54 protein-coding genes and 1 pseudogene (2 of these 55 running past the window's edge) are annotated in these 57,087 nt (G+C 64.6%); 26 read left to right on the top strand and 29 right to left on the bottom strand.

Annotation, left to right across the window (positions count from 1 at the left end; genetic code table 11):
• A protein-coding gene (locus JO236_RS11275; protein ID WP_293329579.1) for an MCE family protein crosses the window boundary here: on the top strand, positions 1-684 show its 3' portion. The gene continues 957 nt to the left of window position 1, outside the view; only the last 684 of its 1,641 coding nucleotides appear in the window; its start codon lies off the left edge, out of view; it ends in the stop codon at positions 682-684.
• On the top strand, positions 681-1,229 hold the full coding sequence (locus JO236_RS11280) for a hypothetical protein (protein WP_293329580.1): 549 nt from the start codon (positions 681-683) through the stop codon (positions 1,227-1,229). The genes JO236_RS11275 and JO236_RS11280 overlap by 4 nt, the downstream gene beginning before the upstream one ends.
• A 237-nt stretch (positions 1,230-1,466) precedes the next feature.
• On the opposite strand, the gene JO236_RS11285 is transcribed toward JO236_RS11280, so the two are convergent.
• A complete protein-coding gene (locus JO236_RS11285; RefSeq protein ID WP_293329581.1) occupies positions 1,467-1,880 on the bottom strand; it encodes a PPOX class F420-dependent oxidoreductase in 414 nt (137 codons plus the stop codon).
• Positions 1,881-2,146: 266 nt separating this feature from the next.
• The gene (locus JO236_RS11290) at positions 2,147-2,935 is read right to left on the bottom strand and encodes an SHOCT domain-containing protein (protein ID WP_293329582.1); all 789 of its coding nucleotides are present in this window, start codon (positions 2,933-2,935) and stop codon (positions 2,147-2,149) included.
• Positions 2,936-3,106: 171 nt separating this feature from the next.
• Between JO236_RS11290 and JO236_RS11295 the strand changes: the two genes are divergently transcribed.
• From JO236_RS11295 to JO236_RS11310, 4 genes are all read left to right on the top strand, one after another.
• On the top strand, positions 3,107-4,009 hold the full coding sequence (locus tag JO236_RS11295) for a 2-hydroxyacid dehydrogenase (protein WP_416362222.1): 903 nt from the start codon (positions 3,107-3,109) through the stop codon (positions 4,007-4,009).
• Positions 4,010-4,080: 71 nt separating this feature from the next.
• Complete coding sequence (locus tag JO236_RS11300; RefSeq protein ID WP_293329584.1) at positions 4,081-4,911, top strand: LLM class F420-dependent oxidoreductase; 831 nt, start codon at positions 4,081-4,083, stop codon at positions 4,909-4,911.
• Between the two features lie 251 nt (positions 4,912-5,162).
• Positions 5,163-6,335: an alpha/beta hydrolase fold domain-containing protein gene (locus JO236_RS11305; RefSeq protein ID WP_416362223.1), complete on the top strand. Its 1,173-nt coding sequence runs from the start codon at positions 5,163-5,165 to the stop codon at positions 6,333-6,335.
• A 34-nt stretch (positions 6,336-6,369) separates the two neighbouring features.
• Positions 6,370-7,806 (top strand): WS/DGAT/MGAT family O-acyltransferase, encoded by a 1,437-nt coding sequence (locus JO236_RS11310; RefSeq protein WP_293329586.1) that lies wholly within the window; start codon positions 6,370-6,372, stop codon positions 7,804-7,806.
• Positions 7,807-7,892: 86 nt separating this feature from the next.
• On the opposite strand, the gene JO236_RS11315 is transcribed toward JO236_RS11310, so the two are convergent.
• From JO236_RS11315 to JO236_RS11355, 9 genes are all read right to left on the bottom strand, one after another.
• A complete protein-coding gene (locus JO236_RS11315; RefSeq protein WP_293329587.1) occupies positions 7,893-8,984 on the bottom strand; it encodes an NAD-dependent epimerase/dehydratase family protein in 1,092 nt (363 codons plus the stop codon).
• Between the two features lie 48 nt (positions 8,985-9,032).
• Entirely contained in the window at positions 9,033-10,136 is a 1,104-nt protein-coding gene (locus tag JO236_RS11320) for a dihydrodipicolinate reductase (RefSeq protein ID WP_293329588.1), read from the bottom strand.
• A complete protein-coding gene (locus tag JO236_RS11325; RefSeq protein WP_293329589.1) occupies positions 10,082-10,543 on the bottom strand; it encodes a hypothetical protein in 462 nt (153 codons plus the stop codon). Before JO236_RS11325 ends, JO236_RS11320 begins: the two co-directional genes overlap by 55 nt.
• On the bottom strand, positions 10,540-11,766 hold the full coding sequence (locus tag JO236_RS11330) for a cytochrome P450 (RefSeq protein WP_293329590.1): 1,227 nt from the start codon (positions 11,764-11,766) through the stop codon (positions 10,540-10,542). Before JO236_RS11330 ends, JO236_RS11325 begins: the two co-directional genes overlap by 4 nt.
• Positions 11,766-12,035 carry a hypothetical protein gene (locus tag JO236_RS11335; protein WP_293329592.1) on the bottom strand — a complete coding sequence of 90 codons (270 nt, stop codon included), beginning with the start codon at positions 12,033-12,035 and terminating at the stop codon, positions 11,766-11,768. Before JO236_RS11335 ends, JO236_RS11330 begins: the two co-directional genes overlap by 1 nt.
• A 146-nt stretch (positions 12,036-12,181) precedes the next feature.
• Positions 12,182-13,135 carry an LLM class flavin-dependent oxidoreductase gene (locus tag JO236_RS11340; protein ID WP_293329594.1) on the bottom strand — a complete coding sequence of 318 codons (954 nt, stop codon included), beginning with the start codon at positions 13,133-13,135 and terminating at the stop codon, positions 12,182-12,184.
• 3 nt (positions 13,136-13,138) lie between these two features.
• Positions 13,139-13,966 (bottom strand): SDR family NAD(P)-dependent oxidoreductase, encoded by an 828-nt coding sequence (locus JO236_RS11345; RefSeq protein WP_293329596.1) that lies wholly within the window; start codon positions 13,964-13,966, stop codon positions 13,139-13,141.
• Complete coding sequence (locus JO236_RS11350; RefSeq protein WP_293329598.1) at positions 13,963-14,364, bottom strand: nuclear transport factor 2 family protein; 402 nt, start codon at positions 14,362-14,364, stop codon at positions 13,963-13,965. The genes JO236_RS11345 and JO236_RS11350 overlap by 4 nt, the downstream gene beginning before the upstream one ends.
• The gene (locus tag JO236_RS11355) at positions 14,361-15,413 is read right to left on the bottom strand and encodes a zinc-binding dehydrogenase (protein WP_323802154.1); all 1,053 of its coding nucleotides are present in this window, start codon (positions 15,411-15,413) and stop codon (positions 14,361-14,363) included. The genes JO236_RS11350 and JO236_RS11355 overlap by 4 nt, the downstream gene beginning before the upstream one ends.
• Before the next feature lie 129 nt (positions 15,414-15,542).
• Between JO236_RS11355 and JO236_RS11360 the strand changes: the two genes are divergently transcribed.
• The 4 genes from JO236_RS11360 to JO236_RS11375 all read left to right on the top strand — a co-directional run bounded on the left by JO236_RS11360 (position 15,543) and on the right by JO236_RS11375 (position 19,671).
• On the top strand, positions 15,543-16,397 hold the full coding sequence (locus tag JO236_RS11360) for an IclR family transcriptional regulator (RefSeq protein WP_293329602.1): 855 nt from the start codon (positions 15,543-15,545) through the stop codon (positions 16,395-16,397).
• Between the two features lie 510 nt (positions 16,398-16,907).
• Positions 16,908-17,735, top strand: coding sequence for an SDR family oxidoreductase (locus JO236_RS11365; protein WP_293329604.1), 828 nt, complete (start codon positions 16,908-16,910; stop codon positions 17,733-17,735).
• A 20-nt stretch (positions 17,736-17,755) separates the two neighbouring features.
• On the top strand, positions 17,756-18,973 hold the full coding sequence (locus JO236_RS11370) for an acyl-CoA dehydrogenase family protein (RefSeq protein ID WP_293329606.1): 1,218 nt from the start codon (positions 17,756-17,758) through the stop codon (positions 18,971-18,973).
• A gap of 44 nt (positions 18,974-19,017) precedes the next feature.
• The gene (locus JO236_RS11375) at positions 19,018-19,671 is read left to right on the top strand and encodes a TetR/AcrR family transcriptional regulator (RefSeq protein ID WP_293329690.1); all 654 of its coding nucleotides are present in this window, start codon (positions 19,018-19,020) and stop codon (positions 19,669-19,671) included.
• Here JO236_RS11375 and JO236_RS11380 read toward each other — a convergent pair.
• Together JO236_RS11380 and JO236_RS11385 are read right to left on the bottom strand one after the other, a co-directional pair.
• Positions 19,661-20,863: a cytochrome P450 gene (locus JO236_RS11380; RefSeq protein WP_293329608.1), complete on the bottom strand. Its 1,203-nt coding sequence runs from the start codon at positions 20,861-20,863 to the stop codon at positions 19,661-19,663. The genes JO236_RS11375 and JO236_RS11380 overlap by 11 nt on opposite strands.
• Before the next feature lie 76 nt (positions 20,864-20,939).
• Positions 20,940-21,725 carry a spirocyclase AveC family protein gene (locus JO236_RS11385; protein ID WP_293329610.1) on the bottom strand — a complete coding sequence of 262 codons (786 nt, stop codon included), beginning with the start codon at positions 21,723-21,725 and terminating at the stop codon, positions 20,940-20,942.
• A 218-nt stretch (positions 21,726-21,943) separates the two neighbouring features.
• Between JO236_RS11385 and JO236_RS11390 the strand changes: the two genes are divergently transcribed.
• The 5 genes and pseudogenes from JO236_RS11390 (at position 21,944) to JO236_RS11410 (ending at position 28,717) form a co-directional block, all read left to right on the top strand.
• Positions 21,944-22,609, top strand: a complete 666-nt coding sequence (locus tag JO236_RS11390; protein WP_293329612.1) for a TetR/AcrR family transcriptional regulator — start codon at positions 21,944-21,946, stop codon at positions 22,607-22,609.
• A gap of 60 nt (positions 22,610-22,669) precedes the next feature.
• Positions 22,670-23,785, top strand: coding sequence for a hypothetical protein (locus JO236_RS11395; protein WP_293329614.1), 1,116 nt, complete (start codon positions 22,670-22,672; stop codon positions 23,783-23,785).
• A gap of 97 nt (positions 23,786-23,882) precedes the next feature.
• Positions 23,883-24,350 (top strand): hypothetical protein, encoded by a 468-nt coding sequence (locus JO236_RS11400; protein ID WP_293329616.1) that lies wholly within the window; start codon positions 23,883-23,885, stop codon positions 24,348-24,350.
• Positions 24,351-24,410: 60 nt separating this feature from the next.
• Positions 24,411-25,649: pseudogene (locus JO236_RS11405) on the top strand (DNA polymerase); the annotation flags it as partial.
• 173 nt (positions 25,650-25,822) lie between these two features.
• Positions 25,823-28,717, top strand: coding sequence for an aminotransferase class I/II-fold pyridoxal phosphate-dependent enzyme (locus tag JO236_RS11410; RefSeq protein ID WP_293329618.1), 2,895 nt, complete (start codon positions 25,823-25,825; stop codon positions 28,715-28,717).
• Positions 28,718-28,723: 6 nt separating this feature from the next.
• On the opposite strand, the gene JO236_RS11415 is transcribed toward JO236_RS11410, so the two are convergent.
• Positions 28,724-29,329 carry a hemerythrin domain-containing protein gene (locus JO236_RS11415; protein ID WP_293329620.1) on the bottom strand — a complete coding sequence of 202 codons (606 nt, stop codon included), beginning with the start codon at positions 29,327-29,329 and terminating at the stop codon, positions 28,724-28,726.
• 418 nt (positions 29,330-29,747) lie between these two features.
• On the opposite strand from JO236_RS11415, the gene JO236_RS11420 reads away from it, so the two are divergent.
• The gene (locus JO236_RS11420; RefSeq protein WP_293329622.1) at positions 29,748-30,467 is read left to right on the top strand and encodes an NUDIX hydrolase; all 720 of its coding nucleotides are present in this window, start codon (positions 29,748-29,750) and stop codon (positions 30,465-30,467) included.
• 60 nt (positions 30,468-30,527) lie between these two features.
• Entirely contained in the window at positions 30,528-30,956 is a 429-nt protein-coding gene (locus tag JO236_RS11425) for a pyridoxamine 5'-phosphate oxidase family protein (RefSeq protein WP_293329624.1), read from the top strand.
• Between the two features lie 109 nt (positions 30,957-31,065).
• On the opposite strand, the gene JO236_RS11430 is transcribed toward JO236_RS11425, so the two are convergent.
• Together JO236_RS11430 and JO236_RS11435 are read right to left on the bottom strand one after the other, a co-directional pair.
• Complete coding sequence (locus JO236_RS11430; protein WP_293329626.1) at positions 31,066-31,827, bottom strand: SDR family NAD(P)-dependent oxidoreductase; 762 nt, start codon at positions 31,825-31,827, stop codon at positions 31,066-31,068.
• Positions 31,828-31,836: 9 nt separating this feature from the next.
• Positions 31,837-32,577: a haloacid dehalogenase type II gene (locus JO236_RS11435; protein WP_293329628.1), complete on the bottom strand. Its 741-nt coding sequence runs from the start codon at positions 32,575-32,577 to the stop codon at positions 31,837-31,839.
• A 157-nt stretch (positions 32,578-32,734) separates the two neighbouring features.
• Between JO236_RS11435 and JO236_RS11440 the strand changes: the two genes are divergently transcribed.
• Complete coding sequence (locus tag JO236_RS11440) at positions 32,735-33,787, top strand: ketopantoate reductase family protein (protein ID WP_293329630.1); 1,053 nt, start codon at positions 32,735-32,737, stop codon at positions 33,785-33,787.
• Positions 33,788-33,799: 12 nt separating this feature from the next.
• Here the strand turns inward: JO236_RS11440 and JO236_RS11445 are convergent, their stop codons facing one another.
• Together JO236_RS11445 and JO236_RS11450 are read right to left on the bottom strand one after the other, a co-directional pair.
• Complete coding sequence (locus JO236_RS11445; RefSeq protein WP_293329632.1) at positions 33,800-34,549, bottom strand: cutinase family protein; 750 nt, start codon at positions 34,547-34,549, stop codon at positions 33,800-33,802.
• 179 nt (positions 34,550-34,728) lie between these two features.
• A complete protein-coding gene (locus JO236_RS11450) occupies positions 34,729-35,505 on the bottom strand; it encodes an SDR family NAD(P)-dependent oxidoreductase (RefSeq protein ID WP_293329634.1) in 777 nt (258 codons plus the stop codon).
• A 257-nt stretch (positions 35,506-35,762) separates the two neighbouring features.
• Here JO236_RS11450 and JO236_RS11455 point away from each other — a divergent pair, with 257 nt between their 5' ends.
• The 5 genes from JO236_RS11455 (at position 35,763) to JO236_RS11475 (ending at position 41,637) form a co-directional block, all read left to right on the top strand.
• Complete coding sequence (locus tag JO236_RS11455; RefSeq protein WP_293329636.1) at positions 35,763-36,416, top strand: hypothetical protein; 654 nt, start codon at positions 35,763-35,765, stop codon at positions 36,414-36,416.
• Positions 36,417-36,598: 182 nt separating this feature from the next.
• On the top strand, positions 36,599-37,696 hold the full coding sequence (locus JO236_RS11460; RefSeq protein WP_293329638.1) for an LLM class flavin-dependent oxidoreductase: 1,098 nt from the start codon (positions 36,599-36,601) through the stop codon (positions 37,694-37,696).
• Positions 37,697-37,931: 235 nt separating this feature from the next.
• The gene (locus JO236_RS11465) at positions 37,932-39,092 is read left to right on the top strand and encodes an LLM class flavin-dependent oxidoreductase (protein ID WP_293329640.1); all 1,161 of its coding nucleotides are present in this window, start codon (positions 37,932-37,934) and stop codon (positions 39,090-39,092) included.
• Between the two features lie 23 nt (positions 39,093-39,115).
• Positions 39,116-40,510 (top strand): NtaA/DmoA family FMN-dependent monooxygenase, encoded by a 1,395-nt coding sequence (locus JO236_RS11470; protein ID WP_293329642.1) that lies wholly within the window; start codon positions 39,116-39,118, stop codon positions 40,508-40,510.
• Between the two features lie 5 nt (positions 40,511-40,515).
• On the top strand, positions 40,516-41,637 hold the full coding sequence (locus JO236_RS11475) for an LLM class flavin-dependent oxidoreductase (RefSeq protein WP_293329644.1): 1,122 nt from the start codon (positions 40,516-40,518) through the stop codon (positions 41,635-41,637).
• Positions 41,638-41,700: 63 nt separating this feature from the next.
• Here JO236_RS11475 and JO236_RS11480 read toward each other — a convergent pair whose 3' ends face one another.
• From JO236_RS11480 to JO236_RS11500, 5 genes are all read right to left on the bottom strand, one after another.
• Entirely contained in the window at positions 41,701-43,938 is a 2,238-nt protein-coding gene (locus tag JO236_RS11480; protein WP_293329646.1) for an NADP-dependent isocitrate dehydrogenase, read from the bottom strand.
• Between the two features lie 672 nt (positions 43,939-44,610).
• Entirely contained in the window at positions 44,611-45,915 is a 1,305-nt protein-coding gene (locus tag JO236_RS11485) for a sulfotransferase family protein (protein WP_293329648.1), read from the bottom strand.
• Positions 45,912-46,979: a DUF1214 domain-containing protein gene (locus tag JO236_RS11490; RefSeq protein ID WP_293329650.1), complete on the bottom strand. Its 1,068-nt coding sequence runs from the start codon at positions 46,977-46,979 to the stop codon at positions 45,912-45,914. Before JO236_RS11490 ends, JO236_RS11485 begins: the two co-directional genes overlap by 4 nt.
• The gene (locus JO236_RS11495; RefSeq protein WP_293329652.1) at positions 46,976-47,575 is read right to left on the bottom strand and encodes a TetR/AcrR family transcriptional regulator; all 600 of its coding nucleotides are present in this window, start codon (positions 47,573-47,575) and stop codon (positions 46,976-46,978) included. The genes JO236_RS11490 and JO236_RS11495 overlap by 4 nt, the downstream gene beginning before the upstream one ends.
• Positions 47,576-47,737: 162 nt before the next feature.
• Positions 47,738-48,715, bottom strand: coding sequence for a LacI family DNA-binding transcriptional regulator (locus tag JO236_RS11500; RefSeq protein ID WP_293329692.1), 978 nt, complete (start codon positions 48,713-48,715; stop codon positions 47,738-47,740).
• Between the two features lie 134 nt (positions 48,716-48,849).
• Between JO236_RS11500 and JO236_RS11505 the strand changes: the two genes are divergently transcribed.
• A complete protein-coding gene (locus JO236_RS11505; RefSeq protein ID WP_293329654.1) occupies positions 48,850-50,304 on the top strand; it encodes an aldehyde dehydrogenase family protein in 1,455 nt (484 codons plus the stop codon).
• A gap of 36 nt (positions 50,305-50,340) precedes the next feature.
• Here JO236_RS11505 and JO236_RS11510 read toward each other — a convergent pair whose 3' ends face one another.
• Positions 50,341-51,777 carry a flavin-containing monooxygenase gene (locus JO236_RS11510; RefSeq protein ID WP_293329656.1) on the bottom strand — a complete coding sequence of 479 codons (1,437 nt, stop codon included), beginning with the start codon at positions 51,775-51,777 and terminating at the stop codon, positions 50,341-50,343.
• A 35-nt stretch (positions 51,778-51,812) separates the two neighbouring features.
• Positions 51,813-51,962 (bottom strand): hypothetical protein, encoded by a 150-nt coding sequence (locus JO236_RS22520; RefSeq protein WP_416362224.1) that lies wholly within the window; start codon positions 51,960-51,962, stop codon positions 51,813-51,815.
• Between the two features lie 94 nt (positions 51,963-52,056).
• Between JO236_RS22520 and JO236_RS11515 the strand changes: the two genes are divergently transcribed.
• The gene (locus JO236_RS11515; RefSeq protein WP_293329658.1) at positions 52,057-52,866 is read left to right on the top strand and encodes a crotonase/enoyl-CoA hydratase family protein; all 810 of its coding nucleotides are present in this window, start codon (positions 52,057-52,059) and stop codon (positions 52,864-52,866) included.
• A 24-nt stretch (positions 52,867-52,890) separates the two neighbouring features.
• Here JO236_RS11515 and JO236_RS11520 read toward each other — a convergent pair whose 3' ends face one another.
• The 3 genes from JO236_RS11520 to JO236_RS11530 form a co-directional block, all read right to left on the bottom strand.
• The gene (locus tag JO236_RS11520; protein ID WP_293329660.1) at positions 52,891-53,367 is read right to left on the bottom strand and encodes a VOC family protein; all 477 of its coding nucleotides are present in this window, start codon (positions 53,365-53,367) and stop codon (positions 52,891-52,893) included.
• Positions 53,368-53,376: 9 nt separating this feature from the next.
• On the bottom strand, positions 53,377-53,766 hold the full coding sequence (locus JO236_RS11525; protein WP_293329662.1) for a limonene-1,2-epoxide hydrolase family protein: 390 nt from the start codon (positions 53,764-53,766) through the stop codon (positions 53,377-53,379).
• An 84-nt stretch (positions 53,767-53,850) separates the two neighbouring features.
• The gene (locus JO236_RS11530) at positions 53,851-54,420 is read right to left on the bottom strand and encodes a TetR/AcrR family transcriptional regulator (protein WP_293329664.1); all 570 of its coding nucleotides are present in this window, start codon (positions 54,418-54,420) and stop codon (positions 53,851-53,853) included.
• A 194-nt stretch (positions 54,421-54,614) separates the two neighbouring features.
• On the opposite strand from JO236_RS11530, the gene JO236_RS11535 reads away from it, so the two are divergent.
• Positions 54,615-55,853, top strand: coding sequence for a cytochrome P450 (locus JO236_RS11535; RefSeq protein WP_293329666.1), 1,239 nt, complete (start codon positions 54,615-54,617; stop codon positions 55,851-55,853).
• A gap of 24 nt (positions 55,854-55,877) precedes the next feature.
• Here the strand turns inward: JO236_RS11535 and JO236_RS11540 are convergent, their stop codons facing one another.
• A protein-coding gene (locus JO236_RS11540; protein WP_293329668.1) for an adenylate/guanylate cyclase domain-containing protein crosses the window boundary here: on the bottom strand, positions 55,878-57,087 show its 3' portion. It continues 224 nt past the right edge of the window; 1,210 of the gene's 1,434 nt are visible here — the last part of the coding sequence; its start codon lies beyond the right edge, outside the window; the stop codon is at positions 55,878-55,880.

Raw genomic sequence — 57,087 nt, forward strand, 5'->3', positions numbered from 1 at the left:
GCCGACCCCCCATCCTGCACAGTCGGATTCCTCCCACCCAACCAATGGCGTTCTCCGGCTGACGCCACCGTGATCGACACCCCCAAAAACTTGTATTGCAAGCTGCCCCAGGACTCCCCGCTGGCCGTGCGCGGCGCCCGCAACTACCCGTGTATGGGCAAACCCGGCAAGCGGGCACCGACCGTAGAAATCTGCAACAGCGACAAACCCTACGAACCCCTGTCCATGCGTGAACACCTCCTAGGGCCCTACCCCCTAGATCCCAACCTCCTCGCCCAAGGAATACCGCCCGATGACCGCATCACCGAGCGCGACCACCTCTTCGGTCCGGTGGAAGGCACACCGCCGGGAGCGCCGCCTGGGCCGATAGCACCGCAGCAGCCTCCCGCGGGGGCACCGCTACCTGCGGGACCGCCCGACGGCGCCAACAGCCCCGCGCCGCCCACGAGTGCCCCGTCACCGGCACCTATCCCGCCGATCGACACCGGTGGTGTCGCGCCCGCAGCTCCAAGCGCGTCGCACAGCACCGGGTCGAGCCATCGGCCCTCGCTGGCCTTCGCCCAGTACGACCCCGGCAGCGGAAGCTATGTGACACCCGACGGCCAGAGCTACAGGCAATCCGACTTGGCCACTGGGAGGCCGGCCAAAACGTGGCAAGACCTGATTCTGGGGCAATACGCATGAAAACCAAACTCTCGCGGATATCTCGCATCGCCACCAGCTGGGCACTACCAGCCACAGTTGTGGTGGCCGCCGCAGGCGCGACGTTAGTTATGGCACCGCACGCCGGAGCAGCCTTCTGCGACCCGCCACTCAACGGAACCTTCGCCGCGCACTCCGATGGGGCATGGGCCAAGACCAACGACGTCTTCCACGACGAAACACCGGCCGTCAGCACGTGGACCGCCACCACATCATGCACCGCCGACTTCCCCAACTGCGCAGGACAGGTCGCAAGCAACCAAGGATGGAGCGCACCCGCGACCTGCCAAGCCGGCGGAATGTGGTACGTCAAACGCCATCTCGACCACTGGGAACACTGCGGCGACGGCACCGAGGCGCCCGGCGACCAACTCTTCTACTTTTCACCACAGTTGACAGGCGCACCAAGCTTTTCCGCCGTGACAACCTTCACCGGCGTCGACAGAACAGTCGGACCCAGCGGGGGATGCGGCATCAACAAACCCCTAGTCATCGAAATACCGTTCCAGCTGACCAAGATCGGGTGACCCTGTTGTACCTCTTCGACGGCAAACCGACCGTGACCCACGTATTCACCGTGAACCACCGACTCGACACAGCGAGCACGTTGCTGATGTAGTGGTCGGATGGTGGGTTTGGCGGAGATATTGTCAAGACCTGTGGATCGGTAAGTTTCGGGCAACCTTCGATCCGACGGTTTGTGGCTCCGCGGCGCGTCGGTGAAAAGTCGATTAGTGGTTGGGTATCGCGTGAGTTCGCGGCACCTAAACGCCAAAGCCACCGACCTTCTCAATGCGGATCCTGGTCAGCAGGCCCGGCGGGGAGTCGCGCGGCGGAAAGTATTCGCTGGACCCGAGCATGACCTCGGCGAGCTCGCTCAGCAGTTCGGGGGCTCCGCCCTCGACGATTCGGGCAGAGCCGGTAACGGATAGATACGGCGTCTGTTGCCCCGGGTGATCCTTGGACAGGATCGTCACAGCCACGCGGGGGTCACGGCGGATGTTGCGGGTCTTGTGATACTCGGTCAGGTGCGCGCTGACCAGCTCGTCGCCCTCAGGCGTGGACTGCAGAGCGACCCACACGACCGACACCTGGGGGCTGCCATCCGCATTGATGGTCACCAGCGTGGCGTCGGCGCCGCGGCCAATGAATGCGCGTGCTGACTCGTTGAGTTCCATGCCTTTCCTTCCATTGGGTGTCACGGCGCGGTGCGCGGCGTGTTCGCAGTGCTCTGCGATGGGCAACGGTCTTGGAGGTCGATCCATTTCAGCGCCCACCGGTTGATGTCGAGCAGGACCTGGCCGAGCGCAGCCCTTGTCGGTCCCGGAGACCAACGCGCACAACACCGTTGGGGCCCCACGCGACCCGGTATGTCGCTGGCCGCCGCATAGTTGGGGCGGTCCGGCCACGCGATGAAGTGAGTCTGCGCCTGTGCGACGCCGCCTTACAGCCGTGCGAGCAGCTCGGCCTTCTTCGCGGCGAACTCGTCGTCGGACAAGATGCCGCGTTGATGCAGTCCGGCCAGCGACTCGATGGCCGCGACGATCGCCGCCGAATCGCCGGACGCACCGGTTGCGGACTCGGATGCCGATGGTTGGGGTGCGGCCGGGGGTGTCGTATCTGCCCGGTGCCGCGGGGCGGGTGCCGCGGCAGGAGTTTCGGCGACCTGCCGCGAACCGAGCTCGTTTAGGTCCGATACGTCGAAGGTGCCGAATTGGCTGGTGAAGCTCACCACGCCGTATCCGCCGCCCTGCTGCTGTTGCACACCGCCGATCTGATGTTCGCCGGTATCGAAAACCCTTGTCACACCGTTGATCTGGATCGCCAGCCGTCGGGTGCTCGGAAAGATCGCATAGCGCGCACTGTTCTGCCCCCCGGACGAACTGGGCACACCGAGGTCGGCCGGCCACCAGTTGGCCGAGGTGAACCCGGCCTGGTCCGCCGCGGTCGAGGCGGGAAAGACCGTGGTGGTGGCCAGCAGTTGGACCAAGTCGTTGCACAGCGCGTCGACGCGTGCCTTGAGCGCGTTGTCGAACATGTTGCCGACCATCGTCATCCCGCCCCGCATCCACTGCCCGGTTCCGCCGAGTTCGGGGATGGAGAACTGAGCCATGGTGCCGCCGCCGGCGTGCAGGGCAAACAGCATGGCCAGCGCCGCCTCGCGGGAGATTCCGTGGCGTTGGGCGATGTCGGCGATGGCGCTTTCGGCGGTGGGGGTGACCGTTGCCTTCATGATGGTGAAATCTTTCGTCGTCGGTACTGTGTCGACACTACGCAAAGCCGCCCTGGGATGCGCACCCGAGGACTGCCGAAAGCACCGGCGCCGGGAGATGATGCGAGCGTGACAGCAACTAAGGCAAACGACGTGCTCCGCGTTGGCGAGTTCGAGCGGACGTTCGACGAGATGCTCGCGCGCTACGACATACTCAGGCTCCCCGATGGTCCCGGTCGAGCCGACTTCCTGGTCGGGCACGCCAGCCAGATCCGCGTGGTGGTGACGTGGGGCCGGCCCGGAGTCGACGCCGACATGATCGCGGCGCTGCCCAACTTGGAGGCCATTGTGAACAATGGGGCCGGGGTGGATTCGATCGATCTGGAGGCGGCGAGGCGCCGAGGAATCGGCGTGAGCAACACCCCTGACGTGCTGTCGGACACCGTCGCCGACACGGCACTGGGATTGATCCTGATGACACTGCGCCGTTTCGGCGCCGCTGACCGTTACGTTCGGGCAGGCCGATGGGCATCGAACGGCCCGTTCCCTTACGCCCGGGACCTTAGCGGCCTGCAGGTCGGGATCCTGGGGTTGGGGCGCATCGGTTCGGCCATCGCGACTCGGCTGCTCGGATTCGACTGTGCCATCGCCTATCACAACCGCCACCGGATCGATGGATCGCCCTACCGCTACGCGGAGTCAGCGGTGGAGTTGGCCGAGTCGGTCGACGTTCTAGTGGTCGCGACGACGGGCGACCACAACACGCGGAACCTGGTCGACCGCGCCGTCCTCGAGGCGCTGGGTCGCGACGGTTATCTGATCAACATTGCGCGCGGCAGCGTCGTAGACCAGGACGTCCTGGTGGAGTTGGTAGCCGGCGGCAGGCTAGCGGGCGCCGGGCTGGACGTATTCATCAACGAACCTCACGTACCCGTCGAATTGTTCAACCTGGACAACGTGGTGCTGTTTCCCCACATCGGGAGCGCGACAGTGCGGACCCGAAAGGCCATGGCGCTGCTCGCGATCCGCAACCTCAACAGTTACCTGAGCACCGGCGAGCTGATCACACCCGTACTGCGACCGCGACGACAGTGATTTGGATAGGCGGGGAATAGTCACGCAGGGGACCGACGTTGACACGGCCCAAGGACGACAGTTAGGCGCTCATGAAGATCGGCATCTCCACCTTCGTCAACGACGACAGCATCGATACGGTATCGCTGGCGCGAGCGATCGAGGAGCGAGACTTTCACTCCCTGGTCGTCGCCGAGCACACCAACATCCCGGCAAGCAGAGAGTCCGCCTACCCGCTCGGCGGTGAGCTGCCGCCGATCTATTACCGGACGCTGGACCCGTTCGTCACGCTCGCCGCCGCGGCCGCCGTCACCACCACTATCGAGTTGTTCACCGGAATCGCGCTGCTCATCCAGCGCGACCCGATCATCACTGCGAAGGAAGCCGCGAGCATCGATCTAATCTCCAACGGCCGGTTCGTGTTTGGCGTGGGCGCAGGATGGAACATCGAGGAGTTGCGCAATCACGGCACAGATCCCAAGACGCGCGGCGCACTGTTGGACGAGCGCATCGAGGCCATCAAGGCGCTGTGGGCAACAGACCCCGCCGAGTACCACGGCAAGTACGTCGACTTCGACCCGACCTTCAGCCGCCCCAAACCCGTGCAGAGGCCGCACCCGCCCATCTTCATCGGTGGTGACTCCGACGCCACCGTCAAGCGGGTGATCCGACACGACGCCGGTTGGATCTCGAACCCGTTCCCCATCGAGAAACTGAACAAACGTGTCGATCAACTGCGGTCGGGCGCGGGCCACGATGTCCCGCTCGCGATGTTCGGCACGCCGCTGGACCCCGACTACTGGCATGCCGCGCAGGAACTGGGTTTCGGACGGCTTGCGCTGTTGTTGCCCACCAAACCCCTCGATGAGTCGCTCCGCCTGCTGGACAAGTACGCAGAACAGGTGGCTCGATACCAGGGTTAGGTCAGCACACCCTGGATCGCTGGTGCGACGAGCGCGACCAGTCTCGGCAACTCCCGGTCAAGACCGTCTGAGGCGAGTCTCGATGTGCCAACTGATTGAGATGACACCGCACGTCAGACGGGTGCGCGGACGCCGCGGAAGTCTCAGCCGGTCCATATGAGCGAGGTTTCCACCCATCCGGGTGGGGGTGGCGGTAGTCTCGCCTAATGACGGAGGCAACGGCGCATCGTCGTCAGGCGAACTGGGGTTCGATGACTGGGCGTTTTGCGCGAAAACAACTGACCCATACCGCCATCGCGTTCGGCGAATACTGCGCGACCATACCGGGCATCGGACGTCACCTGGAACCAGTCGGTACCATCGCGGCGGTCGGAGTTTGGGGCTCACGGCACATCCCGGCGGCCATCAGATCCATTTCGCGGCCCCGCACCGCTCCGCCGGCGCCTACCCCACCGCCGGTGGCGGTCCCCGAGACCGTCGACGTGTGTGTTTCTGCGCTTCGGGGCATCATCAGCGACCCCGAATCCGTCTCCTGGCCGCGTCCGCAACGGTGGGCACCCGTCTTACAGCGAGGGGAGCATCGAAGCCGCTACCTCTATCAGCCCAAGGTCCGCTACGGCGAGACCCAGGGAATGCTGCTCGACGTGTGGCGCCGACCCGATCTGCCGGCTACCCCGGCGCCTGTGCTGATCTTCGTGCCAGGGGGGGCGTGGGTGCACGGCAGCCGCTCCTATCAAGGCAACGCGCTGCTGTCGCGCCTGGCCGAAGCCGGTTGGGTGTGCCTGGCAATCGATTACCGGGTGTCCCCACGACACCGCTGGCCGCGCCACGTGATGGACGTCAAAGCCGCGGTCGCCTGGGCCCGCGTTAACGCCCACAAGTTCGGCGGCGACCCCGAATTCGTCGCGATCGCAGGCTGCTCGGCCGGTGGGCACCTTGCCTCGCTCGCCGGGCTGACCGCGGGTGACCCGCACTTCGAGAGCGAACTCGCCGCCGGTACGGATGCCTCGGTCAACGCGGTCGTCTCGATCTATGGACGATACGACTGGTACGACCGTTCGACGCCCGAGCGCGAAGGTTTTGTCGATTTCCTGCAAGACATTGTGGTCCAGCGCGGCTACTACCGGCACAGCGAGGTCTATCGCGCCGCATCGCCGATCGAGCGGGTCAGCGGGGATGCTCCGCCGTTTTTGGTCGTGCACGGCGGCGCCGACGTCGTAATTCCGGTCGCGCAGGCCAGGGACTTCGTCGGTGCCCTGCGGGGCACCTCCCGGCAGCCCGTCGGCTATCTGGAACTGCCGGGCGCTCAGCACGGTTTCGACCTCATCGATGGCGCGCGCACCGGCGCGGCCTGTCAGGCGATCGCCCTGTTCCTTGGGGAAATGCACCGACGGCACCGGCTCGCCACAGTGTCGGTGAGCTAGTCGGACCGCCCGTGACCGAGCAAGGGCGTAGCCGGTGAAACGCCTCGGCGGCTACGACGCCTTGCTGCTCTACAGTCAGACCCCATCCGTCTACACCCACACGATGAAGATCGGTGTAATCGACGCTGGCCGAAAGGGTCTCACGTTCGAACAGTTCCGACTGCTGATCGCCGAACGCCTCGGCCTCATGGAGCCGCTGCGCTACCAACTCGTCGACATCCCGTGGAAACTGCACCACCCGATGTGGCGCGAAAACTGTGACGTGGATCTGGACTATCACTTGAAACGGGTGACGGCCCCCGGTCGTGGCGACCGGCGCAGCCTCGACGAGGTCACCGCCGAAATCGCCAGCACCCCGCTGGCGCGCGATCGACCGCTCTGGGAATGTCATTTCGTGGAGGGCTTGGAGGCCAATCGGGTCGCCGTTATCGGCAAGGTGCATCATGCCCTCGCCGACGGCGTGGCTTCGGCGAACCTGATGGCCCGCGCCATGGATCCCGCCAGGGCCCGAGTCGCCGCGGTGAGGAGCCTACCCCCGCCCGACCCCATCCCGACACGCCGCGAACTGATCGCGGCGGCCGCACGCGACCACCTCGACAACATCCGCACGGTGCCGGACCTGGTCGGCTACACGGTCTCCGGGATCACGTCGGTATATCGCCGTTCCCGGAACCGACGACGGCACCCCTCCATGGCCCGGATCCTGCGGGCCCCGGACACATTCATGAACCACGTGGTCTCACCGCGGCGCACCTTCGCCAGCGCAACGCTTGCCCTGGCCGACGTCAAAGAGGTCAGCAAGCGCTTGAACGTCACCATCAACACGATCGTCCTGGGCGTAGCCGCTGGTGCCTTGCGCGAGCTGCTGCTGCACTACGACGGGCATGCCGACGAGCCGCTATTCGCCTCGGTACCATCCAGTTTGGACCTGTCACCCGACCGCATCTCCGGCAACGAACTCGGCGGTATGCTGGTCTCGCTGCCGGTGCAGATCGACGACCCGCTGGAGCGCATCCGACTGACCGACCTGGCGGCCGACGTCGCCAAGGAGAACTACCGGCTGCTGGGGCCCGAATTCACCGCCCGCTGGACCACTTTCGTGCCCCCGGCGCTCGCGCCGGCCGCGTTCGCGTGGTTGTCGCGCCGCGATGCGAAGGTCCGAATCTTCAACCTCCCGATCTCCAACGTTCCCGGCCCCCGCCAGCGGGGCCGCTTCGGCGACTTGACACTCAGCGAGATCTATTCAGTCGGACCGCTGACCGCGGGCTGCGCCTTGAACATCACGGTCTGGAGTTATGCCGACCAGTTCAACATCTCCGTGCTGGCCGACGACTGCACCGTCGGCGATCCCCACGAGGTGACCGACGCCCTTGTCCGCGAATTCGGGCAAATCCGTTGCGCTGCAGGATATTCCGATCTCATCACCCCGGTTCCGACCGCGATGGCGCTGGTCGGGCCCCGGCTGGGCTAAGGCGACGTCGCCGCTTCGAGCTCGTCGAGGGCCGCGCCGGCTTCGACGGAGTCTGGTTTGAGAGGCGGCCTACTACGCTCAAAGCCTCAGGCCGATCCGACGTCCGCGCATGCATCGGTGAACGCTCGGAGTGCACCAGCCAAGATGCCCCACGGGTCGGCGAATATCCCGGGACGGCCGCGGTACGGCGACCGCCGGTGGAGCACTGTCCTGATCACCGGTACTAGCACCGGTGCGAGCACGTGTAGCGGAAAGCGCCACACACCCGCCTTAGCGCGTACTTGCGCCAGCATGTCGGGCCACGAATGGTTTTGAAACTCAAGACTCGCCTGCGCCCGCGCCGTGTCCATCCAGTCACAGACGAACCATGCGTCAGGACGCTCCGGATCACCGGGCCTGCCAACCGGATAGGCGCCGGCCAGCCCGGTCGCACCGACGAGACCCGATCCGACGTCACGCTGAAGGAGCCGATGCGATTCGTCACCACCGATCATCAAAACCTCCCCCACCACGTCGGCAGTGACGGCCGCCCGAAAACCCGTGGCGACGTCACGTACGTCGACGGTGTTGATCCGTCCATCCGCGGGTAACGCCCACTCCATCAACAGCGCATCGGCATCGGTGGTCAAGGCGAACAGGTTCGTGTCGAGGACGGCGCCCAACCGGAGAATCACCCAATCCAGCGCGAACGACCGCACCAACGACTCCGCCTCAACCTTGTGTTGGCCATAGGTATCAATGGGACTGAATGGCGTCTCCGGACCCAGCAGGTCGCTGGTGAGGTACGGATTGCGTGGTCCGTACACAGCCACACTGGAGGCCTGTACGAACCGCGACCGCGACGACAATCGTTGGGCGGCGGCGATCAACGCCGCCGTCCCCTCGACGTTGACCTTGCGTGCGAGGGTTGGATTGCAATAACAGCTGGGCGGGATCACCGCGGCTAGGTGGACAATTGCCGACGGCTCGATGTCAGCGACCATCCGTTCGACGGCATCGGCGTCGGTCAGATCAGCCCAATAAGTCGATGCGCGCTTGGGCAACTTGCCAACCACTTTCCGGTTGGCATCGGTCAAGACGTCGGTGGCCACAACTTTGGTGCCGTCGGCTACTAGCTCCCGGACCGTCGTCGATCCGACGTGGCCAAGTGCACCTGTCACCAGTACCGCACCGGTCACCGATTACCTCCTGCGCGCTCTCCCACGATCCCAGCACCTCGAAGATCGCTAATGGCGTTGGGAACGTGATTGCCTGCTGACGATCGATGGTCCTGCCAACGGCGCAAGCACCCCCGGTGCGGCGTCGACGACTTCAGGTATTGAGTTGACCGCAGCCAGCGCTGTCACAGCCACGCCGGGATTGACTCGATCGGAGGCGGACTGCTCGAAGTACAGTTCCAAGCACATGCTGGGCCGGCCTTTGACGCGGATCACCATTCCGCCTTGGTCGTCCCTCGAAGGCCGGGGCCAACGCTGCGGCCAGGGTGTGGAACTCACCGTCGCGAAGTACTGGACCGCGACGGCCGGCCGCCCGTCGACAAAACCCGCGAGCTGCCAGCGGTGCGCACAAATCGTGCCCTCCGGTATCACTCCGATTGCGGTCTCCAGATCCGTTGGTGCGAGGAGCGTTTCCCAATCCAGTTCAACGCTGTCGAGTTCGAGACCGAGGATGTCGGCGATGTACCAGACCACCGTCTCCCAGTCGTGGTTGACCTTGCCCGAGGCGATTCGAGCAGGTACGTGACCATCGGGTTTACCGAAGCCCATGGATTCATGCAGGACGTCCCAGATCGGATAGGACTTGTCCAAGTCAACTGCATACTCGTCCATCCGATACGACTCGACGGTGCCTGCACCGTTAAGGAGCGCGGTGGGAATGTTCAAACTGATGAAACCCGGCTCAGCGCCGGTCGCGTAGAACGTCGAATTGCCTTTAGCCGCTGCGGCTTCTACGGCATCACGCCATTCCTTCGGTGCGGCCGGCGGATAGACCATCGGGATCGTCGATATCGTGACGACGTTGATCCCCGCCTCGAGATAGGTGACGATGTCAGCGATCGCCTCGGGTTCGCGGCGAACCGCAGTGGCACAATAAGTAACGCAGTCGGGCGCGAGCGCCAACACCGCGTCGAGATCGTCGGTTGCCGTTACGCCGACATCCGAAACACCACAAAGCTGACCCGCATCTGATCCGCTCTTCTCGGGCGTCGACACCTTTACCCCGACTAGTTCCAGCGCAGGATCGTCGATGACCGCGCGCAGCGCCTCCTTACCTGTCAACCCCGTGCCCACGTGAACGATTCGATACTTTCGAGACTTTTCAGACACCATTGTTCAAATCCTCTTTGTGCGTGTTCCTCAGAGCACCGAACTTCGGTTGCCCCAACCCGATTCTGATCATGTGATGCATCGCCATCGTCGGCATGAGGCGCGCGAGCACGGTAGAGCTTGGCGTCCACACCGGCACCACGGTGCGCAATCGGTTGACGATCCCGCTCCAACGCTCTCGCCAGCGAACGTGTGAACCGCTCAGGGGAATTCGCCAGTCGCACCGCCGCACGCCCGCGCTTCTCCATCCGCGGACGCTGCACGCCGTACGGACCTAAATCGTCCCGGTACACGGCTGCACCATTATGGGTGAGCTCGGTGTTGTAGGTGCCTGCAAGCAGGATCGTCACACCGAGACCGTAGGGAGCCGATGCGCCGGTGATGACGACGCTGCGACGTTCCGACGTCATGTCGATCCCGAGCGGACGGGCACGCGTCCCCAGCCGAAGACATTCGGCATCTTCACGCGCTTCAGGCCCGCGACGTCGACCTCGTACTCGGGAATGAGATCCAGCAGCACATCGATGGCGATGCGGCCCTCCATGCGCGCGAGTGCGGCACCAAGACAGCTGTGAATTCCGTAGCCGAAGCCGAGATTGTGACCGGAGTGGCCACGATGGACGTCGAAGCGATCCGGATCGGCGAACGCTCGCTCGTCACGCGTAGCCGACCCATTGAGAAGCATGACCGGCCTGTGCCTGGGTATCACCTTACCGTGTAGTTCGACATCGACATTGCTCCAACGGATGTCGTACTGCGAGGGCCCCTCGTAGCGCAGTAACTCTTCGAATGCAGCGGGGATCAGGCTTCTGTCCTGCCTGAGCGCCTGCCATTGGCCTTTGTGGCGCGCGAAGACGACCGCAGCGCTGGCGACCAATTTGGTCACGGTCTCGGCACCTGCGCCGCCGAGCATCGACGCGAAGGCCGAGATCTCTATGTCATCGAGGCGGGTGGTGGTCCCGTCGTCGCGTTCGACTTCGACCTGGGTGAGTCTCGATATCATGTCGTCTTGCGGGTTGGCGCGCTTGTCGACGACAAGGTCGTAGTAGTACTTCCACATGGACACCGCCGCGTCGCGACCTGCCGGCGTGATGCTGATGTTTCCGGGCTCGCGTAGAAGAAGCGCGTCAAGCCAATGCCGGATCTGCTGACGTCCGTCTGGAGGCACACCCAGCATGGTGGTGATGATCTCCACCGGAAAGATGGCGGAGAAGTCCTCGACCACGTCGAACGACGCTGAATCGACGGCCTGCGCGGTCTTTTCGATCACGTCCCGAATCGTCGACTCGAGCTTCGCGATGGAACGTGGAGTGAAGACCTTGTTCACAAGCGACCTCATGCGCGTGTGCTGCGGGGGGTCCATCATGATGATCACCCCCACGGGGGTCACCGGATCAGGGTCGATGAAGTCGTCGAGCGTGACACCCTTTGCTGAGGAGTAGGTTTCATGATCACGCATCGCGCTTGCGACATCTCCGTAGCGTGAAAGTGCCCAGAAGTCGTACTGCGCGTTGTGGTATACCGGCGCATGGTCACGAAGCTGGCGATATAGATCGAAAGGATCGTTGAAGAACTCATCCGAGAACGGATCAAAATGTACAGACTCCGGGCAACTGCCGGATTGATCGTTCATCAGGCGCCCGCGCCGCCCTCCCGCAATTGCAACCTCGTCCCGTCGGCGAGCGTCTCCGCGTAGGTGTCGCAGGACGAAAAACCCCAGTCGCCAGCGACACATTCGAAGGGGCTGACGAGGCTGTAGTCCGGCATGTGCTTCCACCACATCCGCCACTCCGGAGTGAGGATGTCGCCGTCCGGCGCCTGCTTGGCCATGGCCGCCGCCACCTCGTCCGACATGATGTCGGTGACCGATTGAGGGACGCCGTCGTTGAACAACGGGCTCATCATCACGTAGTTCGGCGCCCAGACGAACTCTTCACCGAATGTGACGTGGCGATTCCGTTTAATGGCCTTCGCATAACCCTCCCACTTGGTGAAGGCTTCTTTCGTGCAGGGCCACCCGGTCCTGAGTCATGCCTCTTTCCTTTTCACTAGCTCAGCTCAACGAATCTCTTCAGATACCGCCACGCGATGTCGGGTGGTATTCCGCCGCAAAGCGGCGAGATGTTGAACACCTCGCCTGCGGCGAGGCGCTGCCTTGCTTCGTCGATCGACAGGATCACGTGCGAGGACGTATTGCGAAGCTCATCGACGGTCTTGGCGGTGGTGATGTTGGCCGACACCGTGTTGTCGGGATTCCAGTCCGCGTAGGCCATGGCATCGTGCAGGAGGTAGCTGCCGATCTCGTCCCATGCCGCATCGACATCATCGGCGACGAAACAATTCGTGGCGGCATCCCGTTCGGGTATGACTACGAATCCGGGTTCGTGACCGTGTTCACGGCAAGCCGCCTCATATGCTTCCTCCATTCCGGGCACGCCACCGTTGGCCAATAGACCGAGCCCGTTTCGCCCAGCACGACGTGCCGCAGCCAGGCTTGCACCACCCCAGCTCATCATCGGTCCTTGGGGTGATCGCGGCGGCGGCCTCACCTTCATCCGGCGACCATCATGCTCGACCTCTTCACCGGCCAACAGACGGCGCAACAAGCCGAGCTTCTCGTCTGCGATCCGTCCGCGATCGGACAACGACAGGCCGAAGTGGTCGAACTCCGCAGCGCGGTAACCGATTCCAAACACATAGGTCGCTCGACCCGCGCTGATGTGGTCGAGTACCGCCATGTCCTCCGCCAGGCGCGCCACATCATAGAACGGGAGAAGAATAACCAGATTCAGCATCAGTTGCTTGGTCCGCGCGGCGATAGCCGAACCCAGCAGCAAGGGCGAGGGGAGATAGCCGTCGTCGGCGCAGTGATGTTCGCACAGCACCGCGGCAACACAGCCGTGAGTCTCCGCCCATTCCGCCATATCGCAAGCCGCGGCGTATAACTCTGTCGTCGGCGCGCCGATGGACGGTGTGCGCATATCGAACCGAAGCGTAAACATCGTCTATGAGCGCTCCGGTCCCATGGCCTGCGCGCTCGCCTCCATGACTAATCTCGAGGCGTCATTACGGCTCATCGACTTGAACACGTCCGCGGCCATCCGCATCTCGTCACCCACCATCAGCGTCGGTCCGTTCGTGAGATTGGCGAACGCTTCGTCGATCACCAGCTGGGCGGGCACTGCTCCTGACGGCACTTCATCCATCGACTCGATGGTGCCCCTGCTGTGCTCCAGCAACCGCAGTGCAGGTGTGTCCGTCTTACCGAGCACCAGCCCGAGCACATCGACACCCTTGCCATGGATTTCAGTCCACAACCCTTCCGTGAAAACCGTGTCAAAAGCCTTCGTGCCGCCGTAAACGACCATGTTCGGACCGCCGGCCAGCGCCGCACCTGAACTGAAATTCACGATGCCGCCGCGACCCCGCTCCACCATTTGCATCGCGTAGTGGTGGCACAGCTGCATCATCACCAGACAGTTACGGGTCAGCAATCCCTCGGCGTGAGCAAGCGGACTCTTGAGGAACGGCTTGTAGTTCGCATCACCACCTGCGCAGTACACGAGCATGCCGATCTCGAGATCAACTGTTGCATCGATGATCGCAGCCGACGCACGTGACGCAGTGAGGTCTAGAGCCAGCGTGCGCGTCTGCGCGCCGGTGCGCGCACCGATACCGGATGCCACCTCATCGAGCAACTGCTGCCGCCGCGACACGAGAACAACGTTGATCCCGTTGCGACCCAATTCTTCTGCGAACAGCGCACCGCAACCGTCGGAAGCGCCCACGACCATCGCCCATGGCCCGTACTTGACTGCGAAGTCGGGCGTCATTGGGCTGTGACCCCGCCGAGGCGCACCGAGGTGTACGTGCGGCTGCTGATGCGCCAGCCGTCGGCGGTACGCACCACATGATCGTCGTAGCAACCGACGGGATTTGCGCCGGACCCGTCCTCGAGAAGGATCAGCGCGTCCACATATGTGCGGACGGTCGCCGTATCGCCGTCGATGGTGATCGCCTGGTTCGTCATCCGGTGCAGGGTTTGCGCCGCGCCGAGGTGGGCCGCGTCCATGAACTCGGTGATCTCCGCGGCCGACTTCCAATGCCCGACCACGCCATAGTCGAGATCGGCTTCCTCGGTGAAAACCGTTGACAGCAATTTGTATTGACGACTGTCGATGGCTGTCGCGTAGCGGACGGTCAGGTCGAAGATATCGTCTCGGTCACTCACGCCACGTCTCCGTTCGGATGGATGACTATCCGCGGCGGGCCCTCGGATCGTCGTGCTTGATCCAACGCCTCGGGGACCTCGTCGAGTCCGATGACCTTCCCGACGCTGGGCAGCGGGTCGAGCTCGCCCCGCACCACTGCATCGAGCACGCCGAACCAATCCTGGGGCATCGGTCCACCGCCGAACTGCAGGGTCAGCCCGTTGCGGGTCGCTTCTGTGACACTCAACGTGTCGCTCGTGTACCAGCCACCCGCACAGTAGATGCGCGAGGAGAACTCCGCTGCGGCGACGATCTTGTCGATGAGGCCCGACGCGCCGACGCATTCGAACACCACCGCGGAACCACCCAGATGCCGCTCGGCGCGGACTTCGCGGAAGACGTCGAAGATTGACCGCTGCGCCGGATCGACCAAGACGTGAGCGCCAAAGCCGGACCGGGCCAGTTCGCGACGGTCTGGATTGAAGTCGGACACGATGATCGGTTCCACACCCCGCGCGGATAGCGCCGCGACGGCGGACAGTCCGATCGCTCCCGCACCGACGACGATAGGGATCTCTCCCGGCTCGAGTTTTGAGACGCGAACGTAGAATTCACCTACCGCGAACGCGTCGACCACGGCGACCGCATCGCTGGACACCGAACCGTCGATCACCTTCGCCGTCGCTTCGGGCACTACCAACAGTTCGCCGAAACTGCCCTGCGCCTCGGGGTGCTGGCCGATGATGCGCAGGCCGCCCGCGCCGCCGTCCACCAACCGGATCGGCATCGACGTCACCCTGGATCCGATCGGAAACGCATCGCTGCATCCAGGACCGTGTCCGATGACTTCGCCGACGAACTCGTGGCCCATGACTATGTCGCGGTTAGCGTCATAGAGCGACCGACCAGTCGGATCGTCTATCGCGAGGTCAGGATGGTCCATGAAATGAACGTCCGACGCGCAGATCGCCGTGCTGAGCGTCTTCAGTAGCAGGTCGCCGTGCCCGGGGACGGGGTCGGCAGTCTCCCGTACTGTCAATTCTCCTGTACGCAATACAACTGCGCGCAATTCGGGCAGCCCATCCTTACTGCTATTTTCGAATATTCGAAGTATGATTCTCGAACTTAAGAAGTACCGTAAGATCCGCGGCGATGGGAGTCAAGGGTGCGTAGGGCTAGCTCAGCACCGACAGAACGGGTGCTTGACATCGTCGAACTCCTCAGCCGGACCGATGGTCGCGGCATGCGGTTCTCAGATGTGGTGCGACACCTCGAACTTTCTCAGGCCACGGCACACGCCATCCTCAACAGCCTCGAAGACCGCGGCTGGGTGGTCCGCGATCCGGTGTCCAAAGAGTTCACCCTCGGCCCCGGTATGGCTGTGATCGCGTTCCGTCTACCAACCGCGCGCCCGACGGTTGCCGTTGCACGAGATGCCATCCGTCGCCTCGCTGATACGACCGGTATGGCGGCCTCGGTCGTCGAACGCATAGGAGACGACCTTGTCATCACCGCGTTCGAGAGCCCGGCGGAGTCTCCCCCAGCTGTCCTGCCCAATGATCACATTCCGTATGCACCACCTTTTGGAATCGCTTGTGCCGCTTGGGATACCCCGACCGAGCAAGAGTCATGGGTGCAACGCGGCTCAATGGGTGATACTTCGCTAGCCGAGCGCCTGCGCGCAGCATTGGCGCATACCCGCAACCGTGGCTACGACGTCGACTGGATGACTCCGGCACTGGCGGAGGCGGCGCATGCTATCGGCACGTTGTCCGGCGACTCCGTACCCGCCAACCTCCGTTCGGTGGTCGATCAGCTACGCGTCGAGTTCATCGCCGCCAAGGTACTACCCGACGAGAGCGTCCGTGGCTCGCACTCAATCGCGACGATCTCCGCCCCCGTTCTCGACCCCAGCGCACGAGTCCGCCTGATAATGGGTTTGCACCCCTTGCGGCGCATGACCATCAGCGAAGTGCGCTCTGCGGCGAAGCCGCTGCTTCGCGAGATCGCCCGCGTTAGCGACCCGGGAAGCCAGCCCGCAGCCAGTTCTTGAGCACTTGTCGGTGACGTCGTCTGGAATTTCTTACCGGTAGCGATAAAGTGCCCCGCTCAGCCAGCTTCCCGGGAATCAACGTAATCGCTAGTTTCGGAAAACCGTGTCGGCCGATCGCTGAGCATGACGCCTCTAGCAAACACCCGACCGGCCGCCACGCTGCTGGACTCGTGGTTCCAGCCGGCGACTCGCGACCCGGAACTGCGATGCGCCCTAGTCAAATTGCTGCGAGCGGCGCGTCCCCACGCCGCAATCACCGCCGCACAATCGACTCCATCGATTCGCGGGCCCCAACTTGATTGTCTGGATGCGCCCGGCAACTTCATCTTCCACCGCCGGCACGGACGACCTGCTACAAACATTGCTCGCGGACGCGCAACTCAAGCTGATCCCGCGAACCGTCAATCGCGATCCGGTCGTTCCGCGTGATCAGCGCCGCGCAGGGCAAAACTTGAATTTGAGTTCAAGTTCATATAGACAGGACGGGGATCCGCGGCGGAAGGAATGTCGGTGAAGGTTGCGCACAAGGTCGCCATCGTGACCGGTGGGGGCGGGGGGATCGGTGGTGCGTTGGCGGCCAGGCTCGCCGCGTCGCAGGCCAGGGTGGTGGTCGCCGACCTCGACGAGGCGGCGGCCAAGACGGTGGTTGACCGGATCACTGCCGATCATCCCGGCTTCGCCGTGAGTGCCGGCGCCGATGCGTCCGAGGCAGACGCGATTTCCGGGCTGATTTCGTTGGCGGAGAACAGCTTCGGCCCGGTCGACCTGTATTTTGCGAATGCGGGCATCACGGGCGCGGTAGGGCTGGAAGTCTCGGACGACGAGTGGGACCGGTCGCTCGACGTGAACCTGCGCGCTCACGTCCGCGCCGCCAGGCTGCTGGTCCCGAAATGGCTGGAGCGGGGGGAGGGCTACTTCGTTAGCACCGCCTCGGCGGCCGGTCTGCTTACCCAGCTCGGTTCGGCCACCTACGCGACCACCAAACACGCCGCCGTCGGGTTCGCCGAATGGCTAAATATCACGTACGGCGACAAAGGAATTCGCGTCAGTTGCCTGTGCCCGATGGGCGTCAACACGAAGCTGCTCTACGAGGGACAGGACTCCGGCGACCCGCTTGGCGTCGTCGCAACCCGCGCCGTCACGTCGGCCGGCGAGGTCATCGAACCGTCCCAGGTGGCCGACATCGTGCTCGACGCGCTCGACTCCGAACAGTTTCTGATCTTGCCGCACCCGGACGTGCTGGACTTGTATCGGCACAAGGGCTCCGACTACGACCGCTGGCTGCGCGGGATGCGCCGCTACCAAGCCGCGTTGCTGGCCGAAACCGCTGAACGTTAGCCAACAACCCAGGAGCAGCCATGTCCGTTTTCGAAGTGTCCGACCGGGCCAAGAAGTACCAGGAGGAACTGCTCGACTTCATGGATTCCCACGTCTACCCGGCCGAGGTCGTCTATGACCAGCAGATGCGCGAATCCGGCGACCCGCACTTCCAGCCGCCGATCATCGAGGAACTCAAGGTTGAGGCGAAGCGGCGGGGGCTGTGGAACCTGTTTCACCCGCACCCGGAATGGGGTCCCGGGCTGTCCAACCTGGAGTACGCGCCGTTGGCAGAAATCATGGGGCGCAGCCACATTGCCTCCGAAGCATGCAACTGCAACGCGCCCGACACCGGCAACATGGAGGTGCTCACGCTGTTCGGCAGCGACGAGCACAAGGAGAAATATCTCAAACCGCTACTCGAGGGCACCATGGCGTCGGCATTCGCGATGACCGAGCCCGCGGTGGCCAGCTCCGATGCCACCAACGTGGAGCTGTCCATGGTCCGTGCCGGCGGGACAGGCGAAGAATACCTGCTTAACGGTCGAAAGTGGTTCGCCTCCAATGCTATGCACCAGAACTGCAAAGTGCTGATCGTGATGGGCAAAACCGATCCGGATGCGGCGCCGCACAGGCAGCAGTCGATGATGGTGGTGCCGATCGACGCGCCCGGCGTTACCGTCATGCGTGGCCTGCCAGTGTTTGGCTACCAGGACCGCGAGGGCCACGCGGAGATCGATTTCAAGGACGTCCGCGTACCGGCTAAAGATGTGCTCAAGGGCGAGGGCGAGGGCTTCGCGATCAGCCAGGCGCGCCTCGGGCCGGGCCGCATTCATCACTGCATGCGCTGTATCGGAATGGCCGAGCGCGCACTGGAACTGCTCTGCAGACGTGCGCTGTCTCGGGTGACATTCGGAAAGCCGATCGCCGATAACGCCAACATCCAGGACTGGATCGCCGAGGCTCGCATCGAGATCGAGATGATCCGGCTGCTCACCCTGAAGGCCGCACACCTGATGGACACAGTCGGCAACAAGGCGGCACGCACCGAGATCGCAGCGATCAAGGTGGCCGCGCCGAACATTGCGCTCAAAATCGTCGACCGCGCCATCCAGGTGCACGGCGGCGGTGGGGTGACCGACGACTTCCCGCTGGCGCTGGCCTGGGCACACCTGCGCACGCTGCGACTTGCCGATGGCCCCGACGAGGTGCACAAGCGCGCCATCGCCCGCCAGGAACTGGGCAAGTACCGAAGTTGACCGACCCACTGCCGGTGGACGACGCCGAAGACACACCGCCCTCGATGGCGCGTACCTCCCTGCTGCGCGAGTTACCCACGACCGCCCGCGGTCAGCGAACCCGGTCCGCGTTGATCGCGGCCGCGCGCAACGTCTTCGAGCAACTCGGTTACCTGGACGCCAGGCTGGTCGACATCACGAAGGCCGCCGAATGCGCTGCCGGGACCTTCTACACCTACTTCTCCAGCAAGGAAGAGATTTTCGCCGCCGTCCTCGATGAGGTCCAGGAGGACATGATGCATCCGGGCATGCCCCACGTGGATGCCGAGGATGATCCGGCCGCGATCATCGAGGCAACCAACCGCGCCTACTTCGAGGCATACAAGCGCAACGCCAGGCTGATGTTTCTGCTCGAGCAGGTCGCCAGCGTCGATCCCGAATTCCGAAAGTTGCGGCAGAACCGGGCCAACGCGTTCATCCGGCGCAACGCACGCAGCATCGCCCACCTGCAGGCGCGCGGCCTCGCCGACCCCGACCTCGATCCGATGCTGGCGTCCACGGCACTATCCGGCATGGTCAGCCGCCTCGCCTTCAGCTACTTCACCGGGGTGAGCGAAGGCGTCGGCGGCGCGGTGCCCATCGACGAGCTCACGCACACCGCCACCCGCCTCTGGGTCAGCGCTCTGCGCATCCCCACGGCCGCTCGCATCATTGGGTAACGACGGGCAGAGTTGCCCAGCCCCGCACGCTGGAGGTGTGCGCCCGTTCGGCCTTGGCGTAGTCGACTTCCCAGTCGCGCCAACGCTTTAACACCTCCTCGAAGGCGACGCGGGCCTCCAATCGCGCCAGTGCCGAGCCCAGGCAGAAATGCAGTCCCTGGCCGAAACCGAGGTGGCCGCCCTGGCGGTGGATGTCGAACCGATCGGGATCGTCGTAGCGCCGCTCGTCGCGATTGGCCGAACCGTTCAGCAGCAGCATGAACGATCCCTCGGGCACGTCGTGACCGTAGTGTGACGCGTCGCGTGCGACGTAGCGAGCCTGCACCGGCGACGGCGGTTCGTAGCGCAGTGTTTCCTCGACCGCACCGGGGATCAGGTATGGGTCCGCGGCCAGTTCGCGGCGTTGGTCGGGGTGATCCGACAGCAGTTGGCCCATGAAGCCGATCAATCGGGTGGTGGTTTCGTTCCCGGCGCCGGCGATCATGGCGGTGTAGGCCAGCACCTCCGTCCGGGATAAAAGGCGTCGAGTGCCGTCGGGCTCCTCGACCTCGGCCCGGAGTAGATCGGTCATCAGGTCATCGGAGGGATGGGCGGCCCGCCAGTCGATGTACTCGGCGAACATGGCGATGGAGTCGGCAAACAGGTTCGGATTGACCTGACCCGGCGTGCTGTCCGCGGCCATCTCGATGAACGAAACGCTGGTCTCGCGGATCGATTCCTGATCCTGTTCGGGAATGCCCAAGAGGTAACCGATGGTCCGCATTGGCATCATCGCCCCCAAATGCGCGATGAAGTCGAATCCGTCCGCGCCGATCATGGGGTCCAGCGCACGTGTGCAGAATCCACGCACCAGCGATTCGACGGCGAGCATGCGCCGGGGAGTAAATACGCGCGACAGCAGACGCCGGTGCAGATCGTGCAGCGGTGGGTCCTCGAAGAGCAGAATGCCCGGCGGCACTTCGATGTTGTTGAACAAGATGTCGGCAGTGGTGCCGCGGCCGGAGCGGTAGGTCTCCCAGTTCGGCAGTTCACGGGCGACATCCTCGTACCGGCTCAGCGCGTAGAAGTGGAACTTCTGGTTGTAGTAGAGCGGCGCCTCGTCGCGCATCCGCTTCCACACCGGGTATGGGTTGTCGTCGATATCGAAATCGAATGGGTCGTAATACAACTCGGTCGTACTAGGCCCTGTCATCGTTGTCCTCCCTGTAACTGGGCGTTTTCGGCCGGCCGGGGTCTTGTCACGGCCGGGGTGCACGCGTAGCGGCACATCATGGGGGTTGGTTCGGCACACCGGGGAACAGGGCAGCGGTGGGTCCTGTGGTCACCCATCCCCCCAGCTTCGTGGCGAGGTGGGGCGCAAAGAGCGCGCCGTAGAGCAGGTTTCCGATCACAACGATCGCGACGACGGATAGCACCGCGGAGCCAACACGGCTCGCCGACCTCTCGCCGGCCCAGATCTCGATGACGTTGCGCCCTTCGGAATCTGTCCGTCCGAGGAGGTAGCTAAAGACCATCACCAGCACGCCCATCGCCAGCGCGTCATAGAGCGGGTACTGGTGCTTGGACCCCTCGAAGACCGCCAGTCCGGGTATCACGCGGCCGTAATAGAAGATGCCGAGACGGGCACCCAGGATCGCGTTGAAGAGAAAGGCCCAGACGAAGCCTGTGACGAGTCCGGCGATGAGCAGGGTAATCGGCCTGGGCCAGTTGAACTTTGAGCCCGCCCATCGTCCGAGCGCAGTGCCGATCACGGCGGGCAGGACAAAGTAGGAGATGTAGCCCGGGGGCACCGCCGCCGGCAAACCGCCCCAGGTCATGTTCAATGGCCACCAGGACGGCATGCGGGTGATCGCGGGTGCGAACTGTGCGTACATGGCCCAGTCGTAGGGTGCTTCGATCCAGGAGAACGAGATCGCGGAGATGCACAGGAGTAACAGCGGATGGAGCTGGCGGCGGCGATACGACAGATACACGCCGATGGCGAAGAAGGCGAACCCCCCGACATAGGCGAACCCGATGGCCGCCGTCAGCAAGGGCGTCAATTCGGTGTTCATTGCTCGCGCGGTTGGCTCGGAGCACGACGCGCTTCGGGATCGAAGCGAAGCACCAGGCCGAAGACGAGGGCGATCAAGCCGAACAGCGTGCCCAACATGATCACCGCGCCCATGGCCGCACTCCTTCCGAGGGGGATCCCAACTTCAAGATAGTGGACACTATCTTATAGCTACCGATGTTTCGTCAACCGCCGCGCGTGGTTCGAGGAGTAGAGATCGTGACCGAACGAACTTCCGCCAAGAAGCGGAGAGCAGCAGACGCGCCATCGCGGGCGACGCGGCGGCCGCGGGGTGCGCCGCGCAGACTCCTGCTCGACGCCGCGCGTGACCTCTTCGCCCGCCAGGACTATCGCAGCACCACCACGCGTGAAATCGCGGAGGCCGCTGGTGTAACCGAGCACCTGCTCTTCCGTAACTTCGGCTCGAAGGCAGTCCTGTTCCGGGAGGCCCTCGTCCTCCCCTTCACCGGTTTTGTCGACGACTTCAGCCGAACGTGGCGTTCGGTCGTCCCTGAGGAGACCGACGAGGAGCAACTGGCGAGGCATTTCGTCGCGCAGCTCTACGACGTGTTCGTAGAACGCCGGGGGCTCCTGGTGACGCTCATGGGGTCGGAGGCCCTGAGCGGGGACGAAATGTCTGAGGCCGGTATTGACGACATCAGGCGGGCGTTCACGCTGCTCGGCCAGATCGGCGCCGAAGGCATGCGGATGCGGGGCATGCGGTCGGGTGACCCCGACCTGGTGGCTCACTCGACAGTGGCGATGATCGCCGGCATGGCCGCCTTGCGGTCGACCTACTTCGGCATTGAGCAGCCATCGAGGGAAGCCATCATCGACGAACTCACCCAGGCGACCCTGCACGGCTTCCTGCATCGGAACGAGTGAAAAGCGACTCCGCGTCCGCCCTGCCGCGCACGATTCGTGAGCGGATGTGACGATCAGCGCATGGTGCCGTCAGCAGAGCCACCCCACACCGAAGCGGATCCACATATCGTGCTGGGGCTCGTCGGCGCGCCCGGGGCCGCCTTCGCTCTGGCCCGCGAACTCGCCGATGCGGGTTTGGGTGCGGAGCTCGACCGGCGGCTGCCTGGTGCCCGGTGGTGCGTCGAAGTGGCGGAGAGCCGCCTGGTGCAGCCGCCGGCGACGGACGCCGCGATCGTGGACGCCGCGCGCAGACTGCTGCTCAACAGTGCCTGGGATGTGGTGGTTTGCCTGACCGATCTCCCCTTGCACGTGCATCGACGCCCGGTCGTGGCCCACGCGAATCCGGTGCACAACGTGGCGATCGTGTCGGTGCCCGCCCTGGGTGCGGTGGGCGCGCGTCAACGGCTTCGCGAGACGATAGTGCGTCTGTTAGAGCGGCTGATCGGCTCGCCCGAGCACCGCGGTGCCGACGACCAGGGCTTGGCCAGCCCGTCGCGGCGGTTGCTGGTGGAGCGGGTGCGCCAGCTGGGCAGCGACCCCGCAGACGGAGCCTTTGCGTACACGGCGCGGGTCCTCACGGGCAATCTGGTGCTGTTGGGCGGGATGGTGGCGGCCAACCAGCCGTGGCGGTTGTCGTTGCGGTTGTCGCGGGCGTTGACCGGCGCGGTGGCCGTCGGGATATTCGGGTTGGTCACTTCCGACATCTGGCGGTTGTCCGACGCGTTCGGGTGGGTTCGGCTCGCCGGTACCGGGCTGCTGTCGATCGGCGCCACCGCGGCGACGCTGATCATCGGAGCCGAGCTGTGGGAACCCACGGTCGGGCACGCCGTGCGCAAGCAGGTTCTACTGTTCAACATCGCCACCGTGGTGACCGTCGTCATCGGGGTGGCGGTCTTGTACGGCGCCCTGTACGTGCTGGCGTTGCTCGCGGCGTTCTGGTTTGTGGTGCCGAAGATTTTCCTGGCCGCCGTCGGCCACCCGGCGTCACTGCGGGATTACTTCGAATTGGCTTGGCTGACTTGCTCGTTGGCGATGATTGGCGGCGCCCTGGGTGCGGCGCTGGAACCTGACGACGCGGTGCGCGAAGCGGCCTACGTCCAGCGCTCGGAGTCAACCGAGGTCGACGAAACGCCCTGATCCGCCAATGCTGGAGATCGTTTCAGCCGTGTCTCAGCAACATCGGATGTTGCGCTGGTAAAAGTCGTGTCAGATACCTAGCGAAGGGAGCGCGACAGTGGACACCGAAACCGTGGACCGCCAGTACGGCGCGTTGCAGCAACAGGCGCAACAAACCGGGGCGCTGATCCAACGGCTGGCCGACAAATTGTCCGCCGCGGCCGCCGGGGGCGATCCCAACGCTCGGGAATGGGGGCTGGACCTCAAGGAGATCGCGTTGGCTATTCGCGACGAGGAAAGCACGACCACCGAGCTCCTGCAGGCGATTCACGCGCTGGTGGATAACCATGTCGCGGCCAGCTCGCCGCCCGCGCCGCCGCCGCCGAACTACCCGCCACCAGCCCAGTACGCGCAACCCCCGCAGTATCAGCCCCAATACGAACCCCAATACCAGCCCCAGTATCAGCAGGCCGGTGGTGGGACGCTGCAGCGGTTTCTCGGCGGGCGGTTCGGCCAGGCGATCGTGACAGGCGCCGGCTTCGGCATCGGCGACGACATCGTCAACAGCATCTTCGACAGATTCTGAGCCGCGCCGGATATTGGGACCCTCGCGGCCCGACGAGGGCGACCATGACCAACAATGAGCAAGGTGTCTAGTGGTTTCGACGTCCGCGGGCGGACGCTGCAGGCCGGTGAGCTCGCTGCCTGGCTAGCAGAGCACAGTCTCGGGAATCGATTCGGTCTGGACGTCGTCGGCACGGGTAAGGTCCAGGCCCTTGCGATCGTTGCGGCCGACGGCGATGGCCGTTACATCGACGTCGACGACTTGATACCGGACGACGAAGCACCGTTGGCGTCGTGGCTCGCCGACCCTGGGCCGCCCAAAGCTGTGCACGAGGCCAAGCGGGCGATGCACGCTCTGGCGGGGCGTGGCTGGACGCTGCGCGGCGTTACCTCTGACACAGCGCTGGCCGCCTACCTGCTGCGTCCGCAGCGCCCAGGCGCGGACCTCAATGACTTGTTGGTGCGTCACATGCGCTGTGCTCTGCCCACGAAAGCTGTTGAACAACAACATCACTCGGCGATCCTCCGGGCCTGTGCGGTGCTTGACTTGGCGGACGTGCTGGACGAGGAGCTGGCACGAATTGACTGCTCGTCGCTGCTGGGCCGCGTGGAGTTGCCGCTTCAGCGGGCGCTGGCCAACATGGAGACCGTGGGCATCGCCGCGGATCGGGGGAGCCTGGCACGCGTTCGGGAGCAACTCGACAATGAGATCCCTGACATCCTCGGCAGCCGCGACGAGCTGCTGAATTCGATAGCGAACGACGGGCGCATCCACACCACCTTCCACCAGACGGTGAGCGGCAGATTGTCGTCGGCCGCGCCGAGCCTGCACAACATTGCGGTCGGGCGCATCCGCGAAGCCTTGATAGCCGGGAAGGGGTACGCCGAACTGATGACGGCGAGCTACGACCAGTTGGCGAGGCGGATTATGGCCCACCTTTCCGTCGATGCGCGGCTGCTGCCCGAGGTATTCGACGACGCGCGCAAGGTTGGATACGCCGCGACGGTGCTGGGCCGGCGGTACTACGTGCCCGCAGTGGAGAGTGGTGAGGATCAGGTCGCTATGGCGATCCAGGGCAGCGCTGCCGACATCATCAAGGTTGCGATGATCAAGGTCGATCAGACGATCACCGGTGCCGGCCTCGCGTCACGCATGGTGCTGCAGGTCGACGACGAGCTGGTATTCGAGGTGGCCGACGGCGAGCGGGACACGTTGGCCTCGCTCGTCCGTGAATGTATGCGGGACGCGTACGAACTCGAACCGCCGCTTGAGGTTTCGGTTGGATACGGCGCCAACTGGGCCACCGCGGGGCACTCCTGACGAGTTGATCCTGCGCTCCTGGTGAACTTTTTCGAGTAACCTCCACCCTCACCGCAGAGTGAACGCCCCAGGGCGCAAGGCGCTGTGTGTCACCCGACGGACGCGCATTGTTCGTCTTCTGGACATCAGCGGGCGGGCTGGGTCTGCGAATGTTGGGGCCGGAAAGGGCCCAAATGACAGAACACTTGCGCGCGTACAACAGCCTCTGGCAGGTCCGCGGTGACTCGTGGTGCCGATTGGAAGAAGCGGCTGATCGCCTCACCCGCCCGACCACCACCGGCGCGCTGAAGGATAAGTACGTGGCTACGTGCCAGGAGTTGCTGGCTCGCCTCAGCACGCTCGAGCCGTACTGGGCCTATCCCGGTTCGCCGCAATTCGCGCGAATTCAACGAATTTTCGCGGCAGCTAGCTATGACAAGTTCGCGCAGGCGGTCGCGCAGATCAACCGCGCGCTGACCACGGAGTCATACCGCTCGGGAGACGTCGACAACGCCGGCGCCGACGAGCTCGACATGTTCCCGGCCGACCCACGCCAGCTTCTCGAACACCAGCCGGCGACCCAGCGCGACCGGCCCTATTTCGAGGTGCTCGTCGTCGAGAAGATGACCGAGGACCAGGAACGCGCGCTGCGCAACGATGTTCGCAAATGGCGGCGCCCCGACGACGAATTCGTCTACGAACTTGTCGTGGTGGCCAGCGGAGACGAGGCCCTCATCGCGGCACGGCTCAACGTCAACCTCCAGGCGGTGGTGATTCGGCGGCGCTTCTCTCACCAGTCAACTCGGGACCTCGAAGCCCTGTCGGAGTTCGTTGACACCGAGGTGTCGCACGAGTTGGCCGATCACCAGTCGCCGGAGGAACGTGCGCAGATCCTCGCTACGTCGATGGCGAAGCTGCGTCCCGAACTCGATCTCTACCTCATGACCGAGATCGACGTGGAGGACATCGCCGGGCGCTTGGGCCAATACTTCCGCAGGGTATTTCATGCCCGGGAAGGCATGCTCGAACTGCACCTGTCGATTCTGCAAGGTGTGGAGGCGCGCTACCGCACCCCATTCTTCAGCGCGCTCAAGCAGTACAGCCACCGCCCCACGGGTGTCTTTCACGCCCTGCCGATCTCGCAGGGCAAGTCGATCGTCAACTCGCACTGGATCAGGGACATGGTGGGCTTCTACGGCCTGGACGTGTTCATGGCCGAGACGTCGGCGACGTGCGGTGGTCTCGACTCACTGCTGGAACCGACCGGCCCTCTGCGTGAGGCGCAACAACTGGCGGCGCAGGCGTACGGATCGCGACACACCTACTTCGTCACCAACGGAACGTCGACTGCGAACAAAATTGTCACCCAGGCGTTGGTGGCGCCCGGCGACATCGTGCTGCTTGACCGCAATTGCCACCAGTCGCACCACTACGGGATGATGCTGGCCGGCGCGAATGTCGTTTACCTCGAGGCTTATCCGCTCAACGACTACTCGATGTACGGTGCGGTGCCGTTACGCGAGATCAAGTCGAAGCTGTTGGCGCTGAAACGGGCCGGCAAGCTCGACCGCGTCAAGATGATGTCGCTGACGAACTGCACCTTCGACGGGATCGTTTACGACGTCGAGCGCGTCATGGAAGAGTGCCTCGCCATCAAGCCTGACCTTGTGTTCCTTTGGGACGAGGCCTGGTTCGCCTTCGCACGCTTCCATCCGGTGTATCGCACGCGGACCGCGATGGCGTCGGCGCAAGCGTTGCGCGAGCGGCTGCAGGGTGACGACTACAAGCGCCGCTACGAGGAGTACCTGGCCGCTGAGCCCAGCGAAACACTCAGTGACGAAGGACTTTTGGAGCGTCGCCTGATTCCGGACCCGGCCAGGGCCCGGGTGCGGGTGTATGCCACCCAGTCGACGCACAAGACGCTGACCGCGCTACGGCAGGGATCGATGATCCATGTCTTTGATCAGGATTTCGACCAGAAGGTCGCGGAGTCGTTCCACGAGGCGTACATGGCGCACACGTCGACCTCCCCCAACTACCAGATCCTCGCGTCTCTGGATCTCGGTCGCCGGCAGGTGGCGTTGGAGGGCGTCGAGCTGGTGCAGCGGCAGATCGAAAATGCGATGCAGTTGCGCGACGCGATCGACAACCATCCCTTGCTGAGCAAGTACATGAGCTGCCTCACCACCTCGAATCTGATCCCGGAACCCTTCCGTCCATCGCACATCGCTCAGCCGCTGCGCTCGGGACTGCGCAATATGATGGCCGCTTGGGAGCAGGACGAGTTCGTGCTCGACCCGTCGCGCATCACCCTGTACATCGGGCGCACCGGTTATGACGGCGACACGTTCAAGCGTGAGCAGTTGATGGACCGCTACGGAATTCAGATCAACAAGACATCACGCAACAGCGTGCTGTTCATGACCAACATCGGCACCACCCGCAGCTCGGTCGCGTTCCTGGTGGAGGTTCTGGTCAACATCGCCCGCGAGCTCGACCAAGATATCTCCGAGATGAGCCTTGGCGAACGCGAACATTTCGAGAAGGCCGTGTACCGGCTTACTGAAATGTCCTTGCCGCTGCCCGATTTCAGCGGCTTCCATCCCGCGTTCCTGGATCACAGCGGAGCGGAGCCGACGCCCGAGGGTGACGTCCGGCGGGCCTTCTATCTCTCGTACAACGACACCAACTGCGAATACCTTGGCGCCGAGCAGATCGACGAACGGCTGGAGGCGGGAATCGACGTCGTGTCGGCGACGTACGTTACGCCCTACCCACCGGGATTTCCGGTCCTGGTGCCCGGCCAGGTGTTCAGTCGCGGGATCCTGCAGTTTATGCGCGATCTCGACACGCCCGAAATCCACGGCTATACACCCAATTTCGGCTATCGGGTGTACACCGAGAAGGCCATCGCGATGGTGAGCGAGTCTATCGGACTGACGACCAATGGCCACCGCTCCACAGCCGACGCGGTGTCCCCGGGCACGCCCGCCGCCGAGAAGCCGTCGAAGAAGAAGGTGGCGCGGCGAGGTGCGGACAATGGCGAGCAGAATGTTCCCGAGGTCGGCCAGGACGAACTCGTTAATTGAGCGGATTTAGTGGTCCAGCGGACCAGGGCGTAGTTTCAAACTGTCTTTCAGACTGCCAATGCGCAGCGAATGATCCGCGTGCTTGGACCGCGGGGCGCTCTCGAATTTCTCGACGTAGCTTTCGGGATCGACGTCGGTGATCGACAATCCCCGGGTGGTCGGATGCTCGGTCATGAACTCGCGGTACTGCTGGCCAAGCGCATCACGGAGTCCGATCGGGGCATGTCGGCGGAAGTCCGAAAGCCCTTGCCGCTCTTCCTCTCCCATGTGGTCATCGTTGGCCACACGGGTGCGGCCCACCGCCGACCACCACTCTTCGGTGCCGACCCTGGCCGCATTGGCGTCGCGCACCCCGTCGCGGATGTCGTTGTGGTCACCGATGGCATCGAGGGTCTCGCCGTCGGGATCGTCGGCGCCCCGCTTCAGCAGTTGGGGATAGAAGATCTTCTCCTCGATGTAGGCGTGCACGTCGAGCTTGTCGGCAAGCGGGCGCCATACCCTTTCGAGCGCGCGACGGTCGACCGGTGTCTGCGCCTGCAAATCGTCTAACCTGGCGAATTGTTGGCGGAACCAGTCATGGTCAGCGAGGATCAATTCGGTGATGTCAGCCATTCCGACTCCCAGTCTGCCCCGGAGGCGCCTTACAGCGATCGTGTCCGACACTGGTTGTGCCCGTCAACTCGCAACACCGTGAAGATCATTGGACCAGCCGCGGCCGATTATCCTGGCGACGGCAGCCACGACCACCCCCGGTGACCGAGACAATCGAGCGCCCGGTAAGCACACACCGCCACACTGGCCGCAAAGGTCCTCCTCGCACACGCATCCTCGCTCAACTACTTGGTCGGATTCAGTTGGGAGCCAAGCGGTTCTGTTATCTGAGACAACCGGACCACGTGGCACTTTGCGGTCAACGACTCCTAGGGGCCCACGACCTACCGCAAGGTCATCGGCGGCTGAGTTTGCGAGGTTGCTCTCCGCGAGCGCAATCGCCGCTCAGTGCTGCCGGGGCGCGACATAGGCTCGAGAGGTGACCATCCCGTACGACGACGCGCTGCGTCAGCGGATCAGCGATCACTTGGCGGCCCACGACCGCCGCGTCGTGACCGACCCGAGTAAGCGGCACGCGGCCGTCGCGGTGGTGCTGGTCGACTCCGAGGTCGGCGAGGACAGGGTGGATCCGGCGCCGGTGGACGAATGGAACGCCGGGCGCCCGATACCGACGGCGGGTCTGGACGGCCGGATGGTCGATGTGTCCGGCGGCGCTTCGTTCCTGTTGTGCCGCAGGGCATCTCGTCTTTCATCACACGCGGCGCAGTGGGCACTCCCCGGCGGGCGCCTAGACCCGGGTGAGACCGCGGTCGACGCGGCGCTGCGGGAATTGCGCGAGGAGGTCGGCATCGAACTGCTCGACTCGACCGTGCTGGGCTTCCTCGACGACTACCCCACCCGGTCGGGATATGTCATCACCCCGGTCGTCATCTGGGCAGACGGGCGGCTCGATCCCCGTCCCGCCCCCGACGAAGTCGTGGCGGTGTACCGAGTCGGGCTGCACCAACTTCAACGCGCGGATTCGCCGCGGTTCATCACCATCCCGGAGAGCCCACGACCGGTCGTCCAAATCCCGTTGGGCAACGACCTCATCCACGCGCCGACGGGTGCGGTGCTGCTGCAGCTGCGGTGGTTGGGTCTGGAAGGTCGCTCCGACCCGGTCGACAAGCTGGAGCAACCGGTCTTCGCCTGGCGATAGCACAGACGGAATATCGCAGAAACGGGAATAGTCCCGCCGACCGACCGTGTTCCGCCGGACATGAAACCGTTTTCGGAAACAGAACGTCAGGAGTTCCTCGCAGGAAACCACGTCGGCGTGCTCGCAGTCGCCGCCACCGACGGCCGGCCGCCGGCGGCTGTGCCGATTTGGTATGACTACACACCCGGCGGGCACATCCTGATCAACACCGGCGCATCGTCGCGCAAGTCCAGGCTGATCGAACAGGCCGGCGCGGTGACGCTGGTCGCTCAGCGCGAAGAGCCGCCGTATCAGTATGTGGCCGTGGAAGGCTCCGTCGTCGAGACCACCGCGCCCACGCCGAGGGATGTTCGTGAAGCCATCGCCATCCGTTACCTGGGCGAAGAACTCGGGCGCCAGTTCGTCAGCAGCCTTGAGGATCAGGCCAGCGTGTTGTTCACCGTTCGCCCCGACCGCTGGGTTACCGCCGACTTTTCCGACGGTATCTGAACTGGTTGGCGGCGACCCGCTGCGCCCGGCTGCGCCGCACTTGCGATCGCCGAGCTGGTTGGCGGCGACCCGCTGCGCCCGGCCGCGCCGCACTTGCGATCGCCGCTGCTCAGACTTGGTTGAAGCCGCCGTCCGCGGCGATGGCGGACCCGGTGATGAAGCTGGACAGGTCGCTGGCCAGGAAGACCGCGGTGTTGGCGATCTCGACCGGATCGGCGAAACGGCCTAACGGGATTGTCTGGATCCGAACCGCGCGAAAGTCAGCGACCGGCACGTCCGGATCAGTCTGGGCGGCCAGGTTGTCGCTGCCCGGCGTGGCGGTGGACCCGGCGACGATCACGTTGACCCGGATGCCGCGGGGAGCGAGTTCGCTGGCCCACGCGCGCGCCAGCGACCGCACCGCGGCCTTGGTGGCGGCATACACGCTCAAGCCGGGCCGGCCGCGGTCGGCGGTGCTGGATCCGATCAGGATGATCGATGCGCCATCGTTAAGCAGTGGGAGCGCCTTTTGCACCGTATTGACGACACCCTTGACGTTCGTGGTGAGCAGGGCGTCGAGATCGTCGTCGGTGATGGCACCAAGGCGCGCTACTCGGGTGGATCCGGCGTTGGCCACCACGACGTCGACACCGCTGCCTGAGTCGCCCACAACGGAATACAGCCGGTCGAGATCTTCCGTCGACCCGACGTCACCACGCACGGCAACGGCGCGTGAGCCCAATTGCGTTGCGGTCGCGACGAGTTCGTCCTGACGCCGGCCGGTGATGAAGACTCGATCTGCGCCCTCGGCCAGGAAACGCCCGGCGGTGGCCAGGCCGATGCCCGAGTTGCCGCCGGTGATGACCGCGATCTTGTGGTCGAGCAGTCCCACGATTTCTCCTCAGGAAAACAGCGCCGCGGCCAATTCGATCAGTGTCGAACCCGAAACGTCCCATGCGCCAGACGGTGCCAGGTCAGCCTTCTGGTCCGGTCCGTGCTCCTCGGGCCTGGCCACGAATCCGGTCGCCAGCCCGCAGTTCTGGGCCGCTTCGAGGTCGGAATTGTGCGCCGCCACCAGCATCACCTCCCCGGGCTCGAGGCCGAGCAACCGAGGGGGTGTTCGGTATGCGGACGGGTCGGGCTTGTAGGCCTGGCTGATGTCCGACCCGAGAACGACGTCCCACGGCAGGCCCGCATATTTCGCCATCTCCACCAGTAGGCCGGTGTTCCCGTTGGACAGTGGTCCGACGATGACGTGCTGTTTCATGGCCGAGATGCCGTCGATGCTGTCCGGCCACGCCGGTAGCCAGCGCCATGACCGGGCAAGTGCCTCCACGTCGTCATCCGGAAATGTTTCCAAAGTGGCACCGAACTTTGCGAGTGACGCCTCGAGGTTCTCGCGATGGAGCACGTCCAGCGACACGAATTCCCGACGGCCCGAGCGCACCTCCGCCATCGCCGGCCGGTAGCGACTGCGCCAATCGAGAGCGAATTCGTTTGCTTCGAGCGCGATTTGGTGCCGCCGCGCGAACTGCCGGACCGCTTCGGCGATCCCCGATCGCCAGTCCACGACCGTGCCGAAGGTGTCGAAGAGAACGGCACGCACCCACCGGCCAGTCGTAGGCGAACGGTAATCGGGCATTGCTCAAACCTAGCGTCCCGGACCTAACACGCATGGTGTCCGCCTCGGAGCGCCCGGGGTGTCGAAGCGGCGACACGCGTCGTCTCAGTGAGGACACGTACCCTCGCGCAAAAGCAGGCGCGACTGAGAACCGAAGGCTTGGGAAGGCTTGGAACAAGTGCAGTCCACGCGAGACGAATTCCGCTACGTGATCGTTGGTGCCGGCGCCATCGGCGGAACCTTGGGTACCGTGCTGGCTCGTGCCGGCATCCCTACGGTGTTGGTGGCTCGTGGGCGCCACGCAGGGGTTCTGGCGGCATCGGGGATGACCCTGAGAACGCCCGACGGCACATTCCGCACGACGGTCACCGCGGCTTCCCGGCCGCAGGACGTCCGGTTGACCGAGCGTGACGTGCTGGTGTTCACAACCAAGACACAGCAACTCGACGCGGCCTTGTGCGAGTGGGTAGATGAGCCAGTGCACACCCGGGATGGTGTGGTCGGGACGGCAGGCGAGCGACTGCCGGCGCTAACTGCGCTCAATGGCGTTGCCGCAGAGGAGAAAGCGCTGCGTTATTTCCGTCGAGTGTTTGGTGTCTGCGTCTGGTTGCCCGCGGTGCACCTCGAGCCCGGGGAGGTGATCGTACGGTCGTGGCCGGTGGTCGGCCAGTTCCATATCGGACGATGGCCGGCGTCACTTCGCACGCAAGCCGACGCCGAGCTGTTGGCGGCTCTCGCCCAGACATGGACCCCGGCGGGCATCCGGGTGCGCACTCCCGATGACGTCGCCCCCTGGAAGTACAACAAGTTGCTGAGCAACCTCGGCAATGCCGTCGGCGCATTGTGTGCCGAGCCGGCCGACGCAAGCCAGGTGGTGGCCGCGCTGCGCAGCGAAGGCGAAAATGTGTTGCGACGCGCGGGAATCGAATTCGTGTCGTTCGAAACGTCCAAGGCGATGCGGACGGACGGACCGACGATACGACCTGTGCCCGGATGGAAAGGCGGTCCGAGCAATTCCACCTGGCAGTCGTTGAGCCGTGGCACGGGCAACGCGGAGACCGACTTCCTGAATGGGGAGATCGTCCGGCTCGCTCACCGACACGGTATCGGCGCGCCCGTCAACGCCGCCTTGGCACGTGCGGCGCGCGCGGCGGTGGTGCAGGGCAATGGGCCGAGCCAGTACTCGGCCGCACAACTGGCGGAACTGCTGGGAATTAACGCTGAGACGTAGCCGAGCAGCGACTCAGTTGCCAAAGCCCCCGCTCTGCGGCGTCGGCGTGGGCCCTGGAGCACCTGGAGCCGTCGCCGGCCCGAGCCGACCGGCGGCAAATGCCGCACCCTGATCCACGAAGCTGGCGTCGTCCGCGTAGGTATCGTGCGCGGCGAAGTTCAGCCCGTCAGAGCAGACGGGATCCTCGGGCACGCAGACTTTGACGGTCTTAGCCGCATAGGTCGGGCCGATGACCACGGGGGGCTCTCCCAAAAAGTTCATGGCCCGGACGTTGGGCATGCCGTACAGGACGACCGCGGCAACGTGGTTGGCGATGTCGGGGGACAGCGGTTTGGGTACGGTCGCCGGATCGACCCCGTCGGGCACCGCGGCTGAGGTGACAAAGCCCATCACGGCCGCACCTTGCGAGTAGCCGCCGAGCACCATCTGGGTCTTGGGGCAACTGGTCGCCGTGGACTCGATATGGGCTCCCGCATCCCGAATTCCGTCGAGGCCGGTCGACCACTCGTTACTTGCGGGGTAGTTGACCGGATACACGTCGAGCGACTTTCCGCCGATTCGGCCGCGTAGGTCGTCGACGAACGCCTGACCGGTCGGACCCACGCCATCGGGCTCACCGGTACCGCGGGCGAATATGACCTGTACATCGGGGCACGGCTGGGCGGATGCGGAGGGGACAGCAACGGCGAGAGCGGACCCGGTCAGGCCCGACGCAGCGACCAGTGCTGATCCAAGGAAACGGACGACGTGACCAGCGTTCATGCCGCGTAAAATATCCACATAGGAAAGTTTCAAACCGAGAGTTCCGACACGGGCGTCAGTAATCATGCCAGATACGGCACCGTCCTGCAGCGCCGCGAGACCGCTTGAGGAGTGCGACGAGATTGCCGTGGGGGTCGTAATCCAGCCGGAATCGCAGCCGCCACGGCAATCTCGGCGCCCTACTTGGGCGGCATCCGGATACCGCCGTCGACGCGCACGACCTCGGCGTTCATGTAGGAGTTGGTGATCAGCTCGAGGACCATCGATGCCAGTTCATCAGGCTTGCCCAGCCGGTGCGGGAACAGCACCGACTCGCCGAGCTTGGCCTTGAACGCCTCCGAGGCCTCGCCCTCCCCGTAGATCGGGGTGTCGATGAGGCCGGGGGCGACGGTGTTGACCCGGATGCCCACGGCGGCGAGGTCGCGCGCCACCGGCAATGTCAGCCCGACCACGCCACCCTTGGACGACGAGTACGCCGCCTGCCCGATCTGTCCGTCGAAGGCCGCGACGCTGGTCATGTTGACGATCGCCCCGCGCTCACCGGTTTCGGTGGGGTCGAGCCGGCTCATCGCCGTCGCGGCCAGTCGGATGCAGTCGAACGTGCCGACCAAGTTGATGGCCAGCACCTTCTTGTAGGCGTCCAGGTTGTGCGCGGACGCGAACTCGCCGTCCTTGCCGATCGTGCGCTGAGCCCACCCGATGCCGGCCGAGTTGACCAGGGCGCGCAGGGGGCCAAGGTCGACCGCGGTGTTGACGGCGTCCTCGATCTGTTCGGTCTTGGTGACGTCGACGGTGACGAATGCGCCACCGATCTCGTGCGCGAGCTCTTTGCCGCGCTCGGCCTGCAGGTCGGCGATGACGACCCTGGCGCCCTTAGCGGCCAACTGGCGGGCGGTGGCCGCACCGATACCCGATGCGCCACCTGTGACCATGGCACTAGCTCCGTTGATATCCACGTCGACAGACTAGCGTTCGCCAGTGCAGCGCTCGGCACAGAACCGCCAGCCAGCGGCGGGCACCTCATCCGCGTGAGTTATTCCCGCGCCGTGTCCTGACGTGCCTTGTGGCGTCGCCTGCCATACGATGCGCTTCATCGAAACGGATTGCGAGCGAATTACCGTAGGACACGACTCGAATGGACCTCGAACGCATCACCCACCCGTTGCGACTGGCGCGGGGATCCCACCAACCGGGATCGGGCAAAGGTTGCGCCATGAACGCGATCTCATACATCAACGGCGACGAGCAGATCACCGATTTCCCGTCGACCTCCGCCCGCCCGCTGGCCGCCTTCGTCCAGCTGTGCAACGACATGCTGGCCGAAGACGACGGGTACCTGTCACCGGACAACGCCCTGGTGGTGCTCGACCTGGGTTGGCTGACGGTCGGAACGGCTGATGTCGCCGATACCGTCATGCACATGTGGGTGACCAAACTGTTGATCAGCCCACCCTGGGGCGTGGTGCGATACGCGAAAGGCGCTGCGGCCCAGGCGATCTCCGACATCGCCGAGCTGCATCGCACGCTCACCCCGGGGGTTATGCCGTCGATCGCCGCCTGGGACGGCGCCGCCCGTGCAGCCAGCGCTGTCTGCCCGTCGGAAACCGGCCCCGAGAAGTACGCGGTCCGGGCCGCAATGCAATCGACCGCGCTGGTCGAGACCGACGACTGGGACACGCTGGATGCCGTAGCCGGCAACGCGTTGCGTGCCCACCGGTTGGCGAACCTGGATGCCGGGGCCGACGGGATCGTGAATGTCACGCGCAACGCGATCCGGTCCTGGCGTCGCCTGGCCGGCCTCAGCGTTGTCGACAACATCCCGCTGTCGGTGGCCAATGCCGTGCGGCGCAAAGAGGCGGCGGCGTAGGACGCTTGCCCGGCCTGTGCCTGGTGTGAATCGTGATCAACGGCTGTGCCGAAGGCTAGTACGTGTAATTAGCGCGCGGCCCGCCGGGGAAAGCTACCCCACTGGGCCTGGGGTCGGACGGGTTAAACCCGCCCAGAATCCAACTTGTCGTCGGCGCGGCGGGCACCTAGCGTCGATGCGAGATGTCTGCGCGCTTTTTCTGGTTCTTGCCTACGACCGGTGACAGCCGCTCGATCGTCGGCGGCTCGCATGCTTCATCCAACCGCGACATACCCCACGGATTTCGTCCGCCCAGTCGCCGCTACCTGGCCGAGGTGGCTCGCGCCGCCGACCGGCTGGGCTTCGAGGGTGTGCTGACGCCCACGGGGACCTGGTGCGAAGACGCGTGGTTGACCTCCGCCGCGCTACTGGCCGAAACGGAAAAGCTGAAGTTCCTGGTGGCATTTCGTCCGGGGCTGATCCCGCCAACCCTGGCCGCCCAGCAGACCGCGACGCTGCAGCGGTTCTCCGAAGGCAGGGTGCTGCTCAACGTCGTCAGCGGCAGTGACGACGCCGAGCAACGCCGTTTCGGTGATTTTCTCGGTCACGACGAGCGTTACGCTCGCACCGCCGAATTCCTTGAGATAGTGACGTCGGTGTGGACTCGGGGTCCGGTCGATTTCGTCGGCAAGTACTACCGGGTTACCGATGCGCGAGTTTCAGCTCCGCCGGATCCGCTGCCGCAGATCTATTTCGGCGGTTCTTCGGGGCCCGCGTTGCCGATCGCTGCGGAGTTTGCGGACGTTTACCTGACGTGGGGTGAGCCGCCACAGGCCGCGGCCACCAAGATCGACAAGGTGCGGGCCGAGGCGCAAGCCCGTGGCAGGACAGTCCGATTCGGCATTCGACTCCACACCATCAGCCGCGACACCTCGGCTGCGGCCTGGGCCGTCGCCAATGAATTGCTCGCCGAGCTCACTGCCGAGCAGATCGCCAAAGCAACTGCACTGCAATCTAGTTCGGAATCCGAGGGGCAACGACGGATGACCGCGCTGCACGGCGGCAGGGTCGACAACCTGGAGATCTACCCGAACCTGTGGGCCGGGGTGGGCTTGGTCCGTGGCGGTGCCGGCACCGCGCTGGTCGGCAGTCACCAGGAAGTGGCGAATCTGATCGGTGAATATTATGCGCTGGGCTTTGACGAGTTCATCCTGTCGGGCTATCCGCATCTGGAGGAGGCGTACTGGTTCGCCGAAGGCGTACTGCCGCTGCTGACCCAGACGGTGTTGAAATCCCGATGATTTCAGCCTTGCCCCGCTGCGCCGGGTCATAGCAACGCGCTCAGGCTTTTCGCAGTTCGGCACGGTCAGACCCGCGTCATTACACTCCGGAGTCACAGGGGTTGAGCGACAAGGCAGGCACGTTCGGCGGCCTGAGTGGAATCGACTGGCGCCTTCCCTCGTTAGAGATATCTAGCCGCCACTGCTGTTCGAGCGGCGGGTCTGCCGGGTCACATCCGCCAGGAAGGAAGGTCTGATGCCTGATTCGTCGGGACTCCTGCACCTCGCCGTTGCGTTGGACGGCGCCGGGTGGCACCCGGCAGCGTGGCGTGCGGACGACGCTCGGCCGGCTGACCTGTTCGGCGCCGCGTACTGGGCCGACCTGGTCGCTGAAGCCGAACGGGCGGCACTGGATTTCGTGACGATCGAAGATTCAATGGCGCTGCAGTCCGACGATCCCTTCGAGCCCGACCAGCGGATCGATCGTGTTCGTGGCCGGTTGGATGCGGTGCTCATCGCCGCCCGGATTGCGCCGCGCACCAAGGGAGTTGGGCTGGTGCCGACCGCGATCGTTACCCACACCGAACCGTTCCATATGTCGAAATCGATTGCCACGCTTGATTACGTCAGCACGGGAAGGGCCGGGGTCCGGGTTCAGGTTTCGGGACGCCGGGATGCGGCGGCCCACTTCGGACGCCGCGAACTATCCAAACAGGTCGGCGATTATTTCGCGGAGGCCGCGGATTACGTCGAGGTGCTGCGGCGCCTGTGGGACAGCTGGGAGGACGACGCTGAGATCCGCGATCTCCCCACGGGACGTTTCATCGACCGAGACAAACTGCACTACATCGACTTCGAGGGGCGCTGGTTCTCCGTCAGAGGGCCCTCGATCACACCACGTCCGCCACAGGGCCAGCCCGTCGTGGCCGCGCTGGGCCACGGCGGTGAGTCCTACGAGTTGATCGCCGCCAGCGCCGACGTCGGGTTCGTGACCCCGCACGACGTCGCGCAGGCCGGTGGAATTGCCGATGAGGTCGACGCGCTGCGGGCGGCCGCCGGTCGTGGGACGGTGCACGTCTTCGGGGACCTGGTGGTGTTCCTGGATTCCACCGCACAGGGTGCGCAGGAGCGGCGCCTCCGACTTGATGAGCACGCAGGTGCCGAATTCCGAAGTGACGCAGAGGTTTTCGTTGGCACCCCGGTGCAGCTGGCCGAGCTGCTGCAAGAATGGTATGCCGCCGGGCTATCGGGATTTAGGCTACGCCCCGCGACACTGCCGCACGACCTCGTCCAGATCACCGACGGACTGGTGCCCGAGTTGCGTCGCCGGGGCCTGTTCCGGACCACCTATGAGGCCGACACGCTTCGCGGCCTGCTCGGATTGTCACGTCCCGCCAACCGCTACGCCATCGTCTGACACCGCTCCCGAGGGTTATTCCAATGAACAAGCCGTTAAAGCAGATTCACCTGGCCGCGCACTTTCCGGGCGTCAACAACACCACGGTATGGAGCGACCCGTCGGCCGGCAGCCATATCGAGTTCAGCTCGTTCGCCCAATTCGCCCAGACGGCCGAGCGGGGCAAGTTCGACTTCCTGTTCCTCGCCGAAGGACTGCGGCTGCGCGAACAGAACGGCCGGATCTATGACCTCGATGTGGTCGGCCGTCCCGACACCTTCACCGTGTTGGCCGCCCTGGCGGCGGTCACCGAGCGAGTCGGGCTGACCGGCACGATCAACTCCACCTTCAACGAGCCTTACGAGGTGGCCCGACAGTTCGCCTCGTTGGACCACCTGTCCGATGGCCGGGCCGCCTGGAACGTCGTGACTTCCTGGGATGCCTTCACCGGCGAGAACTTTCGCCGCGGCGGTTTCCTGGCTGAGGACCAGCGCTACGAACGAGCGAAGACCTTCCTGCAGACCGCGCACGAGCTCTTCGACTCGTGGCGCGGCGACGAACTCGTCGCGGACAAGGCGAGCGGGAAGTTTCTGTCCACCCCGCACGCAGGCCAATTTGCGCATAAAGACGCACATTTCGACATTCATGGTCGATTCAATGTTCCACGCAGTCCACAGGGGCGACCGGTCATTTTCCAGGCCGGCGATTCCGACGAGGGCCGTGACTTCGCGGCCGCCGGCGCAGATGCGATCTTCTCCCGGCACAGCACGCTCGAGGCCGGTCAAGCTTTCTACGCCGACGTCAAAGGGCGGCTCGCCCGCTACGGCCGCCGCCACGACGAGTTGCTTATCCTGCCTGCGGCGACATTCGTGATCGGCGACACCGACGCCGAGGCCGAGGACATTGCGCGCGAGGTGCGGCTCGCGCAGGTGTCTCCTCAGACCGCGATCAAGTTCCTCGAGCAGCTCTGGAACCGCGACCTATCCGACCATGACCCCGACGGGCCGCTGCCCACCGTGGATCCCGTCGTCGGCGAGAACACCATCTCCCGGGGGCGGGCCAGCGTCCGCATGTTCCGGGACGCCGTCGCGATCGCCAACGACTGGCGGGCCAAAGCCGAGGCGGAGAACCTGACCACCCGCGAACTGATCGTCGAGGTCACGGGGCGTCAATCCTTCATCGGGTCACCGCAGACCGTCGCCACGACGATCAACGACTTCGTCCAGGCCGATGCCGGCGACGGCTTCATCCTGGTCCCGCATATCACCCCCGGCGGGCTCGATCCGTTCGTCGACCAGGTGGTGCCATTGCTGCAGGAACGCGGCGTGTTCCGCGCCGATTACACCGGGACCACCCTGCGCGATCACCTGGGCCTGGCTCCGTTGCCGGCGCCACCGCGATCCGCCGACCCGGGCGCCCCCACCTGGGCGGCGTCGTAACGGTCATGACGACGCCTTTGGCGGTGCTCGACCTGGTACCGATCTCGTCGGGGTCGACCGCAACGCAAGCCCTGCGCAACAGCATCGACCTCGCCCGGCACGTCGAGCGGTTCGGCTACACGCGGTACTGGTTCGCCGAGCACCATCTGAATCCCGGGGTGGCCGGCACCTCACCTGCCGTTCTGCTGGCGTTGACCGCCGCCGAAACCTCGACGATCCGGCTCGGCTCGGGCGCCGTACAAATGGGACACCGCACCGCGTTGTCCACGGTGGAGGAATTCGGCTTGCTGGATGCGCTGCATCCCGGTCGGTTCGACCTCGGGTTGGGACGCTCCGGCGGTAAGCCGCGCGAGCCGATGCGGGTGGCCGCGCCATCGCGGGAGTTGTGCGCTGGACGCGCGCCAAACGGGCTGCGGATCCCGGCGGCTTTCGATGCCACGCCGCTCTTGAAATCTCCCCGCTTCGCGTTGCACAAGGCATTGCTCCAGCTACCGGGTGCGCAGTCGCAGAATTACACAGAACAGGTGGACGACATTCTGAGGCTGCTCGCCGATACCTATCGGTCTGACGACGGACAAGAGGCCCGCGTCGTGCCCGGGGGAGGCGCTGACTTGCAGGTCTGGATCCTCGGCAGCAGCGGCGGCGAGAGCGCCGCCGTCGCCGGCAACCGAGGGCTGCGGTTTGCTGCCAACTACCACGTCGCCCCGGCCGCGGTGCTCGAGGCGGCCGACGGCTACCGGGCCGCGTTCAAACCCTCAGTCGAGCTGGACCGCCCCTATGTCGCGGTCTCGGCTGACGTCGTCGTCGCCGAGGACGAAGCCACGGCTCGCGATCTGGCAGCGGGTTACGGGCCCTGGGTGCGCAGTATCCGGACCGGTGAAGGTGCGATACCGTATCCCACCTCTGCCGAGGCGCGCGGCTACGCCTGGACGGAGGCTGACCGCCAGCTTGTCGCGGATCGAGTCGAGACCCAATTCGTCGGGACCGCAAGGCAAGTGGCCGACCAGCTGGAGCGGTTGCGGGATGCCACCGAGGCCGACGAGCTCATCATCACGACTATCACCCACGAACACGAGGACAGAGTGCGCTCCTATCGGCTGCTGGCCGAAGAATGGGCGCGCCGTTAGACGTCGGACCTACTGCGACGCCGGATCATGGGGCAGCTCTGCGGTCGCAGGCGTCCGCAACCGTCAGCCCCGCGCCTCCTCCAGCACGGTGTTGAATGTTTTGCTCGGCCGCATCACCGCCGTCGTCTTCTCGCGGTCCGGCGCGTAGTAGCCGCCGAGGTCCACCTCGTCGCCCTGTGCGTCGTTCAGTTCGCGCACAATCACGTCTTCTTTCTCGCTCAATGCCTTGGCCAGCTGGGCGAAGTGCTCCCGAAGCTCCTGATCCTCCGTCTGCTCGGCCAGTTCTTCCGCCCAATACAGAGCCAGGTAAAACTGGCTGCCGCGGTTGTCGAGTTCGCCGGTCTTGCGCGACGGACTCTTGTTGTTGTCCAACAGCTTTCCGATCGCGCCGTCCAGCGTCTTGCCCAGGATCTTGGCCCGCGCGTTGTCGGTTTTGATACCCAAGTCTTCGAAACAGGCGCCCAGGGCGAGGAACTCACCCAGCGAATCCCAGCGCAGGTGGTTTTCCTCCACCAGTTGGTGGACGTGCTTGGGGGCCGAACCGCCCGCCCCGGTCTCATACATGCCACCGCCGGCCATCAGCGGCACGATGGACAGCATCTTGGCACTGGTGCCCAGCTCCAGGATGGGAAACAGGTCGGTGAGGTAGTCGCGCAGGATGTTGCCGGTCGCGGCGATCGTGTCCAGGCCGCGGATCAGGCGTTCCAGCGTGTACCGCATGGAACGCACTTGGGACATGATCTGGATATCGAGCCCGCTCGTGTATTCGTCGTTGAGGTACTCGCGCACCTTTTTGATCAGCTCGTTCTCGTGTGGCCGGTACGGGTCCAGCCAGAACAGAACCGGCATGCCGGAGTTGCGTGCACGGGTCACGGCCAGCCTGACCCAGTCGCGGATCGCCGCGTCCGTGACGATGCACAAGCGCCAGATGTCGCCGGTTTCGACGTTCTGCGTCAGCAGCACTTCGCCGGTTTCGAGGTCCACGATGTTGGCGACGCCGTCCTCGGGCACCTCGAACGTCTTGTCGTGCGAGCCGTACTCCTCGGCCTGCTGCGCCATCAGGCCGACGTTGGGGACGGTGCCCATGGTGGCCGGATCGAAAGCGCCGTTAGTCTTACAGAAGTTGATGACTTCCTGGTATATGCGGGAAAAGGTGGACTCGGGGTTGACGGCCTTGGTGTCCTTCTGACGCCCGTCGGCGCCCCACATCTTGCCGCCGGCACGGATCATCGCCGGCATCGACGCGTCGACGATCACGTCGCTGGGGGAATGGAAGTTGGTGATTCCCTTCGCGGAATCGACCATGGCCAGCTCCGGCCGATGTTCGTGGCAGGCATGCAAATCCCGGATGATCTCGTCATGTTGGGATGCGGGCAGCGACTCGATCTTGTTGTAGAGATCGACCAGCCCGTTGTTGACGTTGACACCGAGTTCATCGAAGAGCTTCTGGTGCTTGGCGAACGCGTCTTTATAAAACGTCTTGACCGCGTGGCCGAAGACGATGGGGTGGCTGACCTTCATCATCGTCGCCTTGACGTGCAGCGAGAACATCACGCCGGTCTTGTACGCGTCCTCCATCTGTTCCTCGTAGAATTCGCACAAGGCCTTCCTGCTCATGAACATGCTGTCGATGATGTCGCCTTCGCGTAGCGACACTTCCGGCTTGAGCACCAGCGCCTGGCCGCTCTTGGTGACCAGCTCCATCTTGACGTCGCGCGCGCGGTCCACGGTCATCGACTTCTCGCCGTGATAGAAGTCGCCACGCTTCATGGTCGCCACGTGTGTGCGCGAGGCCATCGACCACTCGCCCATGCTGTGCGGGTGCTTGCGGGCATACTCCTTGACCGCGTTGGGTGCGCGACGGTCCGAATTTCCTTCCCGCAGCACCGGGTTCACCGCGCTGCCAAGGCATTTGGCGTAGCGGTCCTTGATGGCCCTCTCTTCGTCCGTCTTGGGATCCGCCGGATAGTCGGGAATGTCGTAGCCCTTGTCCTGCAGTTCCTTGATGGCGGCGCGCAGCTGCGGAACCGAGGCGCTGATGTTGGGCAGCTTGATGATGTTGGTGTCCGGCGATTGAGTCAGCCGGCCCAACTCGGCCAGGTTGTCCGGCACCCGCTGGTCTTCGGTCAGGTTGTCGGGGAACTCCGCGAGGATGCGGGCGGCCACCGAAATGTCACTGGTCTGGACGTTGATGCCGGCCGGCTCGGTAAACGTTCGGATGATCGGCAGAAACGCGTAGGTCGCCAGCAGCGGCGCCTCGTCGGTCAGCGTGTAGATAATGGTCGGCTGCTCGGTGCTCATGGTTGTTCTCCCGGCGTCAACTGTCGGTCAGATTCGGCGGCTCCGCGGTACACCGTTACCAGTATTGCGTCGGTTGACGGGCGGCACGCGCTGGGTCCGCCTTGTCTCGCGCGGCCGTGCGGCCCGGCCGGTCAATACCCCCGCGCAGGCCGCTCCGTTGCCGAGCCAGTCATTGGTTAGTGTCCAGATCCGTCCAACGCCATATCTCATCAAGGCCGCGCTCCACCACGCACGAATCCGCACCCTCCAATTGGCCGACTTGGCTCACGGTTCGTCGCAGTGGGTTGCTGCAGGCCGATGATCTGCGGCTTTGCTTACTGACTCGCCGAAGGTTGTGCGAACGTTGTCGCGCAACAGAACTCAATAGGGTTTGGTGCCACCCCCGCCCGCACCTGCCGGAGTCCTCGGCGGGTGTCGTGCTCGCAGGGCACCTCACGCCCGCATATCGCTACCTCCGGCCGCATCCGCTACAGAGGCCTCTGTCACACGGACACCCGCCGTGCCCGGCTCTGCGCGACTTCATTCGCGGCACGGCGTCGCCAAAACTGTCGCTCACAGCCGGGCACATCGGGTGTCGCCGCTGCAGAGGCGTGTGACAGTTTGGCCGACGTGGCCGCCCACGGTGTGCACGAACCCCTACCTCCGAGCATCCCGATGACAAAGGGTCGCGAGTTATGTTGTGGCACCGCCGTCGTTTTCAGGGCACGAACCAACCCGAGTAGACACAGCCCGGCCGTCACGGTCAACGAAGCGCTTCCGGTAGGCACCGAGCCGGTCGGCAATCTCGTTACGGTCGAGTCCCAAGTCGTCGGCGTTGTATAGGACGCCGCCGTGGCGGCCGCGGGGGTGCTCGACACGGAACTTCGCCATGGCCTGGCGCGCGGGGTCGTCGAGCGGTTGCCCGGCCAGATCGTAGATCCGCGCGATGGTGCCCTCCTCGTCGGTCATGAAGTCGTCGAAACGGACGTCGATCGACTGACCGGGCGGCAGCAGGTCGCGGTCGCGAAGACAGCCGTTGAGCAGATCTTCGGCCCGGGACAGCCAGTACTGCGCAGTCTTCGCCGGATCGGGCCTTGCGGCGGCCATCCGCGACGCGTAGCTGATCATCGTGGCCATCGACAACGTCACCTCCACCGGATCCCGATGCGTCACAACGAAAGTCGCGTCCGGGAAAGTGGCCAGCAGGATGGGGAACTGCTCGAGGTGCTGCGGCGACTTCAGTACCCAGCGCGTGCCGCCGCGCAGCCACTGCATCGCGCGCAGCGTGCGCTTGAGGTAGGCGTAGCTGGGCGTCTGGTCGTGCGCCTTATAGTAGGCAGCGAAACTCGGTATGTGATAGACGGTTTCGAACAGCATTCCGGAGATATCGTTAGCCAACAGCTGGATCTCTTCGTGCGCGTGCTCGACCGTCATGTCGTGCATGCGCTTGAACTCCGGCATTGACGCATTCGTCAGATCGAGGCCCATCGCACATCGGTCGCGGCGCGGCTGGGGGTCTGGCTCCTCGGGCGCGGGAAACGGTTCCAGGCTCTCCCAGTACGGCAGGTGGCGCAGCGCCGGATCGGCGGCCAGCATGTTGTGCAGGTGCGTGGTCCCCGTGCGTGGCAACCCGCAGATGACGATCGGACGTTCGACGGCGATGTCCTCGATCTCGGGGTGCGCGGCGGCCAGCGCCTCCAACCGCAGCCGATTGACCAGGTTCTGGACCACCTGCTCGTAGGCCACCGCGACGCCGGTGTCGGACAGACCCGCCTCGTCACGCAGCGAATCGCACAGCACGTCCAGCCGTTCCCGAAACCCGGGATCACCCCAGTCACTCAGGCCGGTGCGCTGCTCGGCCGCGGCGATCATGTCCTCCGGTTGTAGCCGCAGCGTCGCGCCGTAGGCGGCGAAGCCGTCCCGGATCGGTTGCGCCGCAGGCGGATAGACGGGGTCCGCCAGGTCGGTCAGCCGGATGTCGGCGGGCCGGTCGGTCATCTCACTAACTCGGCGACGTCGACGACCCGGCATATCGGTTGCGTCGGCGTCTTGTCGGGAAGGAACCAGCGCAACCAGATCAGTCCGCGCGCGCGGCCCGCCGTGGACACCCAGTTGGGGTGACCGGGGTCCTGGTCGCTGATCACGATGCGCCACGAGCCGTCGGGCTCGTAGGTGACGTGCGCGCCGTTGATGGTGACGCGCTCGTAGGTGTAGTCGTAGGTGTGCAGGAACGGGTTCCACAGGCACAGGTTCCAGAACACGCACTCCGGTGAGGTGCCGTCGATGACCAGCGCCTGACCCGGTGCCAGGTCGTAGGACCCCATGGCGTACGCGGCGTCGGCCGCCGACCACCCGTAGGCGTGCTGCGGGACCGGGAAGGGTTCGGCGATCTGGTTGGGCGGGTCGATTCGGGTGGGCAGGAACGACATCTGCTCGCGCAGCCAGGTGCGCGCCGCGCGGAGTCGCCGGGTCAGGTCCGCGGGGCTGTCGTGCTTGCGCGCTGGAGGATCAACCGCCTCGATCTTCCATTGCGTGCGCCGGCCGGTGACCGGTTCGGCCAGATAGTCGCGGGTCAACGCATGGACGGCATCGGGGTCGAGTTTGAGCCACGTCCCGGGCTGTGGATCGGGGCTGAGGGTGAATTCGAAGTTGCCGTCGTCGTCGAACTCGAGATTGCGGTCGTTAATGGTCCCGACGATGCGGTTGCTGTAACTGCCGTCGTCGGGACCGCCGTAGACGGTCATCGACATGTAGACGGCATCACCGCGGTTTCCGCTGACGCGGTAGGTGCGGTTCGGGTCGAGCGGTGCGACCTGGTAGAACGCATCCGAATTGTCGCCGCCCCATTTGAGGTAGGGGCCGATGACGTCGACCAGGATCGGGTTGTCCTTATCACCCCAGACGTAGGTTTCGACCGCCACTCGAAGGAGGCTGAACGGCAGGCGGTAGCCGTCGAGGATGTCGGGCCCGTCCAGCGGGGGATCGGCCGCGAGCATCTTCTGCTCGACGGCGCGCACCTCGTCGAGCAGGCCGTTAAACGCCTCGGACACGTCGGTTGTCATCTGTTCTCACTTTCGTTTCCGGCTCCCTGAATCACCAAGGAGCACAAGCGTTCCGCGGGATCGGCCAAATCGCTGTGCTGCACCTGCGTGAGGTAGAAGGCGGTGCCGATCAGCAGGTGGTAGAGCATGTCGACGTCCACGTCCGCGCGCACCAGCCCTTGGGCGACACCGCTGCGCATCAGGGTTCCGAATTCGGTGCGGGTCCGTTCGTCGAGCAGTTGCTGGGTGCGGATGTGTAGTTCGCGGTCGCGTTTGCGGTCCGCGAGGATGCCCAGCGCGGCGGCTTCGACGACCGGCTCGCGCCAAAATTGCAATACACCGCGGACGAACACCACCAGGTCGGTCTCGAAGTCCCCGGAGTTCTCGATCAGCGCGGCGTCCGGCGGCTGGCCGAAGGCCGCCTCGAAGACCACGTGCGCCTTGGACGGCCAACGCCGGTACACGGTGGGCCGGCTGACACCGGCCTCGCGGGCGATCGCGTCGATGGTCACCTGCTCATAGCTGTCGCGGGCCAGCAGCCGCCGCGTCGCACGCATGATGTCGCGTTGCGTGCGCGGGTCGCGAGGGCGACCGCGGGCAGGGGTGGGCGCGGGCATGTAAATAGCGTTACACTGCGTAACGTAAATTTGTCAACGGTCACCCCAAGCGCAGTTCGGGTCATGCGTCGAGATTGCCGTGTGGGTCGTGAAACGGCCCCGAGCACAGCCATGACGGCAATCTCGGCGAACCGCCGATCCTTACTGAACGTGCTCAGCGGGTCAGGTCGAGGACCGCTCGATGAGCCGGAATATCTGGCCCGGTGGCGATGCCGCTTCGTCCGGATGACCCAGTTCGGCGAGCACGCCGGCGACCGCCACGTCGGCCACGGCCTCGGTGTTGAACTCGACGGTGGTCAGCGGTGGCGCGCTCACTTCGCTGGTGGAGGTCGCGTCGACGCCGATCACGGCGAGGTCGTGCGGGCAGGACAGCCCGGCTTCGCGGATGCCGTGCAGGATGACGAACGCGATCTCGTCGCTCTGCGCGCACACGGCGGTGACGCGACGGTCGAGCCATTCGGTCACGACCCGCACGATGTTGTCGGCGGTCACCTCTGCCACCTGCAGCGGCGGCAGGCCTCGAGCGACGGCGGCGCGCTCGACCCCCTCGAACCAGAAGTCACCCAGCGGGCGCCAGCGCGGGATCGCGGCGTAGGCAAAAGCCAGTTGGCGGTGTCCGCGGGAAACGAGGTGTTCCACCCGTAGCTCGCCGACGGACAGATGCGGTTCGCCCAGCGCGGGCAACGTGCCGATCTCGATGAGCGGGATGCCCGCCGCCTTTACCGCCTCTCGCACAGGGTCGCTCAACGGGAAGAGACTGCTCACGGCGATGGGGTTCAAATCGGCCACCGCATCCACGATGTGTTTGTCGCTGTCGGTTTCGAAGACTTGAATCTGGATGATGCCCCGCCGCGCCAGCGCCGTGGTCATTCGGCTGCCGGCTTTCAGCGGCATCTCCCCGACCGCCACCCGCGGGACCACGTACAGGATGACCCCGCTGCCGCCGCGGGCAAGGTTGCGGGCGGCCAGGTTGGGGCGGTAGCCGAGTTCCTCGGCGGCACGGCGCACAGCGGCCTGCGTCGGCGCCGATATTTGCCGACCGGTGGCGTTGTTCAGGACATAGCTCACCGTCGCGGTCGACACGCCGGCCAGCCGGGCCACGTCGGCCTTGGTGGCTCGTGGAGTCTTGCTCGCGCTCAAGCCGGTTCCCACCTCGTTGCACCCTTCTGGCACTGGACATCCACAAGTTACGCGCGTAACTTGGCCGACGCGAGGGGTTCGTGGAACTGAGATCCACGCTGAACACAATCCGATGAGAAGCGAGAAGGATAGCTATGACGGTGCAGTCTGTGCTGGACGAGATCCGCGAACGAGCCGGTACGGGTGAGTCGATCAAAATCTTCGATCCCGCTACCGAAGAGCAGATCACCGAGTTCAGGGATTGCGGCCCGGAAGCCGTCGACGACGCTGTCGCGCGCGCGAAGGCGTCCTTCGAGTCGGGCGTGTGGCGGGACAAGCCGCCCAGCGAGCGGGCCAAGATTCTGTGGCGGGTCGGTGAGTTGATCGACCAGAACGCCGAGCTGCTGGCCGAGCTCGAGTCGCTCAACGCCGGCATGACCCCGCTGCAGGCGCAGGGCACCGTCACCGTCGGTTCGGAGTTTTTCCGGTACTACGCCGGCTGGTGCACCAAGATCGAGGGCATCGCGGCCGACGTGCACACCGGCGGTCTGACGGGCATCGACTCGCATCAGCACGCTTACACCCTCAAAGAACCGTACGGTGTGGTGGGGCTGATCTTTCCGTGGAACGGACCGGTTTTCAATTTCTGTGCCAAGCTCGCCCCTTCGCTCGCGGCAGGGTGTAGCAGCGTCGTCAAACCGGCCGAGGAGACCCCGTTGTCGGCGTTGGTCCTGGACAACATCCTGCACGAGGCGGGGGTGCCAGAGGGGGTGGCGAACCTGCTGCTGGGCTACGGCCACACCGCCGGTGCCGCGATCACCGCACACCCCGACGTCGAAAAGGTCGCCTTCACCGGATCAACCGAAGTCGGCAGGGCGATCGTGCACGCGGCGGGTGAAAGCAACCTGAAGAAGGTCACGCTGGAGCTCGGCGGGAAGTCGCCGGTGGTGGTCTTCGATGACGCCGACCTGTCGAAGGCCGTCCCGATGGCGGCGTTCGGCACTTTCATCCACTCTGGCCAGGCATGTGTGTGCGGATCGCGCATCTTCGTCCAGCGCGGTGTCTACGAGCAATTCGTGGAGCAACTGGCGAACGTCGCGAACGGTCTGCCGCAAGGCGGCCCCAAGGACGAGGGCAGCTTGATCGGCCCGCTGATCAGCCAGAAGCAGCTCACCCGGGTGCTGGGCTACCTCGACCAGGGCAAGTCCGACGGCGTCGACATCGTCACCGGCGGGCACCGGCTGGACCGCAAGGGGTACTTCGTGCACCCGACCGTGCTGACCAACGTCGCCTCCACCAGCAGGCTGTTCCAGGAGGAGATCTTTGGGCCCGTCGTCGCGGTCATCCCGTTCGACGACGAGGACGAAGCGGTCGCCTTGGCCAACGACAGCACCTACGGTTTGGCCGCCACGGCGTGGACCAAAGACCTCGGCCGCGCCCACCGGATTGCCAAGCGGCTCAAGGCCGGAACCGTGGGGCTGAACTGCCAGATGCAGTTCGATCACTCCATGCCTTTCGGGGGTTACAAGCAATCCGGTTGGGGGTACGAGTCCGGCAAAGCGGGCCTGGAAACCTACCTGCAGACGAAAATCGTTTGGGCGCAGATGTAGTCAGCGCGCCACGCGGCCGAATCGCCGGCCCCGCTCCTACCGGAGGTGGAAGTGCGCGAGTTCCGGCTCGGCCAGCATGGCCCGCAATGTCGCACGGTCGAATGGCCATAAGTCGATGGTGTTGTTTTCGGTGCGGTACCAGGAGTTGCACCCGGTGTTCCAGACGGTCGGTGTCATGGCCGCCGCCACGGCCGCGTTGAAGTCGTCGGTCGCTTCCTCCGTCACCTCGATCGACGTCGCCGTCCCGTCGCGCAGCAGCTCCAGGAACCGGGCGATGTAGTGGGCGGTCCGTTCTGCCGAATACTGCAGCGAGATGGATGCGGTGGGGGAATTCGGTCCAAGGACGGTGAACAGGTTGGGGAATCCGGGGATGGCCGTCATCCGGTATGCCCTTGGGCCACCGGCCCAGGCTTTGTCGATCGTCAGGTCGTCGCGGCCAGTGACCTCCATCGGCCGCATGTAGTTGTGTGCTTCGAATCCCGTTGCCAGCACGATGATATCGGCCGGCCGGTGGCGCCCGTCGGCCGACCGGATTCCGGTGGACGTGACTTCGAGAATCCGGTCGGTCACCAGCTCCGCGTTGTTGGATTGGATTGCGCGGTAGTAGTTTCCGGACACAACCTGGCGCTTGCACAGCGGTTGGTAATCGGGGGTCAATCGGGCCCGCAGCGCGCGGTCACGCACCTGCAGGCGCAGACACAAACGGGCATAGGCCTGGAAAGCGCGCCGACGCCATGTCGGGCGAGTGGTGATGTCGACCAGGATGCCCGATCCCCATAGCAGCATTCGATACAGCCGATCATGGGCGGCCGGAAAGCGTTTCAGTGCAGCCCCGAAAATCACGCTCTGGCGCAACGACATTGGGGCCCACACGATCCATTGCGCGGAACGGACGTAGTGCGCGATCGATGATGCGTGCGGTTGCAGGGCCGAGACGATCTGTACGCCCGTCGAGCCGGTCCCGATGACGGCGACTCGTTTTCCGTCCGTGGTAATCTCGTCGTCCCAGCGCGCGGTGTGAACCACCGGGCCGACGAAGTCGTCGAGGCCGGGGATGTCCGGTATGGCTGGGTGGTGCAGCACGCCGGTGGCACAGACGACGACGTCGGCCTCGATCTCCTCCCCTGCGCCCGTGAGAAGCGTCCAACTGGCGGAGTCCGCACACCATTGCGCCGCAACGATTTCGGTGTTCAGCCGGATGCGATCGGTGAGACCGAGCGAATCCACCACGTCACGGTGATACCGCTGGATGTCACCGCCGTCGGCCCAGATGTGTGACCAGTCGGGCTTCGGGGCGAAAGCGAACTGGTAAATCTGAGACGGCACGTCGCAGGTCAGGCCCGGGTACCGATTCCAGTGCCAGACGCCACCGACGTCGGATCCCTTTTCGAGGACGGTCACCTCGGAGAAGCCGCGTTCGATGAACACATGCAGCGCGGTGATCCCCGCGAGTCCCGCACCGATGATCGCCACGCGTGGTCGCTCATGCCGGCCCACTCCACACCCCCTCACGGGCCAACAGGCACACGGCGTCCGACGATCGTGAGCGCCTGCTCACCCCAGCGAATGTTTTCCTGTTCGAACGATATTCCACGCAGCAGCGTCAGGTTAGGGGCCAACCCGCTCGGCTTCGGAGAAAAAAGACCGGTTCCCTGCATCTGCGCGGGAACAGGACCAAGCCCAGCCACGTCCACCGAGCCTGCGGCCGCTAATGCTATTGCGCCGAAATAGCTCTCGTGCTAGACCCAGTTCGTGACAGAACCAGCGGTACTTCTCGAGCGTGACCAGCACGTTTTGACCATCACCCTCAATCGTCCGGACAAGCGCAACGCGTTCAACGCAGAGGTCCTGTGCCGGCTCGCAGACGCGTGGGATCTGCTGGACTCCGATCCGGACCTGCGCGTCGCGATCATGACGGGCACGGGTGGAAACTTCTCCGCCGGTGCTGATTTGGATCGTCTGGTGGGAGCGCTGATGGCCGGAAAGCCGCCTCAGGACGAGTTCGAGGAACGCGTCATGGCGGACTTCTCGTTGATCTACAAAGGTTTTCTCAAGGACCACTACGTCAAGAAGCCGATCGTCGCCGCGGTCGAGGGCTACTGCTACGCCGGCGGGATGGAGATCTTGCAGGCATTCGACATCCGGGTGGCCGCCGAGGACGCTCAGTTGGCGGTCAGCGAGGTAAAGCGTGGATTGTTCCCGATGAGCGCCTCCACGATTCGCTTGCCGCGTCAAATTCCCTACACCGTGGCCATGGATATGCTCATCGTCGGTGATCCAATCACCGGACGCCGTGCCTACGAGATCGGTTTGGTCGGACACGTCACTCCCCCAGGAGGGGCGCTGGGTCGGGCTCGTGAGATCGCGGGGCAGCTGGCCGCGAACGGCCCACTGGCCGTCCGCAACATCAAGGCCTCGGTGATCGAGAACCTGGAGAAGACCGAGGCCGAAGCCTATCCGCGGGAGCAGGAACTCGGGATGGCCGTGATGGCTTCGGCCGACGCCAAGGAAGGACCGCGCGCCTTTCTGGAGAAAAGAACCCCGAACTTCACCGGCGCCTGATGCCGTGGGCCGGCGCCGCCGCGGTCAGTGCGTCGGAGGCCGCCACATCTCGACGGTGCTGCTGGCTCCCCCGGGCAGTTCGATGAACTCGATGGGTGTGCCGTCGGGGTCATTGACGAACAGCATCCGCACCCCCGCGATGGATGTCGGCGTGGTACAGGTGAGGTCCGCGTGCGCAGTGAGCCGTTGATAGGTGTCGTCGAGGTCGCGGACGCGAAAGGAGATATTGGTGTAACCCAGGTGCGGCCCTCGCGGGCTGGCGGGAAGGGTGCCGAGATCGAGCAGTTCGACCATGGTGCCGCCGATCAGGCCGCCGACCATCCTGCCCTGCGCCCCGCTGCTACCGGTGACACTGTCCAGGCCGTCGCCTTGGAGGCTGACGTCGAAGACGACGTCCATGCCCAGGACGCGGGTGTAAAAAACCAGGGCGGCGTCCATGTCGGAGACACCTACGCACACATGTGAGAAACTCTCTACCTCAACACCTTTGGGCTCATCCATGGCCGCACACTAGCCGAACGCGGCGGTTACGGTGCCCATGTCGAAGTAGTCACGCCACGCGGCGATCTTGCCGTCGTGGACCTCGAAGACACCCATCACCGGCAGTGGTACCTCGCCGCCGTCCTTCTTGCGGAGCACGTCGGTCCGCTCGTTCATGACCACGGCGCCGCGGCTGACTTGGCGGTGGATCACGAAGTCGACACCGTCAAACGCGGCAAGGAACCCGGCGATGAAGTCACGGATCTCCGCGCGGCCGGTCAAGACGGGCATCGGGATGTTGTGATAGATGCCGTCTTCGGTGAAGGACTCAACGATGGCATCTATGTCGGCCGTCAGCCACAGTTTGCAAAATTCCTTCACCACGACTTCGGGGTCGGTTTGGATCGCGCTGTCTGTCATGGGCTCAATCATTTACCGGTCGTCGGGGCCAAACAAGTACCTGTCGGCAATCGTGTGCGTCTCGCAGACGACATTTGCGGGGACTCAACGCTTTCCGCGAGGCGGTTGGATGCGATAGGACGACCCGAGGAAGCGTTCCACGATGGCGCGTTCGGCAGCGGCGTCCTTCAACGGCCAGCACCACAGGGCCAGGAAGACGCGGATGAGCCACTGCGTGGCAAGCGGGTCGGGGTTGTCCTCACCGAGCATCTCGGCGGCAAAGGCCGTAACCGCGGGCGAGGTGGTGAGCCATTCGCTGCCCGGCGCCAACTGGATCGACCGCATGAGCGCAATTAGCGGATCCGCATTCATGCGTTGCAGGGCCACGATGGTCGCGGTGACCACTCGGTCGGTGCCGCTGAGATCCTGGATCGCGTCACGCACCGTGTCGAGGATTCGCGTCGCTTGCAGAGAAACGACCGCATCTCGGATGGCTGCCTTGCCGCCGGCATGGCGGTAGATCGTCGCGGGCGAGCAATGGACCTTAGCGGCCAGGGCGTCGATCGTGAATGCCTCGTACCCCGCACGGTAGATGAGGTCGGCGGCCGCGGCATAGATCCGTTCGGCTGCTTCGCTGCGGCGATCACGCCCCAATAGCCAATCGTCTTGAGGCATCCGACTGCGCTCCTTCGGGCTGCAATCTGGCGAAATATTTCTCGCAAGATGAGAACTTTGCGCGATCTTTCTCAGATTAACGCGCTGGTCATGCCCCGCAAGCGATTTCGGGCACGTCGACGGTGCGGTCGGTGGCTTATCAACCTGGTTGCCGAGTATTGACGCTGCCCGAGACGGCACGCAGCCTGAAAGCCATGACGGTCTTGGCTGATCCGATCCATTTCTTCGGTGCCGAGGCTTTGCAGGATCCGTATCCGCTCTACGAGCGCATGCGTGCGGAAACCCCGGTGCACCGCATTGGTGATTCGGCGTTCTACGCCGTGTGCGGCTGGGACGCGGTGGTCGAAGCGGTGAACCGGGTCGATGACTTTTCCTCCAACCTCACCGCGACCATGGTCTATCACGAGGATGGAACCGTCACGCCATTCGAGTTGTTTGAGCCCGGAAGCCCCAGCAACGTGCTGGCCACCGCCGACGATCCGGTCCACGCGCTCCACCGCAAGATTCTGCTGCCGCATCTGTCGGCCAAGCGCGTCCGGATCATCGAGGAGTTCGCATCACACACCGCGGATCGGTTGTGGAATGAGAATCTGCGAGACGGTCAGATCGAGTGGATGAGCGCGATGGCGAATCGGCTGCCCATGATGGTGGTCGCCAAGCTGCTCGGCCTGCCCGATGCCGATGTCGACGACCTCATTCGGCTGGGCTTCGCAACCACCACGCTGCTGGACGGCGTGGTGACACAGGCGCAGCTCGAGGCGGCTGGAGTTGCGGCGTTCGAACTTTCGACTTACGTCATGGGACATTTTGAAAGGGCAAGCGCCTCGGCGGAATCTGGCCTGATTTCGGACATGGCAGCACGCTATGCCCGCGGCGAGGTGGACCAGGTGGCGGCAATGGGCATAATGCTCACGCTGTTCAGCGCCGCCGGTGAATCCACGGCGTCGCTGTTGGGCAGCGCCGCGTGGATTCTCGCCGAGCGCCCCGATGTCCAGCAGCGGGTGCGAGACAGCCCCGAGACGCTCAACGCATTCATCGAAGAGGCGCTGCGCTACGAGCCGCCCTTCCGGGGCCACTACCGGCACGTCTGGCGTGATACGACGCTGGACGGGGTGCAGGTGCCCGCCGATTCCCACCTGCTGTTGATGTGGGGAGCGGCCAATCGTGATCCCGCGCAATTCGAGGCGCCGAACGAATTCCGTCTCGACCGCAGCGGCGCCAAAGGTCACGTCACGTTCGGCAAGGGCGTGCACTTCTGCGTCGGCGCCGCGCTCGCGCGACTGGAGGCGCAGATCGTGTTGCACATGCTGCTGAACCGCACCACGTGGATCGAGGCGACCGACGTTGGCGAGTGGCTGCCCAGCATCCTGGTTCGCCGGCTGAGCCGACTGCAGTTGACCGCCGATGGTCGGCACCGCCCGCAGCGGTGCTGAGCTCGGCCCGGGTGCGCTCAGAGTTCACGTCACCGGCACCGCGATGTCGGTCGAATTGTCTCTGCCCCGAAGGACTTTAGAGTCGACGACGCGCCACTTTTGCGACTCCGATTCATCCGCCCGGCTCAGAGCGACACCCGATGCTGCGACACCGCCCGACAGCTTGGCGACTTCAGTGAGCCGCGCCGCCTCGTTGACCGGGTCGCCGATCACGGTGTATTCGTAGCGGCTGGGGTCGCCGATATTGCCTGCGACGGCGGCGCCGGCCGACACACCGATGCCAACCTTGATGTCCGAACGGTTGAACCGCAGGTGCAGCTCGCGCGCCGTCGCCAACGCGTGGTCCGCGCCATCCGGGTCTGGGATCGGGGCGCCGAAGATCGCCAGCACGGCGTCGCCCTCGAACTTGTTGATCATGCCGTGATTTCGCTCGACCACGCCGACAACCTCTGTGAAGAATTCGTTGAGCATGGTGACCAATTCACCCGGGTCGAGGGTGGTGGCCAGTCGGGTGGAGCCCACCAGGTCGATGAAGAGGACGGCTACCTCGCAATTCACCCCGCCCATCTCGATCCGCACGTCGTCGCGGGAGGCCAGTTGTTCGGCGAGGCGGGCCACGTCGCGACCGACGTGTCGGCCGAACAAATCGCGGAGTCGTTCGCGTTCCCGAAGTCCGCGGGCCATCACGTTGAAGCCGGATTGCAGCAGGCCGAGTTCTGAGGCGTCAAAGACCGGCACCGACACGTCGAAGACGCCGCGTTGGACTTGTCGCATGCCGCGCCTGACCTCATCGATGGGATCCGCGGTGGTGGCTGCGGTGAATGCTGCGACCGCCAGCCCGCTGGCGAGGGCGCAGGCACCGAGCCCCAGCACCACTACGGCCAGGCGGTGGCCCGGATAGTCAACTACGAGCGCGCTCGCGGCGACCAACATCAGCCCCAGCAGCGGAACCGCGGTTCCCACCATCCACGCGCTGACCCCACGCATCCGTAACCCCGGCCGGCGTGGTCGGGTAGGCGGGTCCTTAGTCAGTAACTCCGCCACCGCGGGCCGCAGCGCGCGGGTGCACAACCAGTACGACACCGCCGTCGTCACCGTTGCGCCCAACACGGTGTTGACGCCCAATGTCGTTGCCAGCCAGGGGCTACGGACATTGATGAGCACGAGCAGGAATGTCGCAGCCATCCACACGGTGCCGTGAATGAATGCCATCCGATTGGGCGCTGTCAGCAGG

The organism is Mycobacterium sp., assembly GCF_019247635.1.
Taxonomy (GTDB): Bacteria; Actinomycetota; Actinomycetes; order Mycobacteriales; family Mycobacteriaceae; genus Mycobacterium.

Coding starts and splice junctions, on each gene's coding strand:
- JO236_RS11280 (WP_293329580.1), top strand. CDS start 681: ATGAAAACCAAACTCTCGCGGATATCTCGCATCGCCACCAGCTGGGCA.
- JO236_RS11285 (WP_293329581.1), bottom strand. CDS start 1,880: ATGGAACTCAACGAGTCAGCACGCGCATTCATTGGCCGCGGCGCCGAC.
- JO236_RS11290 (WP_293329582.1), bottom strand. CDS start 2,935: ATGAAGGCAACGGTCACCCCCACCGCCGAAAGCGCCATCGCCGACATC.
- JO236_RS11295 (WP_416362222.1), top strand. CDS start 3,107: ATGCTCGCGCGCTACGACATACTCAGGCTCCCCGATGGTCCCGGTCGA.
- JO236_RS11300 (WP_293329584.1), top strand. CDS start 4,081: ATGAAGATCGGCATCTCCACCTTCGTCAACGACGACAGCATCGATACG.
- JO236_RS11305 (WP_416362223.1), top strand. CDS start 5,163: ATGACTGGGCGTTTTGCGCGAAAACAACTGACCCATACCGCCATCGCG.
- JO236_RS11320 (WP_293329588.1), bottom strand. CDS start 10,136: ATGGTGTCTGAAAAGTCTCGAAAGTATCGAATCGTTCACGTGGGCACG.
- JO236_RS11325 (WP_293329589.1), bottom strand. CDS start 10,543: ATGACGTCGGAACGTCGCAGCGTCGTCATCACCGGCGCATCGGCTCCC.
- JO236_RS11330 (WP_293329590.1), bottom strand. CDS start 11,766: ATGAACGATCAATCCGGCAGTTGCCCGGAGTCTGTACATTTTGATCCG.
- JO236_RS11335 (WP_293329592.1), bottom strand. CDS start 12,035: ATGAGCCCGTTGTTCAACGACGGCGTCCCTCAATCGGTCACCGACATC.
- JO236_RS11340 (WP_293329594.1), bottom strand. CDS start 13,135: ATGTTTACGCTTCGGTTCGATATGCGCACACCGTCCATCGGCGCGCCG.
- JO236_RS11345 (WP_293329596.1), bottom strand. CDS start 13,966: ATGACGCCCGACTTCGCAGTCAAGTACGGGCCATGGGCGATGGTCGTG.
- JO236_RS11370 (WP_293329606.1), top strand. CDS start 17,756: ATGTCCGTTTTCGAAGTGTCCGACCGGGCCAAGAAGTACCAGGAGGAA.
- JO236_RS11375 (WP_293329690.1), top strand. CDS start 19,018: ATGGCGCGTACCTCCCTGCTGCGCGAGTTACCCACGACCGCCCGCGGT.
- JO236_RS11380 (WP_293329608.1), bottom strand. CDS start 20,863: ATGACAGGGCCTAGTACGACCGAGTTGTATTACGACCCATTCGATTTC.
- JO236_RS11385 (WP_293329610.1), bottom strand. CDS start 21,725: ATGAACACCGAATTGACGCCCTTGCTGACGGCGGCCATCGGGTTCGCC.
- JO236_RS11395 (WP_293329614.1), top strand. CDS start 22,670: ATGGTGCCGTCAGCAGAGCCACCCCACACCGAAGCGGATCCACATATC.
- JO236_RS11410 (WP_293329618.1), top strand. CDS start 25,823: ATGACAGAACACTTGCGCGCGTACAACAGCCTCTGGCAGGTCCGCGGT.
- JO236_RS11415 (WP_293329620.1), bottom strand. CDS start 29,329: ATGGCTGACATCACCGAATTGATCCTCGCTGACCATGACTGGTTCCGC.
- JO236_RS11425 (WP_293329624.1), top strand. CDS start 30,528: ATGAAACCGTTTTCGGAAACAGAACGTCAGGAGTTCCTCGCAGGAAAC.
- JO236_RS11435 (WP_293329628.1), bottom strand. CDS start 32,577: ATGCCCGATTACCGTTCGCCTACGACTGGCCGGTGGGTGCGTGCCGTT.
- JO236_RS11445 (WP_293329632.1), bottom strand. CDS start 34,549: ATGAACGCTGGTCACGTCGTCCGTTTCCTTGGATCAGCACTGGTCGCT.
- JO236_RS11455 (WP_293329636.1), top strand. CDS start 35,763: ATGAACGCGATCTCATACATCAACGGCGACGAGCAGATCACCGATTTC.
- JO236_RS11460 (WP_293329638.1), top strand. CDS start 36,599: ATGTCTGCGCGCTTTTTCTGGTTCTTGCCTACGACCGGTGACAGCCGC.
- JO236_RS11465 (WP_293329640.1), top strand. CDS start 37,932: ATGCCTGATTCGTCGGGACTCCTGCACCTCGCCGTTGCGTTGGACGGC.
- JO236_RS11470 (WP_293329642.1), top strand. CDS start 39,116: ATGAACAAGCCGTTAAAGCAGATTCACCTGGCCGCGCACTTTCCGGGC.
- JO236_RS11475 (WP_293329644.1), top strand. CDS start 40,516: ATGACGACGCCTTTGGCGGTGCTCGACCTGGTACCGATCTCGTCGGGG.
- JO236_RS11480 (WP_293329646.1), bottom strand. CDS start 43,938: ATGAGCACCGAGCAGCCGACCATTATCTACACGCTGACCGACGAGGCG.
- JO236_RS11485 (WP_293329648.1), bottom strand. CDS start 45,915: ATGACCGACCGGCCCGCCGACATCCGGCTGACCGACCTGGCGGACCCC.
- JO236_RS11490 (WP_293329650.1), bottom strand. CDS start 46,979: ATGACAACCGACGTGTCCGAGGCGTTTAACGGCCTGCTCGACGAGGTG.
- JO236_RS11495 (WP_293329652.1), bottom strand. CDS start 47,575: ATGCCCGCGCCCACCCCTGCCCGCGGTCGCCCTCGCGACCCGCGCACG.
- JO236_RS11505 (WP_293329654.1), top strand. CDS start 48,850: ATGACGGTGCAGTCTGTGCTGGACGAGATCCGCGAACGAGCCGGTACG.
- JO236_RS22520 (WP_416362224.1), bottom strand. CDS start 51,962: ATGCAGGGAACCGGTCTTTTTTCTCCGAAGCCGAGCGGGTTGGCCCCT.
- JO236_RS11520 (WP_293329660.1), bottom strand. CDS start 53,367: ATGGATGAGCCCAAAGGTGTTGAGGTAGAGAGTTTCTCACATGTGTGC.
- JO236_RS11525 (WP_293329662.1), bottom strand. CDS start 53,766: ATGACAGACAGCGCGATCCAAACCGACCCCGAAGTCGTGGTGAAGGAA.
- JO236_RS11530 (WP_293329664.1), bottom strand. CDS start 54,420: ATGCCTCAAGACGATTGGCTATTGGGGCGTGATCGCCGCAGCGAAGCA.
- JO236_RS11535 (WP_293329666.1), top strand. CDS start 54,615: ATGACGGTCTTGGCTGATCCGATCCATTTCTTCGGTGCCGAGGCTTTG.